Below are 57,671 nucleotides of genomic sequence, written 5' to 3'. Positions count from 1 at the left end.
TCAGGAACGGATCTTGCAAAGATTGCCCCTTAGCCATTCTATCTTTTCCTTATTTGCTTGTTGTTTGTAACTAAGAACCTGTCGGCTCTAAAATAAACGACCTAAAAAATTTGCGCGCTGAATACTCATCAATTGTACACAATCACTCAACCTATGCACTAACAACCTGTATTACCGAGTCCAAAGCCTCTCCCGGCTTTTCACTGTCCAACCAACGAACCGACTCCCAACCCCGTAACCAGGTCATTTGGCGCTTGGCCAATTGACGTGTTGCGCAAATACCACGATAAACCATTTCATCGTAACTAATTTCACCAGACAAATATGACCACATCTGGCGATAACCGACACAGCGAATGGAAGGCAAATCCGTATGCAAATCACCCCGTGCAAAAAGCGCACGCGCTTCCGTCTCAAAACCTGCCGCCAACATCTGCTCGAAGCGCTGCGCAATGCGTTGATGCAACAACTCACGGCTGACTGGCGCTATCGCAAATTGGTGAACATGATAAGGTAACGATTCACCCGAAATTTTAGTCAGTTCCGTTAAAGTTTTACCCGAAATAAAAAAAACTTCCAGTGCTCTGGAGAGTCTCTGCGGATCATTGGGATGAATTCGCATGGCCGCCACCGGGTCAATATCCTGCAATTGACGGTGCAATGCCTCCCAACCCTGCTCTGCCGCCTGCTGCTCAATACGCTCACGCACCGCCGGATCGGCAGACGGCAAGGGTGACAATCCTTCCAACAACGCCTTGAAATACAGCATGGTACCGCCGACCAACAGCGGGATTCGCCCAGCGGCGGTGATCTCGCCCATCTCTTTCAGCGCATCGGCGCGAAAATCCGCGGCAGAATAGGCTTGCGCCGGATCGCGAATATCGATCAGGCGATGCGGGGCCTGTGCCAGTTCCTCTGCCGTTGGTTTGGCGGTGCCGATATCCATCCCACGATAAATCAACGCAGAGTCTACGCTGATCAGTTCCACCGGCAGGCGCTCACGCAGCGCCATTGCCAGCGCGGTCTTGCCCGAGGCCGTTGGCCCCATGATAAAAATGGCCGGGGGGCGATGTGTCATTTCAGTATCAGTCATGCTTAAGCGCTGCCAGTGCAGCCTGTAAATCAACAGGTTGTAAAAGACCACCGGGTGGAGATTTGACCAGATGCGGGCAAAGTCGTTCCACGTCGGTCAACAATTGTATCGCTTGCGAGTTGTTCCACTGTTCATGTTCACTGCCTAAATGGCGGGCGATCCAGGTGGCCAGCACGGTGGGCGACATCTCCTGATGCTCGGCCAGATAGCCTAACAGCTCAGGTATCAGTTTTTGTAAATTTTGTTGCCGTAACGGTAAAGGAACTGCGCGCAGCGTCACACGCCCGTGATCGGATTGCAGTTCCAGCCCCATTTTTACCAGCAAAGCCTGGTGCTGCACACAGGCCGCAGCTTCATTTTTATTCAGTGTCAGCTTGATCGGAATCAGCAGCGGCTGTGGCCGTAGGCCTTCTTCCGGCGGGCAAAGCTGTGCCTGGCGCAACCAACGCTCGGCGATCGGCAAATTCAGTATCACCAGTTGCTGACGTTGCTCGATCAGTGCATAGCTTGGGGGGTAAACCATCAACACGCGGCCAAAGCTGTGCTGGTTACCGGCCAATGGCGCTTCCTGTTCCGCTTTAGCGGGCGGGAACAAAGGCGGCTTGCCCTGCTCCGGCGCGGCTTCCGTTAACGCCGGTGCTGCCTGCAACAGCTTGCCGTACAGCTCACCCTCACGTTTCTGATAACCGGGCCCGGCCTGATAAGGCGGCTGGGGCGTGCGTTCACGCGCCACGGAAGGGGCTACGGGCTGCGGCTCACGCGGTGGGGCAGGCTGCGAAAAATGGTTGCCACCGGCCGCCACACGGTTTTCCGGCTGCCATGCGGGCACTTCCTGTGCACCTTGTTCCTCTGCCAACGGCAAGGGCATGTTACCAGCCTGCTGCAACACGGTCGTAACCGCCTGATAGATAAAATCATGCACCAGCCGCGCCTGATGGAAACGCACTTCATGTTTTGCCGGATGCACGTTCACATCCACCTGATGGGGATCCACTTCCAGATAAAGCACGTAAGCTGGCTGCTGATCGTCTTTCAACTGATCCTGATACGCCTGGCGGATGGCATGATTGATCAGACGATCGCGCATCATCCGGCTGTTAACGTAGCAGTGTTGCATTTCCCCCAGTTGGCGTGCGCCTTCTGGGTCGGCCACCCAACCGCGAATGGTGAGATCGCCATGCTGCCAGGAGATCGCCAGCGCATGCTGCAAAAAGGCCGGGCCACAGATGCTGGCCAAGCGGCGTTCGTGCTGGCTTTCTTCTTTGGCTGCGCGATACTGGCGTATCAGCTTGCCGTTGTGATTCAGGTTGATTGCCACATCGAAACGCGCCAGCGCAATGCGCCGCACCACTTCATCAATGTGGCCGAATTCGGTTTTTTCCGTGCGCATGAACTTGCGCCGTGCCGGGGTGTTGTAAAACAGATCGAGCACTTCTACCGTGCTGCCCACCGGATGAGCAGCGGGCTTCACCGTAACGGCCTGATCGCGCCCTTCCGCATAGGCCTGCCAGGCCTCATTTTGCTCTTCAGTGCGTGAGGTGAGCGTCAGGCGTGAAACTGAACTGATACTGGCCAGCGCTTCGCCGCGAAAACCCAAGCTGACGATCGCTTCTAAATCGTCGAGGGTGCTGATTTTACTGGTGGCATGGCGCGCCAGCGCCAAGGCAAGATCGGCTTTACCAATCCCACAGCCGTTATCACGAATGCGGATCAGCTTGGCACCGCCGCGTTCGATATCAATATCAATACGCGTCGCGCCCGCGTCCAGACTGTTTTCTACCAGTTCCTTCACTACCGACGCAGGCCGCTCAACCACTTCTCCGGCGGCAATTTGGTTGGCAAGCTGTGGCGGTAACACCTGGATAGGCATGCGAATCCCTCTGTTGTATGGCATCAAACCTACGGAATGATCAATGTCCGATCGAGCGGCGCGACATCCGACTTTAATTTGTTCACACTTTTCAGTTCGCTGACGCTGACACCATAACGCGCCGCAATGGATGACAGGGTATCACCGCGTACCACTTTGTGCCTGGTCGGCTTACTCGCTTTGGCTTTAGCCGGGGCTGCGGCGCTGGCCCCGGCTGGCACCTTCAGACGCTGCCCCACCCAAACCCCATCTTTCTTCAGGCTGTTGAGCTTGCGCAGCGTGGCCATGCTGGTGCCATAGCTATCGGCAATGCCGGAAAGCGTTTCCGCCCGCTGCACCACGTGGATCTGGGTTTTCCCCGTGCTCACGCTGCGCGGGCTATCGGCCACCGGATCCGGCTGCTGCAAATCTTTTACTCTGGAGTTAACCGCCGCTGCGACCTGCAGAGGACGGTTTTCGACCTTTGGGTCGGCTTGTAGCGGATGCGCCAGGAAATAACTGCGCAGGCCGTTGTGGATCGCCTGTGCAATTTTCTCCTGATACGCGCTACTGCCCAGCAGTCGCTCCTCCGTGCTATTACTGATAAACCCGGTTTCCACCAGCAGCGATGGAATATCCGGCGAACGCAGCACTCCCAGGCTGGCGTGTTCCGGACGGCGTTTGTGCAGTGAACCGACACGCTGTAACTGCTGCAAGACCTTCACCGCCACGTCGTAACCGACGCGTTGTGAATGACCAAACTGCAAATCCAGCACTGCCTGGCTCAGATAAGGATCGGCCTGGCTGTTGGCCAGCAGATCGCCCGCACCGCCCAGCAGTTCGGACTGTTTCTCGTGCTGTTCCAGCCAGCCGGCCATCTCGCTGTTGGCGCGGCGGTTGGACAACACCCACACCGACGCCCCATTGGCGCTGCGGTTAGGCGCAGCATCCGCGTGAATAGAAACCAGCACGTTAGCGCCCTGTTTGCGCGCCACATCGGAACGCCCCATTACCGAAATAAAGTAGTCACCGTTACGCGTCATCACCGGTTTAAACATCGGATCGGCATCCAACAACGCCCGCAGACGATGCGCAATAGCGATGGTCACATTTTTCTCTTTCAGGCCGTTTGGCCCGATGGCACCTGGGTCCTGCCCACCGTGCCCGGCATCAATCGCCACCACCACGCGATCGCCAGAACCGGCAGATACCCGGCTGCTGCGTGGCGTAATTTCCGTTGCAATGCCGGATACTGCCGCGGATTGGTTGTTAAACGGACTGGAACCGATAGGCGCTACCGGCGTTTTACGCGCCGGCTCACGGGCTACCGGCGCCTTGCGCACGCTACTGATGTTCGGGTTACCTTCAGCGGTAATGGTGAACACCACGGTATAGGTACCGCCATTCTGGCGCGTTACCGCCCGGGTTTTCGCATGCTGGGTCAAATCAAACACCAACCGCACGCTTTGGGCATCTTTCGGCGTGCTGGAGCGAATGCTTTTCACCAGGTTATGGCCGCTGAAGTTGAGCGGCAGGCCGCCCACTTTGCCGCTCTGGTTCACATCCAGAATCACGCGATCCGGCCCGCGCACGGTAGAAAATGCATAATCCGGCGGGCCAGTGAAGCTCACTGTAACCGTGGCTTCACGCTGGGCATTAGTGACGTTGATATTGGATAACGATGAAGCTGCCAGTGCGCCAAACGGCCCCAGCAATGCGAGCAGGGCAATAGCGGTGAGTCTTTTCAACACATGCATCATGAAAACGTCATCCCTGTTGCCCATCAATACGGTCTAAAAGCTGGGCACCATAGGCGGAAATCGCCTGAATCTGCGCCTGCCGGCCTGCATCATGGTAACTGAGATGCAGCTCCAGATCGGGATCGGGCAATACACCGGTCCCCTGTTGCGGCCATTCCACCAGGCAAATGGCATCCTGCGCAAAGTAGTCGCGAATGCCCATAAATTCGAGTTCTTCCGGATCGGCTAAGCGATACAGATCAAAGTGATATACCGCCAGCGGTTGCAGCGCATAAGGTTCAACCAGGGTATACGTCGGGCTTTTCACGTTGCCCTGATGGCCCAAAGCCTGCAGAAAACCGCGGCTGAAGGTGGTTTTACCCGCCCCCAAGTCACCGTAAAGATAAATAACGCTGGCACGATCGCACGCCTTAGCCAAAGCGGCACCCAGTGCGACAGTCGCTGCCTCATCCGGCAGAGGTAAAACGAGTTCTTTCATTCGATAATATCTATTTTGCCAACTCAGGATTAACGTAATGAGGGATCATCGGCAACAGATCGGTCGCCAGCAGTCCTCTTGTTCCTTGCTTTTCTGCCACAAGATCCGCAGCGGCACCGTGCACCACACAACCTGCACAGGCAGCATCATACAGCGGAAGCTTTTGTGCCAGCAAACCACCGATAATCCCCGACAGCACATCTCCCATGCCGCCTGATGCCATACCGGCGTTACCGACGTCGGCGATCGCGACGTCACCCTGCTGATCGGCAATCAGCGTACCGGCCCCTTTCAGCAGCGCCACCCCACCGTATTGCGCCACCAGTTTGCGTACCGCAAGTAAGCGATCACTCTCAATATCAGCCGTGCTGCAATTCAATAACCGTGCCGCTTCGCCAGGATGGGGGGTCAACACACGATTCTGACGCTTCTCAGGATGTAATGCCAGTAAGTTCAGTGCGTCCGCGTCCCATAATGCCGGTTTATCACTGGTTTGCAGCAGCTTCAGCGCATTCTTGCCCCAGTCTCCCTGCCCCAGCCCAGGGCCGATCACCACCACATCGGCCCATTCGAGCGCCTGTTGCAACGCGTCGTCACTCAGGCGCTGCACCATCAGCTCCGGGCACGCGGTCAACAATGGGCCGACGTGTTCAACGTGAGTAAGCACTCGCACCAAACCAGCACCGCTTCGCAGTGCTGCCTCTGCCGCCATGCGGATGGCGCCACCGAAACCGTGGTCACCGCCAATGACCAGCAAACGACCATGATCGCCTTTGTGAGAACATGGGCGACGTGGCTTCAGCCACTGCCCAAGATCTCTAGCGGTAATCCGCTGAATCTGCGCTGGTTGCTTTGCCAGCCAGTCACTCAATCCTAACGAACTGTAATGAAGTTGCCCAACCCAGTCACGCGCTTGCCCGGTCAGAAGCCCCGGTTTGAGGGCAATAAACGTCAGAGTCTGTGCCGCGCGGATAACGGCCCCCGGTACAGCACCGCTTTCTGCCAACAGGCCGGAAGGAATATCCAACGCGATCACCGGCGCACTGGCGCGATTGGCAGCTTCGATCAGCGCGTCATACGGAGCTCTGGGCGCAGCCCCTAACCCAGTGCCGAGCAGGCCATCGATAATCAGATCGATATCCTGCGGCCAACGGCTGCTGGCTGGCAGAATATCACCGCCACTGTCCAGCCAGGCTTGCCGGGCGCTTGCCGCCTCAGGCGGCAATGGGCGCGAACCTGCACAGGCGATCAGCGTCACTTTAATGCCATCGGCCGCCGCCAGGCGGGCTACCACATAGCCATCGCCACCGTTGTTGCCATGGCCACACAGCACCAGCCAGTGGCGGCTGGCCGGATAGCTATCGCGCGCCAGTGCGTAAGCCGCAGAACCGGCACGCAGCATCAATAGATAGAGGGAAATGCCAAGCGCGGCGGCCGCAACAGGTTCCGCCTGTCGGATCCAATCTGCAGACCAGACTGAATGTGGTAAACTGTCGGCGTATGGTTTCTCACTATGGCTCGTCATGACACATCCCCTCGATCTCGCTCAGCTCGCCCAACATATCAAGCAATGGGGGCAATCGCTAGGATTCCAGCAGGTTGGCATCTGTGATACCGATCTGAGTGTGGAAGAACCCAAGTTGCAGGCGTGGCTGGACAAACAGTATCACGGTGAAATGGCCTGGATGGCGCGCCACGGCATGCTGCGCGCGCGGCCGCATGAACTGTTGCCCGGCACGCTGCGTGTGATCAGCGTGCGGATGAACTATCTGCCCGCCAAAGCCGCCTTTGCCAGCACGCTGCAAAATGCGCAGCTCGGCTATGTCAGCCGTTACGCGCTGGGGCGTGATTATCACAAGCTGCTGCGCCAGCGGCTAAAAAAGCTTGGTGAACAGATACAGGCTTATTGTGGTGAACTGAATTTTCGGCCCTTCGTCGATTCGGCACCGATCATGGAACGTGCGCTGGCGGCCAAAGCCGGGATTGGCTGGGTTGGTAAACACTCACTGATACTCAATCGCGAAGCCGGTTCCTGGTTCTTTCTGGGGGAGTTGCTGATCGATTTACCGCTGCCGGTCGACCGGCCGCAGGAAGAACAGTGCGGCCGCTGCGTGGCCTGTATCACCACCTGCCCGACCGGCGCTATTGTTGCACCTTACACCGTGGATGCCCGGCGCTGTATTTCCTACCTGACCATCGAACTAGAAGGCGCTATTCCAGAAGAATTCCGCTCCCTGATGGGCAACCGTATCTACGGCTGCGACGATTGCCAGCTTATCTGCCCATGGAATCGTTTTTCACAGCTAACGGATGAAGATGATTTCAGCCCGCGCGCGGCGCTACATGCACCACAGTTGATCGATCTGTTCAGTTGGAACGAAGAAAAATTCCTGCGTATCACCGAAGGTTCCGCCATCCGGCGCATTGGTCACTTACGCTGGCTACGCAATATCGCCGTCGCCCTTGGCAACGCGCCTTATCAGGATCGGGTGGTGATCGCATTGCGTGCCCGCCAGGGGGAAGACGCAATGTTGGATGAACATATCCACTGGGCGTTGCAACAGCAGCTTGCTCGGCGTGAGGCCCAAGGGATTACCGTGCAAAGCCCGCAGAAAAAACGGTTGATTCGTGCGGTAGAAAAAGGATTACCGAGGGATGCGTGAAATCGCGTGCTCTAGCTCTCAGAGTCACCCTGTGGATTTGTGCATAAAAATAAAAACATCTTGTCTTTCAACCGCAACAAAAAGAGCAAGTGATCGAGATAACGTTTTATAAGAAATAAATATTGATTATTATCAATGAGATAAATATTTCATTTGTGTTATGTTGCTTTTTTAAGCTGCAGATATTATGTACATAAATTGTGGATAACTCTGTTCACAACGTTGCATCTGAATTTGAATAACAGAAGAAGAACCGCGCCAGGAGCGGCGTAGAACTGGGTTTTATCTGGAGAGAAAATTGGAGCGGGAAACGAGACTCGAACTCGCGACCCCGACCTTGGCAAGGTCGTGCTCTACCAACTGAGCTATTCCCGCATTGAGATGCTTTTGCATCCGGCCAACCAACAACAGCATGGCCTTTGAAATTTTTGGAGCGGGAAACGAGACTCGAACTCGCGACCCCGACCTTGGCAAGGTCGTGCTCTACCAACTGAGCTATTCCCGCGTCGCATGGGTACTACTTTTTACTGTTTTTTATTCATCATGCTACATCGGCAGCATGGTTGAATTTGGAGCGGGAAACGAACTTCCCACTGAACATCTAATTTATTGATTTAAAACCGCTTTCTATTACGGCACTTCGTAATATGGACCGCATTATGTACCAATAATCTCCCCTTAGCAACCCCGCGAATCAAGAAAGGTTGTCTCTTTGATTTGAGTGATTGCTTTATGAACATTAAGGTCGTTTTTATGGTCTGCTGCTTGCCAATAAGCTTTCTAAAGGTACGGCAGAAAGCAAGACAGCTTTTTTCTTTTCTGAGTCCAAATAACTGGACAGTATTCTCTCCTCTCCAACCTGAAAGAGAGAAAATACTTGCACAAGTGTGTCACAGCAGTGCAATCCCTCCGCCCCCATCTTCAAGCTCGTCGAGATACAGGATGGCAGTGGGGTTCTAGTAATCTGCCTACCTCATGAGCCTATGACACAAACTCTGAATGAATGGTTTCCAATATTCAGCGTGTATCTCCACCCAAAAAATCTAACTCAAACTAACAGATACCTTGCAAAAATAAATACTTGTCAGGCTTGGTCTGAACTACTGCATCTTTATGTCGCTTATATCAACCAGTACAGGGCGCGTTTGAGTTGTAGTTGTGCCATCACCCAACTGACCGAAATCATTCCAGCCCCAGGCCCATAAACGGCCCTGATCATCACGCACCAGCGTATGATAAGAACCTGCCGAAATCGCCACAACCTTACTGCCATCCAACGGGGAAAGATCCACCAATACGGGGCGATACTGATTTATAAATGTACCGTCACCCAACTGGCCGTGATTGTTATACCCCCAAGCCCATAGACGGCCTTGATCATCACGCGCCAGCGCATGATAAGAACCCGCTGAAACCTCCACAACCTTACTGCCATTCAAGGGTGCAAGATCAACCGCTACAGGATTTCGATATGGTGATTGTCTTGTACCATCGCCCAACTGACCGTTGGAATTATCACCCCATCCCCATAGACGACCCTGATCATCAAGAAGCAGAGTGAATTGGAAACCTGTCGAAAATGCTACAACCTTGCTGCCACCAAGCCACGCAAGATCCACCAACACAGGGCGAGTTTGAGTTGAAGATTGACCAATAATGCCAGTACCCCAAGCCCACAAACGCCCTTGATCGTCAGACACCATTATGTGGTTACTAGCTGCTATAACCGCCACAACTGTGCTACCGCCCAGCGATGTAAGATCCACTAGTCCGGGGCTAGTTCGATTACCTACACTCTTTCCATTGCCCAACTGGCCACCCGTGTTTGAACCCCAAGTCCAGAAACGTCCTTGGTCGTCGAGCGCCAAAGAGTAATTATAACCAGCCAAAACCGCCACGACTGTGCTACTGCCCAGCGCTGTAAGGTCTACTAGTACAGGGCTAGCCTGAAAAAGTGTTATCGTTCCATTACCCAACTGGCCGTACTCATTCTGCCCCCAAGCCCACAAACGCCCCTGATCATCAAGTACCAGAGTGTGAAAATAACCTACTGAACCCGCCACAATCATACTGTCATACAGCAGTCTATGATCCATCTGCACAGGTCGAGTTAGATTTGTAGATGAATTATTTCCGAGCTTTTTAAGACCCCAGTTCCATAATTTGCCTTCATCATTCAGAAAAAATGACTGAGCGTTTCTCGCTTCCATCCTGTCTATACTTCTTACAGCCCTCGCGCAGGTAAAAAATCTCTCACCCAACAACCGTGATGCAAACCCCGACAACGGATCTACCGCCCACAGTTGAATAACACCATTACCTCCCCACTGCGCCCAGACAGGATCAGGCGTATCGCACTGCACATCGACAGACACATCCAGATTGCCTGTTGATTTAAAACTCGATCTCAAGGCACCGGAACTGCCTTCGCTAAAGAAAGCCGAAGCCCCTCGTGGCGGACGAATGATCAACAGGAACTGCCCCTCGCCACTCTTGTGTGCGACTTGATAGCTCTGCCTGAACCCTGCACCAGGATATCCTGGCAACCCAGTTCTTTCCCCTACGGACGACAACACATACGCTGGCACATCCACACTGGGTGTCACCAGCTTATCAGCCATCGCGTTCAGATCTTTGGTATTGGCATAGTATTCTTTGACTAGATCGGTTGAGCCGGTCAGGCCCACATCGTTAATGCAAGCCTGCCTGTAAAAACCGGTTAAGTTAGCACAAGCCGCTTCACCCGCAGCACGCTGTTCAGGTGTCAGTTCCACGGGTTGTGTTGCAAATACAGGAACCGTATTACACCCTTCCGCAAACAGACACTCCCGTGGCTTAACCAGCCAGTCGCCGCCGAAAAGTGCATACAGCGCGGTCGAACTCAAGGGTGTATCCCGCCCTAAAACCTGACCATTACGGCGGATAAAGTCATTATCGGGGTTGCCGTCATTATTGCCCAACAGACCGCGTTCGCGCCCGGCATGTTTCTCCGGGCGAGTGAACTGCAGCTCCATAAACGGTTCTGGCTCGGTAAACTGCCCGTCCAGTACCGAAACATTAACCGCATAGCCATCAAACGGTCCATCCTGCGGCCAGATCACCGTCAGACTGCGCGGCTTGTTCGCCGACTCCCGTACAAACGCATCCACATAGAGCAGGCCACCACCGGGCAGTTGCATCAACCGCCGTGATGTTCCCAGCCAGGTGCCACCTGTGCCCCCTTTGGCCGGTGCGTAGAGATATTCACCATTAACCATGACTTCAAGTCCAACACTGAATGTGCCACTTCCCAGAATAGCAGGACGAAACTCCACCACATCATCCCCCACCTGCATGGCGGTTGAATACAACCAGGCGGCACCGAAACCGGGCAGAAAATTCGCCTGTACTTCATAGCCATGGACAGGCTGTTCCGCAGTATCGTGCACGCGCGACAGTATGTAGCGCCCTGTCGCCAGATAAGTGTATGCCATACCATCTGCGGTCACCATGTAAGGGTCACCCCAAACCCGGTCACAATCCTTGGTACCCGGCCTACAGTTACATACCAGGATATTGGGCTGCTCATCCACCACAAGCCCACCCACTGAAGCCTGAATACTTCCCCTGGTCACACCACGTGTGCTGCACACTGCACTGGCCTTAAATGTCTGACTACCAGGTGCCGGAATCGTGAATGAGGTTTGTTCCGGCTGCAACGGCGAGCCGGAAACACTGACCTGAACGGTTTGCGACCCTCTCGCGCTGACGGTTCCCGTTGTCTCTACCGTGTCACCCACATCGGCTGTAAACATGAGCGATGAAACCGAGGCAGTCTTACAGAAGTTGGCATTCTTATCCGCTTTACCGCAGAACAGGCCACCCACGCAGGCAATCAGCGGGGTGCTGATGGTGCCGCCTCTGGTCTCGCATTCCTCACGGTCATAGCTCACATTACCCGTAGGATCGTTATAAACCGAGCTTCCTTCAAGGCTGGCATATCCTGATGGGCGTCCGACAAAGATGGCTCTGGGTATAGAAGAGAGAGAAATGTCCTTGAAAGAAACCGAACCTGCACCATCACCGGCGTCTTGAACCCTTGCCACAGCATAGTTTGCTTCCACTTTTTGATCGACAATGTCGAGTGAAGCCCCTATACCAATTTCAGCTTTGATGCCAAAATATTTCAGAAAATCAGAAAGCCCTGTGGATGCAGACAGACTCACTTCAGGTTTGATCGCAAAGGATGCATTTGATGTATGCCCCCATTGCTTGACGGCTGCCGGATTGTGAGTTTCGATGGCAGCACCCATGTTAAGCTCTGTTTTGGCCTCCACCTTCAACAGATTGAATTCGCCACCAAAGAAGGAGAAAGGCTCAAGTTTCAGCGCCGCACCTAAACCCACGCTGCTACCCGAAGAGGCATCCAGCCACCAGGGGGTATCGTCCAGTCCATTACCGGTGGGGTTTCCCAGACTGCTCATTTCAATTTTAGGCGGTGCCAATCCTTCGAGATAGGAGACTTTGCCCTCCAGGCTAAAAAACGAGGCAAAAAACGAACTGATCCCCGCATTGGACCTGGGTGTTAAGCCAATCCTAACTTCACCATAAGGACCGGCCTCCAGTTTCACCCCGATCAGATTCGCAAGCCGCAATAAAGGAATCCCTGTGGAAAGCGCGGGTAGAATATCTGTCGATGCATCCACTGTTACCGCACACTCAATAATCATGCCGTTAGCAGCAGCCGTATATTCAAGCCCCACATTCAACTTCGGAGATATTTCCAGAAAAGGTGTAAACACCACGCTCGCACTGCCTCCTGCACTACACTTGGCTTCGAGATCAACTTTTCTGCGCCCTGCATTTGTCAGCACCCTTGGAGTTGATTGAGACTGGATGCCACTTCGTTCTTCAGGACCAAAGTACTCAAGCTCAGGCTCACCCTGTTCCGTTGGCACTTGCAGTGCCGCCCCCTGACGGTAGGAGATAAACTCTGGCATCACACCTTCGCTCACCAGAGGATCGCTCTCCAGCAGTTGGTAGACGGAGGCAAGGTCAAAGTTAAGGATGGCGAGTTGCTGCCCGCTGCTGCCATTGACAACACGTATCACACGCCCACTGTAGGGGTAATCTCCACCTTCAGGCCGTGGGATACGGGCATTGACAAGTTGCCCTTCTGTCAGGTTGGCACCAGAGACTACCAGAGGTTTGAGCAGGGATTCCCCTGGGAAGTCAGCGTAGGTTTGTGCCAGAAAGCTTGTGATTTCAGCCATGCCAAACGCACTGCCCGGGTTAGGTAGTATGCCTTCACGGAACTGGGCTGGGTAATAGATGTTGTTGAGACTGATGGTTTGCACGCCTGCACGCGTGGGCCAGATTTCAACCACGACGGGTACGCTCCAGCGTTCGGCGATGGCGACCTGCCCTTTGTTGTTGAAGTCCGGACGAATACCGATGAGCAAACGGCCTGTTTGCATGCCAGCCGGTACATCGATATGCAAACGGCCAGTGACATGCTCGTCCCAGCGGATATAGTTTTTGTGGCTATGAGAAGGTACGTAATTGACTGTTTTTTCGTTTTCCTGAACACGGACTTCAAATTTCAGTTTGGCTTCATCCGTTCTGCTCAATGCACCAAGGTTCTTTCCTGCTGGATCTACCTTACTGAGGTCTGCAACATAACTACCACCCGGTTCAGCAACGATAAATTTTGTGCTGATTTCGGTTCTGTGCCAGGTGGGATCGGGATCGACAGCAGCAAGCACCAGGTTGTGGTTTTGATGCAAACGCGTGTTATGTGCAATGACTTCCGGGGTGTTTTGGGTTTTGAATGTTTTTTGCAGTTGTTCTTCCGTGCTGGGTGGAATGCGAGCATCGTTGTCACCAAGTGCCTGGGCGCGATCAATAAAGTCATCCAGGCTTTTGGGGTTGTTGATGAAGTTGTTGTTCCCCCCACCACCTCCGCTGCCTCCACTGCCTCCACTGCCTCCACTGCCTCCACTGCCTCCCAGCGTATATGTCACATGAATGAAGCAGATTGCATCATTATCCAGTTGCATCCCTGACAGGCAGGTGGTTCCGGCTGTAGAGGCAATACTGTATTCATTGGCACTGTTATTACCAACTCCGATGCTTTGTAAAACGACGGGGTGCCCTGTTTTATTGCGTACCTGAACACTGCCGTTCTGGCCTTCTTGTATGTGCAGTACAGAAGGGCTGCTCACCAGATCCAGTGTCTGCTGTATGATTTGGGCACGTACTGCGTCAATGCTGAATAATCCGGTCGTCAGCACCAGCAATGCAATCAGGCATGAGAACAGGCTGGAGCCACGCAGCTTACCCATGCGCGCAAGAATAAACACCATCAGCATGATGCCCAATGCGCTGAGCAAGGGTACTTGCCCCAAGGGCACGGCGACAGCGCCTGTATTGAACGTGATAATGATCTGGGGTGGCACTTGTGCCCATGCCAGCCCTGGCACCATTGCCGTCAGCATCATTGCAGGGTAAAAGATGATATTTTTTATGACTTTTGGTTTCATTTCAGAATTTGAATCCAGGCAAAATTAATCAAAAGCAGACCGAACCGTCCTGCTTTTGTAGAGATTTTTCATTGGTGTGAGGCAGTTATGGCAGCCTATTTAGAAAAGACATTGATGGACGATATATCAAAAAAATAGCGAAGCTGAGTCGCACAAAAGGGTTCTGGCACGATCAAGATGCGATGTTCTCTGAAATATTGAATCCGGCACTGCTACCCATCTGAAATTTTTACCCAACAATTTGATTGTCTTATTTTTATGACAAAATTTTGCATACAGGATAGGGCAATTGAATATTTTTGTAACCTACCAAGGTTGGTAGTTGTAAAATTGGCAGAAATCAGGTTCGATTTTTAAAAAATCTGTATAGCCTATGTCTAATGGGCTAAAAACTCTGGAACGCTACAAATGGAAAAATGGCAGGAAGATATGCTTTCTGCAAGCATGCATGCCAACACATCACCAGAGATTTTCAGTGCAGTGCTATTGGCTATGGAGACTCTGGGTTTTGAATATTTTTCCTATGGTATAAAGATACCTTTTGTGTATACGCAACCTCAGACCATCATATTGAGTAATTATCCTGACGAGTGGCGTCAACATTATGTCCATAATAATTATCAGGATAAGGACCCTGTTGTACTGCATGGGATGCAATCACAAAAACCATTTATATGGTCGGATAAGGCTTTTTCCTCTGCGACCCAACTATGGGATGAAGCGCAGTCTTTCGGGATACGCTTTGGGTGGTCCCAATCAAGTTTTGATGCCTTGGGGATCGGCGGTATTTTAAGTCTGTCACGCTCATCTAACAAGCTCACTGCAAAAGAGCTGAAACACAAGGAAGCACAGATGCGCTGGCTCACCCATGTTGCGCATCTGTCTTTTCGCCGTACGCTGAATGCCAGAACCTTCTTTAAATTGCTTTCTCCATTAAGCAGGCGTGAAACTGAGATATTGAAATGGACAGCGGATGGGAAATCTTCTCAGGATATCTCACAGATTTTAAAGATTTCAAAAAATACGGTCGATTTTCATGTCAAGAATGCAATTGTGAAACTGCAGACCAACAATAAAACGGCGGCAGTCGTAAGGGCTGCAATGTTGGGGTTGCTGTACGAATGTTAGTTGTTGCATGGCTTGCTGAACCCCTTCCACCAGCTTGCAGCAGACTTATCTCCAGTACTCCCAGAGCAATGCCATGTACCATCATGAGTGCTGGAGAACTGATGAACATTACCATCAGAGTCAATGGGGTATCTTTTTTTCCCACTTTCGACGGCATTACCAAACAACTCAAAAGAGTTTTTCGGCTCTGTGTCTGCTCCTATCTCACTAATATGGCAAACAATATGCGCCTTCTAAAGATTCATACTGTGTAACTGCATTATGACCTTCAGCCAAATATTCTACATCTATCGGTTCCGGTGGATAATCTTTCGTATAAGACCCTTCCAAAAATGAACGATACTGCTCCAATACATACAATGCTTGCTCAATAGTTAAAAGCACCTGCTGCTCTTGTACATATTCACACCCAATGAAGACCTTACCTTGGGTTACCATCACCCAATGAGCGTTACCTATGCCGAAATTGCCATCAGTGCTTTTTCCAGAAGCTAAATCAGTCAGGCTTTTTATCCAGATATCAACAGAATGGATCCCATATTGAATATCATTAGATAACCACCCTGAAACTTCACGGGCTCCATACCCCACTACATCTCCATCCAGGGTATTGCGAATTTCTCCCCCAATAGGGACGAATAATCTGCTCTTTTCATTCCACCAAAAAGTAATTTGATCATTTAACATTACTTTTTACCCCCATTATAGACAGGCCATGCCGTTGCGCCTGTTCCATCGGGCTTACCGTAAAAGCCTTGAATTTCCAGGCCACTGGATGATTTCCCGCTCCACATTTCTGTATTAGGTATTCTCTCAGAATTTTTAAACGCACTTTCGATCTCTTGGGCTGTCTGGCGTTTTGACCATTGTTCAGGGAAAAATGTGGTCTGGGCTTTCTTACTTACCCATTGTCCTGTATCCGGATCCCTAACAGAGATGTAACCTGTTGAAACGCCATTAGAATCTGGTGCTCCCGTTACTTTATCTATCTTAATATTCGGATCACGAACATAGTGCCCACCAGAACCAACTTTTGTTCCATCTTTAAGAGTTTTCACTTCCCCGTTCAGAATGTGATCCATCCTGATATATGCAGTTTGTGAATCTTTCCCAGCCTGTTCCTTCACCAGTTCCAGCGGTGTAGAGGAGGGTTTAAAGTCATCAAGATACTCACCAGCCTTCCATGACGGATTATTCTTTGCCGCATTAACTGTCACGGCTTCAGCCTTGGCCGCCGCTGCTTCCGCCGCAGTCTTACCCACCCCGATAGCGCCACCGGCACCAACCCCTCCAGGCACCACCGATTCCGCTGCCATTATACCGGCCTCGTTCAGACATATTATCGGCGCAGATTGGCATCCGGCAAGCGCCGCTCTAGCCAGAACAGCAACTTCCGCTGAGGCCGCAACAATAGTCACCCCACCTGCTACAATCAGATTCCCTTCAGCAACACCTTTAGCAATATTTGCTTTACAAGTCGAATCACAGTCTGGTGTTTTCCCTAACCAGAACCCAAGGTCTGACCCTATACCAAGGTTATTGTTCTCAAGCGCGTTCTTCCCGGCCTGTCCTCCCGCAACCGTATCTGCCGTGCTGTCACCCACAATACCCCCGGCCAAACCTGCTGCCAGGGTGCCCAGCGCACTGATGGTCTGACGCTGTTCTTCCGTCAGATCGTCACGATTGATACCGGGGTACATCTGCTGGGCGATAAATTCACCCATGACCGCGCCGGAGGCTCCCGCTAACGCACTGTTGCCATTCACTGCTGCGGTTACCGCACCCAGAACGGCGTGCGCCATCAGGTTGGCTTCGGTATTCACTGTCTTGCCATCCGCACTGGTGGTCATCTTGTGAATGACCTCCGCCAGATACGGCGCACTGGCTCCCGCCAGCGCTTTCGCCATATCACCACCGGCCAGTCCCTGTATCGCTGCTGTTGCCGCCTGAATACCCTGCTGCAGTGCGCTACCGGTGCCGTACTGCTTCATGGCATCTTTATAGGCTTGTGTTTCACGCAGTTTATCCACGGGCAGATCGCCATACTTATCTTTCGCCGCTTTCAGCCCGTTGATATCCCCCTGCGTCCGCGCAATATCAGCCGCTTGGCTGCCAATTTCGCCAATAAGCTGCGCTTCTTTCAGCCGGTTTTGTTCCCTTTCCTTGTCGAATATTTTGTCCAGCCCAGGGTTGGCGTTCTCCACGTCACGGCTGAGATCTCCGACATTCTGGGTCTGCTTGTCTTTGTCACGGATGGTGATGGTGCCCTCAGAGACTGCCGACTTCGTGGTGGAACTGGCACTGTCGCTGCCATTCACCCCGGTCAGGAGGCCATTGGCCATATTCCCCGCGAACTGTCCGCCAATATTCCCACCCGAGCTGATACCCACGCTCTGATGCTCAACCTCGTACTCGGCCTTGTTCTCGATATTCCCAAACCCCAGCGTGCCGGTATCGAGCTTGTTCTTGTCTGCCGTGGCAGTGGATCCAATGACCGCCCCATTGAGCTGGGTGTGCTCACCGACCGTAATGTCGAAGCCCCCTTTTCCGGCGAAGACCCCGGTCTGCTCCTGCACTGCATCATAAGTCGAGTGCATCTTGTCGCGGCTCAGATTGACCGAACCACTGATGGTGCCCACACCGACGCTGCCGCCTGCACTGGCGTTCTGCTGCTTCGAGTCGTAGTTGTCGCTGTCGCGCTCACTGGTTAAGGTCAGGTTGCGACCCACGTCCATCGTCACCTTCTCGCCGCTCACCTGTGCGCCGGTCAGAGTGGTGTCGCGGCCACTGGTGATATTGAGATTATTACCGGCATTCAGTGTGGTCTCGGTGTGAGTCAGCATGTTGCCGCTTTCAGAGCCTTTGCCCTTGTTGACGCTGGCGTTCAACGTCAGGCCATTCTTGCCCTGACCAAAATTCACGCCCACGCCAACCGATCCGCCGTGACTTTCGTTCTTGCCATCCACCGTCTGGGTGTTCTGTGCTGAAAGCAGATTAACGTCCCGCGCCGCATTGAGGTTGATGTCCTTCCCGGCCTGCAACTGGCTGCCCTGAACGTTGATATCGGTGCCGGTCGAGCGGATGTTCAGATTATTACCCGCCGTCAGGGTACTGCCCTGGCTCTGCGACTGGTTGGTCGTCTGCTCGGATTTTGACGACTGGCTGCCGTAGGAGAGGTTCAGCCCCACCAGGCTGGTTTTTTCATCTCCGGCGTTGTGCAGTTCGTTAGCCTGAGCGGCCTGTACCCCGCTCAATGCCGCTTTCATCCCCTGCAGCGCCGCAAGACGACCGCTGCTTTCCTTGCTGGCATCGTTGGCGCTGGATACCGCTGAACTCACCGCGCTGCCTACCGTACCGGAGAGCGCCAGTGTCAGACCGCTTTGCTTCTGCTCCACCACATGCCTCTGGGTACTCTGGTTTTCTGCGGCGAGGACATTGACTTCCTTGCCGGTGAGATTGATATCTTTTCCGGCCAGCACGTCAGAACCCTGAACCGTCAGATTATTACCTGCATTCAGGGTCACATTCCCCTGGGTGCTGCCCACGGTGCTGCCGACGCTGGTCTGAGATTTGCCATCATCGGTGGTTTTGGTGTCATTGGTGCCGTAGCTGAACCCAATGCCACCGGTGCCAGAGAGGCCGCTTTTCTTCTCCTGCAGCATATGCGTTTCATCCCGCTGCTCGGTTGCGGCCTGCAGGTTAAGATTGTTACCGGCGGAAAGCGTCACATCTTGCGTAGCCGCCACGCTGCTGCCTGTGACAGTCAAATCACGTCCGGCTTGCAGGCTCACGCTGTCGCCGCTCAACTGGCTACCGCTCACGGTCTGCTGGCTGATCGTGTCCCGTGATTCGGTGGTGGTTTTCGAGAGCATGCCACTGCTGCCGGTCGCCTTGTAATGCTGGTCCAGTGTGGTGCTGTCGATGCCATGCTGAATGTTGATATCGTTACCTGCCGCCATACTGAGCTTGTCACCGGCAGAAACGTTGCCTGCGGTAATATTCACATTATTTCCGGCACCCAACTGAACGTTTCCTGCACCGACGATTTCACTGCCGACCTGCTGACTGCTGGAGTGGTGCTGCCAGTTATCACCCCAGTTGAGGTTGTCTTTGCTGCCGGTGGTGACAGTATTGAGGTTCAGGTCACGTCCAGCGGTAATGGACGTACTGCCGCCTTCTCCGCTATTCACCACCTGCGCCGCCGTCAGATTCACATCGCGCCCGGCCTGCAACGCCAAGGTGCCATCCGGTTGCTGAACATACAGCCCGGCGACGCGGTCCAGCGTGTTACGCGCAAAATCACCACCGGCGCTCTCAGCGCTGCGGGTGGTAGTGATGGCGTTGATATCCCGCCCGGCGGTCGCCACCAGGCTTTGTTGCCCGGCAATCACCCCGCCCACGTTATTGATATCGGTACGCGCTTTTAACGCCACATCATTACCCTGGATCAGTCCGCCCAGGTTATTGATGTTCTCCGCCAGGATCTGCGTACTCTGCTGGCCGTTGATGCGCCCGCTGTTGGTCAGATCGCTACTCAGGTTCAGGCCGACATTTTTCCCGGCCAGCAACGCACCGCTGCCATCCAAGTCACCCGCCTTGACGGTGGCATACACCTGCGGCACCAGCACCTGCTGGGTGCTGCCGTCCGGCAGCGTCACCGTTTGGGCGACCAGCCAGACGATATCGCCACTGAGCAGTGCCATCTGTTCAGCAGTGAGCGCCACACCCAGGGTCAGGTTATATTTTTTACCAAACTCGACGCCGTTGTTCATCAGCGCCTTGAACTGATCTTCGTCGTTGGTAAAGCCGTCGAGATAACGGTTACCGCTCAGAGCAATCACCTGCTCGCGGATCAGTCGCTGCTCGTAGTAGCCGTCTCCCAGACGTTTGAGCACGTTGTTCGGGTCAGTCGTGAAGGCGTTCATCATGTAATCTGAACCCAGCCACTGTTTCTGGTTGGTGAAGCGCGGATCGGTTTCCACCAGATACGGGCTGCTATCCGGGCGCACCTGGAACAAGCTGTTGTCCGGCAACTGGGTGTTTGGCCCCACCAGGCGCACCACCTTGCCGGAGTCCCCGAGGCTCACCTCAAAGGTTTTACCTGCTGGCAGGGTAACGGCCCCCGGCACCACCGGCAGCAGGTTGCCTGCGCCCGGCCCGGCAATCGGCACGGCATTAATGCCTGCTGCACCCTGGATATCGCCATTGATGTCCGCTTTTTGCTGCGCATCAATCACCAGAGCACTGCCCTGGCCCTGGGTATATTCCGCCAGCGTGCTCGGTTTCAGCGTGATGGCCTGGATCACCGTCGGCGGTGTGTAGCCGGTTTCATCGACATTGGAGGAGTCACCGCCCTTCTGCTGATGACGGGAATAGTAGGTGGCTTTACCGACATCGTTAATCTGACGGTTGGCCTCCACCTCAACGTTATCGACGGATCCCGCCTGCAGCGCCAGTGCGCCACCGGCAATGATCTGGCTCTTGTCGTTCAGCACACTCCCCGCATTGATACTGAGATTGCCGCCAGCGATGATTTTCGCTGGGTCAGACTCTTTCACCCGATCCTCGGTAATGGTGCGGGTGTAGTCGTAATGAGTAAAACGATCGCCGTCGGTGGTGTGACAGATCACCCCTTCGATACACAGGATGTTCACTTCGTCCTGGTAGATATAAATGGTGTAGTCTTTGTCGTTATAACGCACGCCGTTATTCAGCCGCGCCACTTCGTATTCAGAAATCTGCTCCTGAGAAACCAGCACGTTTTCCAACGAGAAGTGGTCGTTGACGTTGTTGATTTGCCCGATATTGAGCGCCATATCACCGGCGGACTCAATCGTGGAGCTGTGATTGTTGAGCACACCGCCCTGGCCGATGGCCTGATAGTTACCATCCAGCGCGCCGCCAATCGCCATAAAACCATCGCTATAAATCAGTGCGTGGTCGTAATTGTTGAGGGTGCCGACACCGATATCCAGCCGCTGACGGGCGGCAATCGTCGCCGCCTGGCCGTTCTCCGCCAGGTTGTTCAATGTTCCCGCCTGGATAGCGAGCGCATCGCCATAAATACGGCCACTGCCGATATTATTGACGGTAGCCCCGTTGAGGCGGGTAGTGAAACCGTCAATCAGGCCGTAGTTGGTCAGGCTCTGCGTAGCGGTGAGTTGCGTGGTGCCTGCGCTGATTTCTGCCGTGACACTGTTGAACAGGTTGGTCGCCGTCAGGTCAAGCTGGTTTCCGGCCTGGATCAGTGACTGGTTGGTCAAATTACCCTGAGTGCTCAAGACCAGATTGTTGCCTGCCTGCACCGTGCCGACGTTGAAGAAATCCTGCGTCAGATTGAGGGTCATGTCGCCAAGCGACAGCAGCGAGCCATCGCCGGTCAGGGAACCACTATTTAAGGTGAGTTGCTGACCCGCTTCCATCGACCCAGCGCTGTTGGTGATCTGCTGGGCCTGGGTCTGGAGGCGGTTTTGCGCACTGAGTAAGCCTGCGCTGTTGTTGAGATGACCGCTCAAATTGAGCGTCAGCGCATCATCGACACGCAATGCACCCTGGCTGTTATCGACATCTACCGCATTCAGCGTCAGACTGCCACCCTGGATGCCGCGCTGGGCATCAAGCGTGTTCTGGTTAAGGATGGTGGCAGCGTTCAGGGTCACGTTCAATGCGCCCTGGATCAGCCCGGCCCCGTTGTCGATCACCGATTGAGCAGCATTAAGCGCCATATCGCCCAGTGCCTGGATCTGGCCCTGCTGGTTGTTGAGGCGGCTGGCCGTCAGGTCTAGTGTACCCTTGCTAAAGAGGTTGCCCTGCAGGCTGTTGTCGAAGACAGCCGTATTAAGCGTCATCGCCCCGCCAGAAGCGAGCAGGCCGTACTGGTTACTGACGTCCGCGCTGGCGAGTAACATGTCACCCTGCGCACTGAAGGTGCCGTGCTGGTTATCCAGCCCGTACCCCTGAGTATTCCACTGTAAACTCTGCCCGGACTGCAAACTGCCCCAGGCATTATTGAGTGCCTGCGTCAGGGCTTTGATAGAACCCAATGCCGCAATCTGGCCTTCCTGATTATTAACCGCCCCAGCGGTCAAGGTCAGTTGCTGGTTACTGATCAACACACCGTGCTGGTTATCCAGCGTTGCGGTGTTAAGGGTCAGATCCCCCTGGCTGGTAATGCCACCCTGGTCACCACTGTAGGTGTTGCTGAGTGTTCCGCCCTGGGTGTCGATCAGCAGATCAGCGGCGCTTTGCAGCAAACCGCCGTCATCGTTCAGGAGACCGGTGTTGAAGAGTGACAGCGTGCTGAGCGAAGCCAACTGCCCACCCCGGTTATCGAGGTTGCCGGTGTGTAACTGCGTTTCACCACCCCCGACGAGTTTCCCCTGGCGGTTATCGAGCGCACCACTGGAAAGCGACAGAGAGCCTGACGCCCCAAGCAGGCCCCCCGCCGCGTTATTGATGTTCTGACCATGGGTGTCAAGTGTCAGTGCGGCCCCCGACTGGAGAGTGCCTGCCTGGTTGTTGAGGGCACCACTACTGAGTGTCAGGCCGTTATCGGCCAGGATTTTACCTGCAGCATTATTAATATCGCTGGTTTTAGCCTCAAGGGTGCTGGCGGCAATCTGACCGCTGCGGTTGTCGAGGTTCCCGGTCGAAAGGCTCATGCTGCCGGAACTGATGATGCCGCCCTGGGTGCCGCTGTTGCGGTTGATCACTTCCGCGCCACGACTGTCGAGATTCAGCGCGGAACCGGCCTGGATCAGCCCACCGGTGTTATCCACTGCCCCCGTGAGGGAGTTCAAACGCCCATCGGCGGCAATCAGACCGTCGCGGTTGTTCAATGTGCCGCCGAGGGTCAGGGTTAAATCGTGTTTGTCGGCCGCAATGAGTTCACCCTGCTGGTTGTTCAGCGTTCCGGCGGTGAGCGACAACGCGCCGTTGGAGAACACGGAACCGTCCAGGTTATCAAACAGGTCGGTGACATTGAGATTCAGCGTGCCGTTGCCAGTCTGGGTCATCTGTCCGCCACGGTGCGACAGGCTTCCCGCGTTGAGGGTGATGTTCCCGGCCTGGGTGGTGGTGTTGTCGAGGTGCAGCGCGGTGCCGGTGAGCGCCAGACTGCCGTTGGACACCACGGCACCCTTGTCGCCGTTCATCTGGCCTGCCTGAATCGACAAGGCTCCATCACCGGCATGAATAATCGTGCCGGTTTCGTTATTGAGGCTGGCGGTGTTGAGCGTCAGGTTTTTACTGTTGCTGGCAATGGTGCCTGCACGGTTGTTGATGCGGGTCGTGTGCGACAGGGTTAAATCCTGCTGCCCCAGTTGCTGTATCGTGCCCTGCTGGTTAGACAAACTACTGGCGGTGAGAGAAAGCTGGTCGGCACTGAGTTTACCGCCGTCGTTATTGAGCATCCCACCGGTACGGGCAGAAAAGGTTTGTGTGGCGGCCACGTTGGCCCCGGCGGTGCGGAGTTCGCCCACCGTGGCCTGAAGGTCAATGGTGTTGCCGTAGGTCTGGCTGCCGCTGAAATCGAGTGCCGTACCCGTCGCAGACAATTGCCCGGCTGCGGAGTTCTGGCCGTTGGCGGTGAGCTGCCCCTGGCTGTTGAGCGTCAGGTTGCCGCTCGTGCCGAGTTTGCCATCGCTCGCCATGCCTGCGGCGAGTACCCCTTGGGTGGTGCTGTTGATGCTGGCTGCGGTGAGGGTGGTGTTACCCTGTGCTGCCACGATCCCGCTGTTGGTCAGTGCGCCACGGCTCTGTACCTGGGTATCGGCCCCTGCGTACAGCTTGCCGCTGTTGGTGATATCCCCGGAGGTTGTCACCTGGACCGCCTGAGAAGCAGTCATCGCCCCGCTGTTGGTGAGCGTGCCATCCGCATTGACCACCACGTCACCGGCGATGGCATTAAGCGCCCCGGCATTATGCACGCCCACCCCGGCTTCGGTGCCCAGCAGGCGGATTTTATTGGCGTACATACCGCCCAGTTGGGATACGTCGATAGCGATTTGTGGTCGTGGGCTGCCATCAGCCGCTTTGGCACTGACCGACTGGTGCGCGGCATCCACCTGGTTGCGCCCGGTAGTCACCGCTAAATCGTTGGCCCACAGCCCGGCATTGATTTTGACCGAACGGGCAATCAAGTCGGTGTGATCCTGCAGGCTGCTGTCGAGCCCCTTGCCCTGAATCACAATCTCGCCGCGCTCGACGTTGTAGCCGGTCAGTTGGCCGTTGGTCATTTGTGCCTGGCCGGTGGTGAGGGTGGCACGGTTGGCGTTGATGAAGCCACAGCCACTGCAGGTGATGCCTGCCGGGTTAGCAATGACCACCTGGGCCTTTTGTCCGGCGACTTCGATAAAGCCGTTTAACTGGCTCGGGTCACGGGCATTGACTTCGTTCAGAATGACTTTGGCTTCGCCTTTTGCGAGCCACGGGTTGGCAGTGACCATCCCGGCGATCTGGGTCTGGGTGTTGAGGTGGCTGTTGTTGAGCACCACGCCCTTGTTATCGACGTCGAACTGGCTGTAGACGTTGCGCGATACCCCGGCAGCACTCGGGGTCTGGATATTGACCTGCGGGGTGCCGTTGGCACTGCTGATAATGGTCGGCTGCTGGTTGCCCGGCGCACTGCCATCGGCAACGATATTGGCCTGCACCGGCTGGATGGCACCGAGCGCCAGCAGCAGGGCAAAGCACACGCCTTTAACCGAGCCAATGATCTGGCTGAGGGTGTGACCGGTGCCAGATGAAGGCAAGGCAGCCGCCGCACGGCCAGCGCCAGCGATATCGGGCACGACCATCAGCATGCCACGGGCGGTATTGAATACGATGCGATATAAGTTCTTGTTCACAACAACGTCCCTGCAGAAAATCTGAAAGTGAAAAAGTCAGTTTTTTTATCTACCCCAATGGCCTCAAGCGACAGCGTAGTGACCTATCGCTTCAGGTCATCAGGGACTATCCCGGTCGAAACCGGGATGTCTGGCATCAGAAGCGATAGCCGATAGCAATATTGAAACCATTAATATCGTGAGACTGTCCGGCGATATTCAGTCTGGAACCTTCGTAACCGATATCGACGGCCACATTCTCAATCGGGTTGATCTGCACACCCGCGCCATACATCAGGGACGTCTTGTTTTCATTGCCAGACTGACTACCCGCCAGCACATAAGAGCCCTGGTAGTTGTACCACTGGGAGGAGTAATCAACTTTATTGCGATTGAACCCCAGCAGGCCATAGGCGCTGATAAACTCATTAAAGCGGTAAGCCGGGCCCACAGACAGTGAGTAATATTTGATCTTGGCTTCGTTATTAATGATGTCTCTGGCAAGCAGATAAGAGTAATCATCCTTGCCACTCATATAGGTAAATGAGCCGATCACGCTGACCGGGGAATCCCACTCATAGCGGTACTTGAGATTCACCCCGTTGATGTTGTGCAGATTCTGTACCTTGCTCTGTGCATACCCCACAGAAACCGTGTGCTGATCCGCCTGTGCCAGCGTACTCAATCCCAGAGCCGCGACCAGTGCAGAGGTCATCCATAATGCTTTCATTGCGTCATCCTTCTTACTTTTTGTGTAACGCCTGTTTGGGTATCACGTTTGACATTCACCCTTCAGGTCGGGAATTCAGGAAGCGAAACCGATAAAGGATGAGCCGCACGCCAGGCGCGAGCCCGCGCGTGACCGATTTGCTCACCCTTGAAATTCATCACCCGCTGGCCTTTTTCAGCACCACGGTGGTAAAGCGCACGGAAACAGCGGTCAGGAAACAGTGTTTCGCCCACCAGACGGCGCATTGCCCGAACCTCACCAAACGGCGCGATCCAGTCGCGTATCCACAGTCGGTAACCGCAAGCCCAGTCGGCCTCCTGCACCAGGATGGCCGGTTGCGTGAGATAACGCGCTTCTGCCTCCGCGTTCAGCCACATCCAGCTCATGAAAAAGAGCGGCTGCGTCCCCCGACTGACCAGCAGGTAGTGCTGATGCTTGATAATCGGCAGCAGCACCGTGGGCAGCGCATGCAGCGGCAGATCCCGATGCTGGGCCGAATGCATCCACAGCCAGACAGAAGCCCCCAGGACTTCGGCCTCACTGCGGTCGCCCCCCAGTATCAACGGGGCATGCACGTCATATGCACCTATCAGCATTGTGCTGTCCTCAAAAATCCCAGTTCAGGGTGAAACCCAGCGTCACCGGGCTGGTCTTGAACCCGTCCGGTTTCGACAGCGGTATGCCAGCAAAGAGGTCGTAACGGGTTTTGAAGGCGCTACCCCGCACGCCGAGCACGCTACCGGCGAGGTGAGTACCTACCCGATCTTCGCTGCCACGACCGCTGACGTGACCGTAATCTGCCCCCAGATACAGCTCCTGATTGGGTACTGGCATGCTCCAGGCCAGTTCATTGCGCACGGTCCATCCCGCGTTGGCGTTCAAGGTGCGCTCACCATCAAAGCCCCGCACCGTAAAACGTCCCCCGATGGCAAACTGATCCTGCGGCGTCAATGGGGTGTTACTCATCTGGCGCTGGTAGTTCAGGTTGTAACGGAATGTCTGCTTGCCCAGGGTAAACGGCACGTTCAACTGGCTGGAGAGCTGGATAATCTTGCTCAGCGCGGTGGCATCACCGTAATACTCTTCCGGCGCAGGCAGTGCGCCGAACCAGCGGGTGCCACGTTGATAGCTGATACCGGCGTCCAGTGTAGCCTGCTGGATAAAGTGACGGTGTTGCAGCCCCATGCGCCAGGCAGCGGTACGGCGGCGCTGCACTTCTATTTCAGTGTCATTGATATAGTTCTTTGAGCCGCGTGTCAGAATATCGTAGGTAAAGGTGGTTTTCTGAGTGCCGCTGCGGTGCAGGACGCGGCTCAGTTGCACCGTCAGATTCTGGCTGTCGCCGCTGTAGCGGTAATCCCCGTTCAGCCCGGCCACGGTCTGGTGATAGTCAAAGTCACTGGCGGTCACCGACAGCATCGCGTAACGGAATGGCACCGAGTAGTGTGCGGTCACGTTTTTGTTGCTCTTGTCGCTACCCGGTTGCAGTGCACGGCTGCCGGAAATATAGAACAGATCGCTCAGCGACAACGGGTTATCCAGTGATAAGGTCAGCCCGCCCTGATAGCGCCCGGTACTGCGGGTGCCGGAGTCGTCCAGCGACGCCCCCAGCCGCCAGATTTTGGCCTGCTGCCACTTGAGCTGAATATCGCTTTCGCCGGGTTTTTCAGCGGGAACGATTTCCATACTGGCCTGTACGGTCGGCAGGCGCTGCAGATTCTCCAGGCCTTGCTCGACTTCGCGCAGGTCCAATAATTGACCGGATCGTGGTGGGAAGGCATTGAACAGCGTGACATGGCTCCCGCTATCCGGCGTCAGTTTCACCTGACGGATGAAACCCGGCAGGATGTTCAGCTTCAACGTACCGCTCTTTAAATCCTGCTGCGGGGCCAGTACGCGGGTGGTGATATAACCGTGGTCCACCAGGCGGTTCTGCATCGTGCTCATCAGCAGATTGATGCCCTTGCCACCGAGACACTGGCCCTGCGCCTGATTGGCGATACGCTGTAACGGTAACCAGCGTGGCAGGGCTTCCCGACCGCTCAGTTCTACCCGTTCGATGGTGAAACAGGGCTTTTCCTGCGGGAAAGCCAGACGGCCCAGGCGGGAAGCCGGGGGCAACAGACGCACATCGGGTGTGGGGGGCAACAACTGCTGTTCCAGCGCGCGCTGACGTTGCTGCTGCAGGATCAGTTGCTCATCAGCAAATGCGCCAGGGGATATCATCAGAAATACAGGCACAGCTGCGATACAGACGCGACAACGACGCGCCTGAAAGACGAAACGGGGAAACAGCATCAAACAGTCCTTGTTGGAGAACGTTTATTATTTGTTATGAAAGTTTGAGCAAATACTATCCACGCGAACCGCTGTTTACAATATTTAAAATAGATATTTTATTGCGGCAAGGCAGGCAAACGCGGTGCGACCCCCGCTCCTAATGGGCTGATGGCCTGTCCGGCAAACACCCCACAAAAGCCAGTGCCAGGATACGGAAAATTCATCGATCGTTTCTACCGATCAATCTTGGAAATCTGATCGTTACAAACAATTTAACAGGGTGACGACATTACGCTAGGGTGAACCAGCACCAACACCAGGTTTTTCTTCACCCAGCCCCGCATCAGACGGGGCATTTCTTTGTCAGGCTTTTTGACCCCATCAGGTTATCCCTTCTTGCGGGGAGGGGTAACCGTTTTGCCCCGGTGATAGTCAAGGATCACGTCCGCCAAATCATCCTCAACCGCATAGAAGTACGCCGCGGGCACATTGAGTACCGCCGCAACACGCACCATCAGGGAAAAATCAGGCGGATGCACACCGCGTTCGTACTGATTCATACGCGCACTGGCCGTCGCCTCGTCAATACCCGCCAGGATACCAAGCTGTTGTTGTGAAATTCCGGCAGCCAATCGTGCCGCTTTTAGCCGCTCTGGAAGCATGATGCCTGTTTACCAAGGGGAAAATACGCCATTGGTAAATTTTCATGTTTATGGCTTGCGCTCACACTAAGCATTGCTTAGTATTGCTATGACAGATAAAATAATGTCATCCAGTAACCTGAGAAATATCAAAAGACAACTCAAACAGTGTCAGTAAAATGCTTCCGTTTTTGTACCAACACCAGGTTTTTCACTCTCTGCCCTGTTTCACTAGGGCGCTTACCTTATTGTCATAATTCGCCGTATCCAAAGAGATTTATTTTAAGGAGAAATCCGATTTCGTTGACTTGATAGTATGTTTGGTTTTTAATCAGGTCAGCAGGACATAGAGAAATCAATAATTGCATATTCTTTTCACCAATACGCTGATATTCCTGCTAACCCGCCTGCTCTGAACGCCATAGCGTCAGCTTAATTATCAGTACCACTATTTCTCTGTATAAAAGAACACAGCCCCATTCCTTATATGGATTTTGGTTTAAGTAAAATCACTCCTCTTTTTATATGGCTTGCACCCGGTTTATAACCCAGCATTTCGTCTTGCGCTGTTTTCTGCCGGGGATACTGCTCTGGCTCGTCGCGGTTTCTGCTGCCATGGCGCAGACTGTCCTGCAGGGCAGTCTGACTGAAAATACCTCTCTCAGCAGGGATAAGAGCCCCTATCTGGTTGAGGGGGAACTCCTTCTCCAGAATGGCGCACAGTTGGAAATTGAGGCAGGAGTGACGCTGTATATGGGGGGAAATGCCCGACTTAACGTCATATCGGGAAGCGTGAAGATCCGTGGCACACAGGAATACCCTGTGCGGGTCATTTCAGACAAGGTGCGTCAGGGACTTTCCCCTGCACCAGGCGATTGGGATCAGTGGATATTCTCTGCCGGAACGGTTGCCACCCATCTTGACCATGTCGTGTTTGAACATGGTCACGGTTTAGCTGTTTATGGCTCCAGCCCGGTATTTAACTATCTTACTTTGCGTCATCACCAGGGCGCAGCGATCACCATTGATCTAAAAGCCTCGCCCAGTGGGATCGGTAACGTCGCGAGCCACAACACGGTAAATGGCATTGCTGTCCCCTCCGGGGATATTGTTACCGATGTCAATTGGACACTCGAAGGACTGCCGTATGTCATTACCGCCGGGGACGTGTCCGTCGGTCAGAGTCCAGCCTTGTTTTCCGTGATTCCCAATACGGTTGAACAGGGAGAAACCGTGACACTGACCGTGACAGGACAACAGTTACAAGGCATTGACTCAGCCACCTTTGACCGTCCTGGCCTGACGCTGCTGCCACTGCCCGGCGCTTCGGCCCATTCTGCAGCGTTTCAATTGACCGTTGCTCCCACGGCCTCATCAGGCCCGGCAACACTTCAACTGCAACTCGATGCTGGCAACGTCACGCTTCCTGACGCACTGACCGTGGGTCCTGCTCTGCTTGCACTGGAATCATTACAACCCAGTACCATTGAAGCCAACGCGGGAAGCGTGCCACTGACGGTCATCGGGCGTCACTTCACCTCTCAGTCCGAACTGCTGATGGAGGGGCAGGTCTTGCCTGCTACCTATATCAGCACAACCACACTGCAGACTACGCTACCCAACCAGCCGGCAGCGGGTTCGCTGTCGATGCAGGTGCGTACCCCTTCAGTTGGCAAACCCGGTGATTTCATCCTGTCAAATATTCTGATGCTCAACGTCACCAAGGCTGCACTGCCGGTAATCACTATCGTTCCACGCCCGATTGAGTATGCACCTGATGGGCAGGCACACCCCCTCACCCTGTCACTGAGCAAACCCGCTCCCACGCCATATAACCTGTCACTTAAGTCATCCGCTCCCCATGTGGTCAGCGTTGAGCCTTCAACCCTTACCATTCATCCAGGTGAAACCCAGGCTACCTTTACACTTACACCTCATACGCTGGGCAGTGCAATCCTCTCCATAGAATCGCCCCCCCTGAGCAAGGTCACCGAAAATGTCCTGGTTTCCATGGATATTGCCCGTGCCCGAACAGGCTTTGCGCCTGCCGTTGGCATTCGTGTCGGCAAAGCCTCCCTGCCTCAACTTGCCACTCCTTTTGATGCCATACATGCCCCTTCGGTTGGGTTACGTGTCGGTCAACGCAGCCTGCCACAATCAGCAGTCAAAACAGATGCGACTCACGCACGCCCTGTCGGAATACGGGTTGGCATGCGTAACCTGCCACAGCCTGCGGTACAGACTGACACGGCTCGCGCACAGCCAATCGGCATTTTGGTTGGTAAACGCACACGGCCTCAACCGCCAATACAAACCAGTACGGAGCATGCGCAACCACTCGGCATTCTGGTCGGCAAACGCACACGGCCCCTGTCAGTAACACAACCTGACACCCGTGATTTCCAGCCGATGCAATGATGGATGACAGAATGCTTATGCCCCAGAAAACCGCCTCATGAACAAACAGTAAAAATCATGACTACCACATTTCCCCCTGCCGCCCCTTACCGTGACTCCCCTTCTGTTGCAAGGAATCCGTTTATGTCTTCCTATCCACAAAACTTTGCGTCAAACCGGCTCAAAGACGTGACCAGAGGCAGCATACTGGTTGCCGCCTGCTTTACTGCATCGGCCTATGCTTTTGACAGTGGCAGTACCGGTGCCGATGGTGAATTCAAACCAACAGCCAATATTGAGGTTCCTCTCCCTCCATCTGGTGTTCTGAACTACACCTCGATCAATATCCCAGCCAATGTCACCGTGACATTCAGTAAAAATGCCGCCAATACCCCGGTCTATCTGCTTGTCAGTGGTGATGCCACCATTGCCGGTACGATTGACATTCGGGGTAAAAATGGTGCATCGGTAGGCGCACATGGCGATGGCCTGCTGGATGATGATGGCTGGCCCGGAGAGGGCGGCCCGGGTGGGTTTGCTGGAGGTTATGGTGGCAAACCCAAACGCGGCGACATCCCAACGGCACAGACACAAGGAGGGAACGGATTAGGCCCAGGAGGCGGACTGGGCGGTAAAGACGGGGGCGAAGGGTGCGCTAATACGCCACGTTATTATCCAAATCAAGGAACAGGCGGTGCCTATGCCGAAGATGCTTATGCAAACAGAATTGTTTATCAGTGCGCTGAAAAAGACCGTATTCCTGCTGCGTATGGCTATGGTTCTCGCACCTTGCAGCCTTTGATAGGTGGTTCCGGCGGAGGTGGAGGTCGCGGCGGCGCGATGTCCGGCATTAATGTCTCACACGGCAGTGGTGGCGGTGGAGGCGGTGGCGCTATCCTGATTGCGTCTTCCGGGCTTCTGAACATTACCGGACAGATCCTTGCCGATGGCGGTCAGGCAGGAGGCGTCGTTGGAAACAATGGTGATGGAGGGCATGGCGGTGGTGGTTCAGGGGGGGCGATTCGGCTTGTGGCTACCCAGATTATGGGCAGCGGAAAACTGTCAGCCAGTGGTGGATGTTTAACCGTTTATAACGGCATGGCTCCGACCGAATGCGGATGGACAGGCACTTATGGCATGGGTGGAGGCACTCCGGGCCGCATTCGACTCGAAGCCGAACAAATGAATTTTGCCGGTACTGCCACGCCAAAAGCGTCAAACGATGTCCCAGCACCTGTATCAACCAGTAATGCACCACAACTACGGATTGCCTCTGTTGCCGGACAAACGGTTCCTGCCGAGCCCGTGGGTCTGGAAGATCTGATCCTGCCAGAGGAAACAACCGGCCCGGTGAATATCGTGTTTGAAACAACCCGCATTCCTCCAGGTAATACTGTGCAATTTCGTCTCATTCCTGTATACGGTGAAAAAATAGCCCTAAGCAGTACGCCAATCACCGGCTCCCTCGCCGCCGGAAGTGCCAGTGTGACAGTCCCCACCCTGCCACAGGGAAACAGCACACTGGAGGCATCGGTCACCTATACCGTGGATATCGTCGCCAGTGGTCCGGATCTGTCACGGTTTGCAAATAATGAAACCGTCAATAAGGTTCATCTCATGATTGCGCTTGCCGGAGAACGCACCGCCATCCTTGAGACAGCCAGTGGCAAACGCTTCAGTATTCCCTACGACACGCTGCGTGCGGCAGGGTTTCAGGGGTAAGTCGTAGATAAAGGCTCCCGGTTGGCCGTTTTTCTGTCCTGCTTCAGTTCATTTTCAGGCAGCCAAACCAACCGGGTGCGACTCAATCCTTTCGCTCAGTCACGCCCAGATTAATCTTATTTCTGAATTGCCATGACCCATTTGCCTGCCCGTCTCCTGACACCTGTTTCAACGGTCAGTACCGCCATCAGGCACACCTGTGCCATCGGTGTCAGAAACAGACAGCGGCTGATGACGGGTCTGGTTGCACTGTCGGTCATGCTGCAGCCTTTCAGTGCGATTGCCGCCTCCCTGACGCTGGGCAACAATGTGGTGATCCAGTCCGGTGAAAACGTGCATATCCATGTACGCGCACGTTTGCAGGCCGGTAAAAATGTGATGTTCACCGGCCTGCAAAACACAACGGCATCGATACCGCCGGGCTCACCCACGGCTGGCAACTGGGGCGGATTACACCTTTATAAAAGTGCAGCGGCGTATGGTCCTCTGACCCTGAGTGATCTTACCCTGCGCGACGGAGGAAGAGGTCATAACGGTACAGGGGTATTAAATGTCTATGGCTGGAATCCAGGTTTTAATAACCTGCAACTGACGGACAATCTTGTCGGCCTCACCCTGCACAATGCGGCTCCCAGCATCACCAGCAGCAGCTTCTTGCGCAACACCACCAGTATCCAGGCTAATAACAGTGCCGCCAGTATTACCGGCAGTCACTTTAGCGACGCGGAGAGCGGTATCAGTAATACCACGCCAGCAACTGTCGTCTCCGCCCAAAACACCTGGTGGGGGCACCCCAGTGGCCCCACGATAACAAGCAACCCGGGCGGCCAGGGTACGCCCGTCACAGAAGGTGTCACCTACACGCCCTACCAGAATGCCGCGCCACTGCTGCACCCGCGTATCAGCCTTGTCAATCCGGCGGCTTATTACACCACCCCCGCCGTTACTCTTGAACTCAGTTGTCTGAATGCCACCGAGTATCGCCTCAGTGAGACATCCGATTTCAATAATGCGGTCTGGCAGAGCCTGCCTTCCAGCCCCCACCGTGTTACCCAAACGTTAAGCGACACCGATGGCAAAAAGAGCCTTCACGTCCAATACCGCAGCACAACGGGAGAAATCCGCACCACACAATTAAGTGGTGATCTCCTGTTGGATCGCACCCCGCCAGCACTGACCCTTGACTACCCCGTCTCCGGCAGCACCCTGGACGGCACCGAAACCCTGCGCGTCACTGTCTCCGACCCCTCTGGCATCCGCGACGTCCGCTATTTTCTTAACAGTACCCTCATCGGCACACTGACAGGCAGCCCTTACGCTCTGGACTGGGATGCCTCTCAGCCCCCTGCGGGTATTTATACCCTGCGAGCGATTGCCACCGACAATGCCGGTCGTCAGAGCGAACAAAGCGCCAGCATCACCCTGCTGGGCAAAAACAGCGGTCCGGATACTGACGGCCCGGTTCTGAGTGCGCTGACCTATGACGGCAAGCCCCTGACTGACGGCATTACGCTAACCCGCAGTGCCACCCTGGCGCTTAAAGCCACCGACCGCAGTGGCGTGAGCCGCATCCAGCTCAATATTGATGGCACCCCAGCCGGGTCTTTCACTGCAGCGGGTAACGATCGCTACACCCTTGCGGTCAATCTCACCTCCTTTGAGAGCGGCTCTCATACCTTTACCCTGAATGCGTTTGATACCCTTGAGAACAGCAGCACCCTTTCACTGGGTTTTACCTTTTCGCCTGACAACAACGTCCCGGCCCCGGTCACCGGCCTGACCGCCACCGCCCTGGCAGCCGGCAAAGTCCGCCTTGCCTGGACACGGAGCACCGACCCGAACGTCACCGGCTACCACCTCTACCGTGCCGCCACCCCCTTCACCCAGACGAGTGAAGCCGAACGCATCACCAGTGCCCCCACAACCGCCACCAATTGGGACGACCTCGTCCCCCACGATGGACAATGGCACTACCGTGTTGTCAGCGTAAACAGCCTCAACACCCCCTCCGAACTGAGCAACCCGGCCAGCATCACCATCGACACCGCGTTGCCCCACGCCGAAGAACTGCGCTACACCCCACACGGCAAAGTCGATCCCGAGACAGGCCACATCGGCCAGGGGCGGCTCGAACTCACCCTCCTCATGAACAAACCCCTGCAAAGCGCCCCCTACCTCGCCCTCGTACCCGAAGGCGGCGCCCCGCTCGTCATCACCCTCACTGCCGTAGACCCGCTCACCTGGCGGGGCGAACTCCTCATTGACAGCACCACCCCCAGCGGCCTTGCACACGCCGTCCTCTCCGCGCGCGACCTCACCGGCAACCGCGGCACCGACATCAAAAAAGGCGACAGCCTCACCATCGACACCGTTGGCCCCATCCTCTCCGACATCCAGCTCACCCCGGCGGCCCCCATCAAAAACCAGCCCGCCCAGACCCTCACCGTCCGCTTCACCTACAACAAACCCGTCGTTGGCACCCCCAAACTCACCTACCTCCTCAGCGGCCCGGTACGCAGCCCGGAAAGCGTGGGCACCCTCACCGCCCTCGACCCCACCACCTGGCAGGCCACCTTCCCCCTCCCGGCCGATGCCGGCCTGGGCGCCCCGGAAACCCTCCAGTTCCGCAGCGAAGCCATCGACACCCTCGACAACCACAACACCAAAATCGCCGCCTACAACCGCTACCAGATCTACCAGGGCACCCTCCCGCCGCTGCCCATCCCCCTGGGCCTCACCGCCAAATCCCGTCCAGCCGGAGCCATCCAGCTCACCTGGCAACCCGTCGATGACGCCCACAGCTACCAGCTCTACCGTCAGGGACCGGGGCAAAGCACCCCGGAACCCCTCACCCTGGTCAGCGGCACCGAACACCTCGACCCGACCCCGAAAGACGGCACCTACCACTACACCCTCGCCAGCGTCCGTCAGGCCAATGGCGAAAACAGCCTCTCCGGTCAAAGTCCTGCTGTCAGCGCCCTTGCCATCCACACCGGACCCGGCGCCCCGCGCAACCTCACCCTCACCCTCACGGGCGCCGGCATCCTGGCCCAGTGGCAGGCCCCACTGCCCAACAACAACCCCACCTACAACCTCTACCGGGCGGGCGGCACCCAGATCACCAGCACAGACGGCCTGACCCCGCTCAAAACCGGCCTCAAAACCCCCCAGGCCATCGATCCCTACCCGCAGGCAGAACAAAGCGCCTACATCGTCACGGCTGTCGACCTTGCCGGCAACGAATCCGCCCCCTCCAACAGCACCTACCTCAACGCCAGCCTCCTGCCGGTCACCCACCTCGTCATCGAACAACATGGCGACACCCCGCCGGTCCTCACCTGGAACGCCCCCAACGGCACCCTGACCGGCTACCACATCTATCTCGGGCAGGCACCAAACAAGACCCGATTGACCTCAGCGCCGATCAGTCCTCTGACTTACACCGACACCGGCTATACCAGCGGTGAGCGTTATTACACGGTTGCCAGCGTCGATGCCCAGGGTGAAGAGATTGAGCACACCCTCCACCTTCCGGCCATCAATGCCCAGATCACCAGTGGACTGCCGCTCAAACGCGGCATCATGAACCGGCTCGAACTCCAGATCACCAACACCTCCAGCGTCAGCCTTGACAACATCCAGGCCCTGGTCAAACTCCCGATCGACCCGGCCAGCAACCGCATCCTCACCCACCGCTCCGAACCCTTCAGCCTGGGCGTCAACCAGACCCGGCTGGTGCCGGTTATCGTTGGGGGCTACACTGACCTTCCGGGGACCCTGACCGCCCACATTGGCATCGAACACACCCCCCATGAAAACGGGCGAATCACCGTCACCCGCAACCAGAACCTCGACGTCACCGATGGCGCCCTCGTTGTCGGCATGGCCACCGAAGACTTCACTCGTGGTGGCACCGGCAAACTGCGTCTCACCATCGAAAACACCACCGACGTCGACCTCGAACTCCTCACCGCCACCCGCAACGGAGCTGACCCCTCCACCGAACTGCGGCTGCGCCTGCTGGACGCAGATGGCAACACCCTCTCCGTCCAGCCCTACCACCAGACCTTTGGCGCCGGCGTCATCACCCTTGCCAGCGGCCAGACCGTCGCCCGCATCCCGGCTGGCACCACCTACACCTCCGACACCTTCCCCCTCAACATCCCCGCCAGCAGCCCGGACACCCTGCGCGTGCGGCTCGAAGTCGACACCCTGCGCTACCACACCGGCCAGCCTGATCAAATCACCATCACCGGCAAAGGCAGCGAACGCACCGTCAAACTCATCGACACCGCCTACACCGGCGACGTCACCGACGTCACCCCCCTCGAATCCTTTGGCGACCAGGACATCCTCATCAGAGGAAAAGCCAGTAGCCGTGCAACGGGTACGTTGCTTGGCAACACACCCCTGAAGATTATTCTCAACCAGCAGGGATTTGAGCGATCGCTTACCCTGATGACCGATGCTGATGGCACCTTCACCTACCGCCACACCCCCACCCTCACCGATGCCGGCCTCTACAAAGTCAGTGCCGTCCACCCCGACATCACCGACCGGCCCGAACAAAAAACCTTCCAGATCCACCGCATCACCGCCGGACCGACCCCCTATAAACTCGACATCCCCAAAAACTACCCCTTCACAATCCCCTTCACCGCCAAAGCCGGTCCGGGCACCAGCGCCACCAACCTGCGTCTGGCCCTCAACCCGGCCAGCCAGCCCACTGGCGTTCTCCCGGCGGGCATTCAGCTTGAGCTCCCGCCCCCGGTCAGCCTCACCGAAAAACAGACCCGTTCCCTCCCGGTCAAACTCACCGCGGACAACAGCGCCCAGCCCAGTGGCGCCCTCATCCTGGACCTCATCAGCGACACCCACGCCAGTGCCATCGGACACGTACGCATCAACTACACCCTCACCGAAGGCACCCCCTACCTCATCAGCGACCCCAAATACCTCGAAACCGGCATGAGTGCGGGCGACACCCTCACGGAAACCCTCCGTATCACCAACAAAGGCCTGCAGGAAGTCGTCAACCTCAAAGCCATCCTCACCAAAGAAAACGGCGAAACCCCGCACACCTGGGTCACCCTCTCCAGTGCCGTCACCGGCAACCTTGGCATTGGCGAACAACGCCCGGTTGATATCACCTTCAGCCCCCCCAAAGGCACCCCGGACGGCACCTACCCCTACACACTCACCTTCAGCGGCGACAACCTTGCCCCGCACATCTACACCCTCTACCTCAACCTCACCCAGAGCGGCAAAGGCGACGTCCTCTTCAAAACCTCCGACATCTACACCGCCACCCTGGGCAAAGACAACCAGCTCATAGCCGGACTCGCGGGCGCGACGCTCACCCTCCAGCACGAAGACATCGCCAGCCTCAAATACGAAAAAGTGACCGACACCCTGGGCGAAGCCCTCTTCAAGGGGCTGCCTGCCGGACGCTACCAGTACAAGGCCAAAGCCAAGGACCATCAGGAAAGGGGCGGGCGGCTGCAGATCAAACCGGGGGTTCAGACCCTGCAACCGGTCTTTCTGGACTACAACCTGATCAATGTCGAGTGGAGTGTTAAAGAGATCGTCATTGAAGACCGGTACGAGATCATCATTGATGCCACGTTTGAAACCGATGTCCCGGCAGCGGTGATAGTACTGCAGCCTTATGCCATCAACCTGCCGAAGATGCAGACGGGGGATGTGTATTACGGTGAGCTGACCCTGACCAATTATGGCCTGATCCGGGCCGATGAACTCAAGCAGACCCTGCCACGCGAAGATGGCTACTTCCGGTACGAGTTTCTCGCGGAGGTGCCCGAAACGCTGGAGGCTAAACAACGCCTTGTACTGCCGTACCGGATCATCGCACTCAAGTCACTGGAGGACAGTGCCAGTGCGCCCAATGCTTCCGGAGGCGGATGCTACAACTACAGCAACAGTACCGCCGTGGGTGGATGCTTTGAATGCCAAAATGGGGAAATTGCTGATATCAAGACCTCAAGCAGTTGGTTCTCCAACAGCAACAGTTCATGCTCTTCCTCCGGAGGTGGAGGTGGGGGTAGCGGAGGGGGTGGTATCGGTGGCGGTGGGGGCTGGAGCCATAACACGGGTGGCAGCAGCACGTTGCCGATGAAAGGCAAGAAATGCGCATTTGTACCAGGTGGAATGGAATGCAACTGATGACAAACAAGATAAGAATATCGAAGAAAGACTTTTACAGCATTGCACGGCACAGCATCATTACCCTGCTGTGTCTTCAGTTCTCTTGTTTAAGTCAGGCACAAAGTGTTGATTCTAGAGAAGGCTTGCGAGTTACGCTGCCAAACGGTTATGCAACCGTCAGCGTCGAAGACATCCGCGTACAGAGTGCTACCGGTCCGGTGAGCATCATGCGATACTGGAACGGACATGAATGGAAATTCAACCCCCAGTGGGAAAGCCTCTCTCAGAGCTGGAAAAACCTTACCGGCAGCCGACAAAGCGACATTGACAGCAATCTGAGTGGTCCAGCGCTTCAGGGTAAAGGAAGCAGCGCCAGCAGCAGTACATACGGGTGCTGGGTCTGGGTGGATGAAGACTGGGAACCCAGTGGCGTTTTTATCGACCCGGAGAATATTCAGGCGGCCCCACTGGTGCCCACACGCATCACTCCCTTTAACCGCATCATGGGTGAAAACCCAGGTGCAAACTATCTCACGGGTCGTCGTGTCAGCCTTGACTATGCCACGCTGTGTGCTGGCACGATCATGAGTGGGAGCAGTTTTGTTGACCTCGAAGCCATCCGTCGCCAGAACGAACTGTACCTGGGTGACAATGGACGTTACTTCTTCAACAGCCGTTTCTCCCTGAAAAAAGCCCCTGTGACTGAACTCCCCGTCATGACGCATAGCGCTCTTGCCAGTGGTAACCTGGTCTTGATGCCTCAGCCGAACGACAAAGGCTACCGCTGGACCAACCGTGACGGCAGTTGGATCCACTACAACACCCAGGGTCAGATCGTCGCCTATGGCGATGCCAACCTCAACACCGTCTGGTTTGCCCGCGACAGCGAAGACAAACTCATTGGCCTGATTGACCAGAACGGACATGTCCTTCTGAGCCTTCACTATCAGGGGGCCTTTTTAACAGAAGTTCGGGATTATCCGCTCTCAGGTGATCCGTTACCCCCGCGCACCCTTCGCTACCACTACGACAAACAGAACCGCATCAGCCAGGTGGACGACCCCCTCGGACACCCCACCCGCTACGGCTACGACAAACGCAACCGCCTCACCGCCCTCACCGACCGTGAAGGGCGTACCCAGCTCATCGAATACAACGACCAGCTCGTCAGCCGGCACATTGCCGCCGACGGCGGCATCACCGACTACCAGTTTGACTACGATGATACCCATAGTCAGTTCACCAGCAAAATCCAGGGGCCGGAAACCGACGCCGGACGCAAAACCGAAATCTACATTCACAACCGTTCAGGCAAGCTGCTTGAATACACCGTCAATGGTGTATTACAGACCAGCCTGCGGCGGGACAGTGGTGCGCAACTTGAGCAGGAAACCAATGCACGGGGGTTTAATACCCGCACTACTCGTAACGAATTCGAGCAGATTATTCGTATTGACCACCCAGATGGCAGCAGTATCCGGTACAAATACGACGTTCTGCACATGGGGCTCATCGAAACCATTGACGAACTGGGCATCATCACCGCCTATGAACGCGATGCCAAAGGCAACCTGACCAGACTCACCGAAGCCGCCGGAACCGCCGACGCCCGCGTGACCGAATACCAGAACAACGCCCAGGGCCAACCGATCAGGATTACCCGCAAAGGACGCACCGAGCAGAACGGCACCATCACCCCCGATGCCACCATCCTGATTGAATACCATGACAGCGGCCTCCCGAGCAAACTCACCGACCCCGAAGGCAACCGCCATCAGCTGGCCTTCAATCGTGCCGGCAACCTGATCCGCTACACCGACCCGCTTGACCACACCCTCCAGTTTACCCTGGATGCGGCTGGCCGCCTCACCACCATCACCGACCCGCTGGATCGCACCTATCGTGCCACCTACGACAAAGTCGGCAACCTCACCACCGTGACCAACCCGCGGGGTAAAACCCTCCAGGCCACCTACGATACCGTCAACCGTATCACCCAGATCACCAATCAGGTAAGCGGTATCCAGCATGCCGCCTACGACAAAGCTGGTAACCTGACCCGCTTTACCGATGCCGATGGCGACCAGCAAACCTACCGTTACGATGCCTTCCTGCGCCTGACCGAAACCCTCGACACGCTGGGCCACACCACCCGTCAGAGCTACACCCTGCCGGACGGCACCCCCGGCACCCTGTATGCCCCGACCCGGATTGATACCCCCACCTTCACCGAACACACCCGTTTCAACGAACGCGAATGGCCGGCCAGTCGTACTTTTGATTATGCTACCCGGACAGGCCCCTTCAACACCACCGACAGCGTCACCTACGACAAACGCGGCCAGATCCTCAGCCAGACCGACCCGGACGGCCACACCCGCACCTATCACTACAACGCCCTCGGACAACTGACTAAAACCGTCGACACCCTCAAAGGCACCACCACCGCCGTCTACAACAGCCTTGGGCGTCTGATTCAACTCACTGACCCCAACAGCAACGTCTACCGTTTTGACTATGACCGCAACGGCCAGCTCCTGACCGAAACCCTGCCCGAAGGCGAACAGACCCGCTACCAGTACGATGCCGCCGGACGCCTCACCCAGCGTATCGACCCCAAAGGCTTCATCCTCAACTACACCTGGGATGAAGCCAACCGTCCGGCCAAACTTGAACAGCGCAATCCACAAAAAACCCTGATCCGCACCACCACCTACCACTGGGACCCCACTGACAACCTCACCGGCTGGAGCGACACCGACCTCACCCAGCCGGCGGGCCTGCAAACCACCGCAGCGGTTCTCACCTACGACGACGCCAACCGTAAAACCGGTGAAACGATTACCTATTCCACCCCCACCGGCCCCTACACCCTCAGCTACCAGGCCGGCTATAGCCTCGGGGGCAAACAGACAAAACTCGTCTGGCCCGATGGCACCGACATCACCTACGCCTACAGTGCCCACGGACAACTCAAAAGCGTCACCCTGCCCGGCGAAGGCACCCTCACCGTCACCGACTATACCTGGCTCGAACCCAAACAGATCCTCCTGCCCGGCGGCATCACCCAGACCCGCACCCACACGGGTCTCCTGAACCTCGAAAGCCTCAAGATCGACGTCCCCGGCGGCAGCGTCCCGCTCACCCTCGACAACACCTACGGCACCCGGCAGCAACTCACCACCCGTACCCGGACCGATGCCACCGACAAGGGCAGCAAAACCCTGACCGAAACCTATGGCTACGACAGTGAATTAAGGTTGACCAACGTTGACAGCGACAGCGGCGGCCTCTTTGGTAAAAGCACTGAAACCTTCACCCTGGACCCGGTCGCCAACCGCATTAAACAGGATGGCAACACCTGGACATACAACAAAAACAACCGTCTAATCCAGCGAGGCGAAGGAGCCGACAAAGTCACCTACACCTACGACGACAACGGTAACCAGATCACCCAGACCCAGAACGGTCAGACCCTGCACTACACCTACGACAGCCTGAACCGGCTCACCGCGGTCAGAAACACCGGCAAACAGCTGATTGCACGCTATGGCTATGACCCCTTAAACCGCCGGATCTGGAAAGAACAGTACCGGGACAGTAATGGCACCCCACTGACCCCGGCAAAACGCACCTATTATCTGTATAGCGATGACAGTCTGATTGCCGAGGCGACCCAGACCCTTACCCTGAACGCAGACGAAACCATCACGGCAGACCAAAACCCGGAAATCACCACCCAGTACGGGCCGAACCCGCAGAAGCCGTTTACTACGGGAACGCTGTTCCTCAAGACAAAGAATCAGCACAACGAAACCGTCTTCGGCTACTACCATCATGACCATCTGGACACCCCGATCCAGATTACGGACAAGAGCGGCAACATTCTGTGGGCGGCGCGTTACCATGCGTTTGGCAAGGCAACAATTACGACCAGCAGTATTACGTCAAATCTGAGGTTCCCGGGGCAGTACCACGACGATGAAACGGGGATGCATTACAACTGGAACCGGTATTATGATCCCAGTACAGGAAGGTATGTGACGCAGGATCCGATTGGTTTGAGGGGGGGGATTAATATTTACGCATATGTCGGAGGAAGTTCCGTCAACCGAATTGATCCTCTAGGACTCTATGAGCGTAAACTTACTGATAGAGAAAAAACAATATTACGCCGCTTTCTTTACCTTGGATACTATGATGAAATAGATATTGAAAATGTTGTTCTTCATATTGGAGAAAGGCCATTTTATACTCGCATGCTTAATATACAGGCTATTACCAGACATAATGATGTTTACATCATAAAAGAGGATTTTGACTCTTGTGGTAGTACTACATGGGCCCTAGGGCTCTTAGCTCATGAACTAGTACATGTAAAACAGTACAGAGAAGGAACGCTAAAAGAGGTTGAATATTTAGCAGAACTCATGCGGGTTGGTTATGAAAATATTGAGGTTGAAAAAGAGGCATATAGATATGAAGGTGAAATTAAAGCTCAGTTCACCGTCAAAGATTGCAGGTGTGATGATGTAGAAATACTATTACAAAAAACACCATCCTCACCCCCTAAAACAAATCTTCCTGTAATAGATGAACACAATATATATTTAAATTAAAAATGAAAATTTTAAATAAAATATTTTATCTAATTATTTTAACCTCCCTTTCCGGATGTTTTCCCATAAAACCAGAAGGTTTCAACAAAGAGTACGATAATTATTTTTCCGACTTTTACAACCATAAAACCGAAGAAAAAAATAAGGAATATTTTTTAAACCAGACAATAGAAAAACAATATGAAATAATGGTTTACGGAAGAAATAAAATCCACCCCCCCTTGACGTAAATATTTGGTTTGTAGACCAAGGGGAATATGCTATTTTTTTTCTATACGAAAAATTTAAAAACCTAGATGATGACAGATTAATTTATCAAGGAATTATGGATTTTGATTACATAGCCAGAAAAAAAATATACAACATTAAAGAAAATGCCGAAATTATGGGGACAATAAAAGAGAAATTTAACAAAATAAAAGATAAAGGATGGAAAGAATTCGCAGAGAAAGCAATTAAAAGAATAAACGAAGAGAATTAGCACTTGAGATGATAATGTTATGCAATAAAAATTTTCGGTCAGAAACACCGGCAAACAGCTGATTGCACGCTATGGCTATGACCCCTTAAACCGCCGGATCTGGAAAGAACAGTACCGGGACAGCACGGGTAACTCGCTGACACAGGCAAAACGCACCTACTACCTGTATACCGATGACAGTCTGATTGCCGAGGCGACCCAGACCCTCACCCTGAGCGCAGACGAAACCATCACGGCAGACCAAAACCCGGAAATCACCACCCAGTACGGGCCGAACCCGCAGAAGCCATTTACTACTGGCACCCTCTTCATCAAGACAAAGAGTCAGAACAATTGTTAGCGCCAATGATATAAGACAGTAATTCACCATTTGGATTGTCCGCTCCACCCAACATGTTGTTTCCTTGAGGTTCTCACACCAGAAAGGACATCAGCATGCTGAGCAGAGAGGACTTTTACATGATAAAGCAAATGCGCAAGCAAGGTGCATACATTGTCGATATTGCGACTCAGGTGGGGTGTTCTGAGCGCACTGTCAGGCGGTACCTTAAATACCCTGAACCACCGGCCAGAAAAACGCGCCACAAAATGGTCAAACTGAAGCCGTTCATGGATTATATCGACTCGCGACTGGCAGAGAATGTCTGGAATGGCGAGGTCATCCTCGCAGAAATCAAAGCAATGGGTTATACCGGTGGACGCTCTATGCTGCGTTATTACATCCAACCCAAACGCAAAATGCGGCCGTCAAAGAAAACCGTTCGCTTCGAAACCCAGCCCGGTTACCAGCTTCAGCATGACTGGGGCGAAGTTGAGGTAGAGGTCGCCGGGCAGCGATGCAGAGTTAACTTCGCGGTTAACACGCTGGGGTTCTCCCGCCGCTTCCATGTCTTCGCCGCGCCAAAGCAGGATGCAGAACATACCTATGAGTCACTGGTCCGTGCCTTCCGTTACTTCGGCGGCAGTGTGAAAACCGTGCTGGTTGATAACCAGAAAGCCGCGGTGCTGAAGAATAACAACGGAAAAGTGGTGTTCAACTCCGGGTTCCTGCTGCTGGCCGACCACTATGACTTCCTGCCACGGGCCTGCCGCCCGCGCAGAGCAAGAACCAAAGGCAAAGTGGAGCGGATGGTGAAATATCTCAAAGAGAACTTCTTCGTCCGGTATCGCCGGTTCGACAGCTTCGCCCATGTTAACCAGCAACTGGAGCGGTGGATGGCCGATGTTGCCGACAAACGGAGCCTTCGCCAGTTCAGGCAGACACCAGAACAACGCTTCGCGCTGGAAAAAGCGCACCTTCAGCCGTTGCCGGAGACCGACTTCGATACCAGCTACTTCGATATCCGCCATGTGTCATGGGACAGCTATATCGAGGTGGGCGGCAATCGTTACAGCGTACCTGAAAGCCTCTGTGGGCAGCCGATCTCGATACGGATCTCGCTGGATGATGAGCTACGGATCTACAGTCATGATCAGCAGGTGGCCACACACCGACTCTGTTCAGCCTCATCTGGCTGGCAGACCGTACCGGAACATCATGCGCCACTCTGGCAGCAGGTGAGCATGGTGGAACATCGCCCACTGAGTACCTATGAGGAGTTGCTGTGATGCATGAGCTTGAAGCGCTGTTGGGGCGTCTGAAAATGGAGCACCTGAGTTACCACGTTGAAAGCCTGCTGGAGCAGGCGGCTAAAAAAGAGCTCAACTACCGTGAGTTCCTGTGCATGGCGCTGCAGCAGGAATGGAACGGTAGACATCAGCGCGGAATGGAATCCCGGCTGAAGCAGGCACGCTTCCCGTGGGTCAAAACGCTGGAGCAGTTCGACTTCAACTTCCAGCCAGGTATCGATCACAAGGTTGTCCGGGAACTGGCGGGGTTGGCGTTCGTGGAGCGCTGCGAAAACGTGATCCTGCTGGGGCCACCGGGCGTGGGTAAAACCCATCTGGCTGTTGCTCTCGGAGTGAAAGCGGCAGATGCAGGTCACCGTGTGCTGTTCATGCCACTGGACAGACTGGTCGCTACGCTGATGAAAGCAAAGCAGGAGAACCGGCTTGAGCGTCAGTTGCAACAACTGAGTTATGCCCGGGTGTTGATCCTGGACGAGATAGGCTATCTGCCAATGAACAGAGAGGAAGCGAGTCTGTTCTTCCGGTTGCTGAACCGCCGATATGAAAAAGCGAGCATCATCCTGACATCCAACAAAGGCTTCGCAGACTGGGGAGAGATGTTCGGCGATAACGTCCTGGCAACGGCGATCCTGGATAGACTGTTGCACCACTCAACGACACTGAATATCAAAGGAGAAAGCTATCGGTTGAAAGAAAAGCGCAAAGCAGGTGTTCTAGCTAAAAACGCAACGCCAATCAATGAAGATGAAATGGCGGAAAGCGGGCAACAAAAGTGATCAAATAGCGGGCATTAAAAATGGCGAAAAACGGTCATAAATCTTGGCGTTGACACAATGAAACGGTCTTCGGCTACTACCATCATGACCATCTGGAGACGCCGATCCAGATTACGGACAAGAGCGGAAATATCCTGTGGGCTGCGAGTTACCATGCGTTTGGCAAGGCAACAATTACGACCAGCCGCATCACGTCAAACCTGAGATTCCCCGGGCAGTACGAAGACCAGAAAACCGGGATGCATTACAACTGGAATCGGTTTTATGATCCTAATACTGGACGGTATATAACGCAGGATCCGATTAAACTAACCGGCGGAAACAATTTCTATTTATACACCAGGAGTAACCCTGTTAATGAAATTGACTCTGAAGGTTTGAGATTTAGAGTACCACCTTCAGGCCAAACAAAGCCATTTCCTGTGATTCCCATCCCAACTCCTGGACCTACCTCTCCTAGCAATCCATTCATTGATGCGTTACCAAGATCCGGATCATCGTCAAATGACTCAAAAGAGTGCGAAAAATGTGATGACCCAAAATATCGTGACTATATAAAGTGCTACAAACTTTATGGCTATCCATTCCCTAGCAAATTTTCTGCATTTAACAGCTACAAGTCAATGTTTGGCTATCATATACGTCTATCCAATGAAGATAAAGCAAGGGATGGTCCATGCTCTATTCACTCAGGATATATAGTTGGAAAGCACTGGAATGTTCTTGATGGTAGCTCTAGAGTTGGTTCAATAGCGATGTGCGAATGTTGCGAAGACACTAATGATGGTGCAAAAGTAAAAAGTAAATTCAGAGGGTTCTGATGACTAACACGATAGAAGAATTAGATTTTTTAATAGCACATTGTTTAGCACTCTATAGAACGCCTATCAGACACTTTGGCCGTTCTGATGCGGGGGCCTTTCTAAACACCCCGATTCCATTCAATGTTGAAAATGAAGTGATATGTGAAAATATATATAAAATGGCCAACAATGGATTAATCATAGCAAGTTCTATTAAAAAAGGTTACTTTTCTCCTTCTTTTGAGGAAATATTGCATTTAATGGAAAACAGCCATAAGATTGAATCCATTAGCAATGAGATATTTTTAAGTTTGACTGCTTTGGGAGGAGATTTTTGGGAGGAACGTGCCACCCCCTGCTGGAGTATGTTTATTAAAGATTGTTTTAACTATAATAGAATGCAATATTCCAGCGTTGAAGTTATTAATGAGGAATTAGCAAATAAAATAATCTATCTACTACCAAAAAAAACAAGAGATTCAACAAGGAATAAAATCAAAAAAATCTCCCCATGGCGAGCAACTTACTGGAAAATCCTGCCATCCGGATTAAAAATTTATTTCAAAAAAATAAATAGCCATGAATTGGAAAAACTTATTCAAGAGACTAGAGAAAGCTGGGTGAAGTTTCTCAAATAAAATTTCACCATCTGGATTTTTCACATATATAGACTTATGCCTTTGTTTTTCATCCAACAATATCTCTTCAAAAATATATAATTTTATTTGGCTCCCGTTAGCGAAAGATAGCTCTTTTATCTCATAGCTTCTTCCTTCATTCTGTCAGAATCAACCTCTAAGACAAACGTCATACCATCGTCTCCCCTCGGCATTGCCTGCAGGAAAATTCTTGAGAGCACACCAAAGCAAAAAACACGAGTTCAGATGACCCGCTTAACCGCCGGATCTGGGAAGAACAGTACCGGAACAGCACGGGTAACTCGCTGACACAGGCAATACGCACCTACTACCTGTATGCCGATGACAGTCTGATTGCGGAGGCGACCCAGACCCTCACCCTGAACGCAGACGAAACCATCACGGCAGACCAAAACCCGGAAATCACCACCCAGTACGGGCCGAACCCGCAGAAACCGTTTACCACGGGGACGCTGTTCCTCAAGACAAAGAATCAGCACAACGAAACCGTCTTCGGCTACTACCACCATGACCATCTGGACGCCCCGATCCAGATCACGGACAAGAGCGGCAACATTCTGTGGGCAGCGCGTTACCATGCGTTTGGCAAGGCAACAATTACGACCAGCAGTATTGCGTCAAATCTGAGGTTTCCGGGGCAGTACCACGATGATGAAACGGGGATGCATTACAACTGGCACAGATACTACGATCCCGACACAGGAAGGTATATTACAGAAGACCCCATCGGATTACTTGGAGGGTTGAATCGATACACTTATGTGAATGGGAACCCATTATTTTGGAGTGATCCGTGGGGTTTGGTAAAAACACTTTGTGAAGCACTTAAAGAGGTCGCTGGAAGATCTGATAAAAATCCATTTTTAAACGATCCTAATATTTTTAAATTTGTATTCAAGCTGGGTTCAGAAGATCAACCTGGAGATGGAGACGCTTCTTATAGGAATCACTATATCCATACTCCAACTGGTATAAGCTATGACATTCAATATATACAAATGGGATGGGCTTTTCAGAAATCGATGTTGGGCTCACCAGAATTAGCCATGTATGGGTGGGTATACTTAGAATTACTTGTTGCTCATAAAACTGGCAACTTCGATTATTTCGTACCAGAATCTTTTAACCCAAACTATTCTGGATTAAAACTTGGTGAAGAGGCTGCTGAAAAATACGACACATTTAAAGAATTCGTATCTGCCTTTTGCGATGAACCTGTGAAAAAAAGTGAAAATGATGCAAAAAATCAGTGCACATACCAATAAAACATATAAAGCGATTGTAAGTTTTTTTACTATAATTTATACCGCTCTTTTTTTTGCAATACTACCAATAATTATTATTTATTTAATTATTGGTGATGAAGGAAAAAAATCTTACACCAATGATGGATCAAATTTATTTAGCACTGAATTTTTCTTTTCTTTAGCGGCAATTTACTTTCTTACCAAGCTATTAGGAATCTTTCGAATAAGAAATTCAAATATACAATCAGGTTTATTTTTTTTAGCTTTAGCCTCATCAATCCCATATGCAAAATCACTAATAGAATATGATGTTAGCTTTTTAAAATGCATATATTGCCACATCTTTATAAATATTGATTTAGCATTTTTCTCAGCTACTCTATTTATAAAAAATCATATGAAAAAAAACATTAGCAATTCTATTGATTTAAAAAAATAAATTTATTTACCAATTTCGCTTAAACAAAGAATACAAGGGAAACATAACGTCTATACTCTTCATATTTCAAGTTTCTTGGGTGTTGACTGCCTTCACTCACCCCAGTCACTTACTTGAGTAAGCTCCTGGGGATTCATTCAGTTGCCGCCTACAAGCAACTTGAATTATTTTAGGTATATAAGGTATTTCGGTGACAAGGTCCTGTGCGTGACCCTTGTCCATGTCAAGATTTGAAAAACAGAATCGAGTTCCATAAAAAACTTATAGCAGCACGTACTAAATATGACCTTCGATGGCCTCATTCAAAATATCCAGGAGGACGTCATGCTGCTGTAAACGCATTAGATGCTATAACAGTAAAAAAACTAGAGGAACGTTTGAAGAAGGAGTGTCCTAATGCCTGTTGATTTATTAAAAAAGCGTCTTGCGACTGCTCTAGAATACTATAGAAACGTTTATATGTTTCAGGGTTATGACATAACATCCCCAATCAGTTGTGGCATGGATGAGGATACTCCAATCCACATGGCCGCTTACGATGGTAGAGTAGACTTCATAAACGACATGCTTCCATTTATCGAGAATATTAATATTCCAGGTGATATCGGGAATACGCCACTTCATTATGCAGTTATGCAGAATAACGTTGCTGCAGCTAAACTGCTTTTAGAACACGGCGCTGATATCATGAGGAAAAATGATTATGACGACACCCCTCTAGAGTGGATGGAAATCAATCCAGCATTCAAAGAATTAATTGAGAAACTTTCAAATAAATAAATTTATTTCAGATTGATGACAAAGTCCTGGCCGTAAGCCCAGGACTTTAATCTAATAAGGTCAGTGCAAAAAATGGACTAACTGCCATGCTCCCCCTCCCTTCTTCCCAACAATATCAGTTTGAAACCATCACCCTCGGTGAACGGCTACCTGGAAACCCTGCCATCAGGATTAAAAACTCATTTCAAAAAAATAAATAAAAATGGATTGGAAAATCTTATTCAAGAAACTAGAGGAAACTGGGCGGATTTTCTCAAATAGAATTTCATTATCTGGATTTTTCACATATACAGACTTATGCCTTTGTTTTTCATCCAACAAGATCTCTTCAAAAATATATATTTTTATTTACCTCCCGTTAGCGACAAATAGCTGTTTTATCTCATAGCTTCTTCCTTCATTCTGTCAGAACCAACCTCTAAGACACACGTCATCGTCTACCCTCGGCATTGCCTGCAGGAAAATTCTTGAGAGCACACGAAAGCAAAAAACACGAGATCAAGTTAGATCTCAGTGGTTCACACCCAAACTCAATTCCAGTTCTGCGGAAAGGTAGTTGCGTATCACCCTCGTCTCTCCCCTCCCAGATACAAAAACAATTCTAATAATTAACTGCGGGACTCGCAGAATCCAGACACCTCACGCCCCCGAAAGAGAGATGTTCAGGTTGCACGTTAACTGTTCATCTAAAACTGTTATCTCGCTCAAATAAAGCACTTACAGAAGATGCAATTTAAATACACATTTGTAGTATGAAAAACGGAACATGGATGATACCTATTTGGGGGTAACAGAAATACTCAAGACATGTTAAATACATAAGCCTTTTTGCTGACTGCTTCCCGCAGAAAAGCACGGCACACGAAATATCTGAATGTTTGGATATCCCGGAAACACAGGAAATTCCTGCAACCTCTGATGAAAAGCATAGGGTATAAAAATCATGGTCAAACGTAACACCCCAACAAGAGAGAAAATACAATACAGCCCGATCGAGGCTGCTATCCGCTGGAGTGGGCTGTATGCGCAGGAAGCGGAGATCCTTGAGCATGTTGCGCACGGCATGACAATTCACACCGCCGATCTCTCCGCATGGCCGTCACTGCAGTTGAATCTTGACCGCATTATTGATGCATTGGTGAATCACGAACTGCCCTACTGCCGTCAGGGGGTCATGTGTGCCGACGCCTTTTCCCCCGACGACCTTGTTGGTGGTGTTGATATCACCATCCGCCATGTTGCCCTTAAAACCTGGATGAAACATTATTACCCGGATCAGAAGCCCGAGTTTCTGTTCGACCCGGTTGAACAGATGGTGCATCCAGCCATCAGCGTTGATTTCGTCCAAACGCTGATAGCCGAGCGTGACATATTTAAAGCCCAGTATCACCGCAGTCTGCGCTCATACGAAGAGCTGCAGGCACAGTACGTTACCCTGGATAAAAAACACGCCAAACTCGCCTCCGTTCATCCTCCTTCGCGCAGCGTCAATCCACGCAGTGAATCGACCTACCAACACATTATCGGCGGATTGCTGGGATTACTGCTCGGGGAATCCCCCGGTGGACAGCGCTATTCTTCATTCAATACGCTGGATTCGGTGATCAGCGCACTCATCACCCACCATGCTGGTGTCGCGGGGATCACTGAGCGCACCTTGTGGAGCAAATTCTCCGAGGCACGCCGCAGTCTGACACCGGAACTGTAACGCCTCCACTCGATCACGGCGGGATAGCTTTTCTGATGATAGCGACGCAACCGTGCTGGTATCAGAAAACCATCCATTCGTCATGTCTGTTTTCGTTTTGCATACCGACTGCAATGGTAGGTATTCATTCTGCAATTGCAGACAAACGCTCTGCAATTGCAGTGTTTTTTCCTCAATAAGCTCTTTTAATAGGCGCTACATCCCAGGGTATTCCACCCTCACTTAAGGAGTAGCACCATGGAAATGCCACAGAAAGAACAGCGTATTCTGCGCCGTGCCGAAGTCGAAAAAAGAACCGGTTTCAAGCGTTCCTACATCTACCTGCTGATGCGTGCCGGAAAATTTCCGCAGGCACGCCGCCTAGGTATCCGCGCCGTCGGCTGGGATTCGGTCGAAATCGACCAGTGGATTGCTGACCGCCTAAAGCAACAGGCCTGACGACATCGGTTTCATCAAGGGAGGAACACGATGTACGTCTTATCTGTCATATCGACCAAGGGCGGCGTGGGTAAAACCACGGTAGCCGCCAATCTCGGCGGGTTTATTGCCGCCGCAGGCCTGCGGGTGCTGCTGCTGGACATGGATATTCAACCCACGCTGTCGAGCTACTACCCGCTGACCCGCGCCCCTACTGGTATTTACGAGTTGCTGGCCTTTAACGAGCAGGACACTGGAAAACTGGTTTCACATACCGACCAGCCACGACTGGATATCGTCATTTCCAATGACGAGAAGGGGCAGTTGAATACCCTGCTGCTGCATGCCCCTGACGGGCGTTTGCGCCTGCGTCACCTGCTGCCAGTCTTTCAGCCGCATTATGACCTGTTGATCATTGATACCCAGGGGGCGCGTACCGCGCTGCTGGAAACCGCCGTACTGGCCTCAGATCTGGCGCTCTCACCGGTCACGCCGGAAATTCTGGCCGCCCGGGAGTTTTCACGCGGCACCGTCCAGTTACTCAAGGATATTGCTCCCTATCAGCGCCTGGGTATCCCCCTGCCACCCTTGCGCCTGCTGATCAACCGGATGCCCCCTGTCTCAGCCAATGCGCGGTTGATCCAGCAGGCACTGCACGAGGCTTTTCGGGCACAACAGGGGACAGATGTGCTCAGCACCACCATCCCCGCTATTGAAGCCTATCCGCGTGCGGCCATGCTGCACCGTCCCGTGCATCAGGTCGAGCGGAGACGTCCCTCTGGCCGTCTGGCCCCTGCCGCACGGGAAACGATGCATGCGCTGGCAGACGAGCTTTTCCCGCACTGGCAGGAACGATTTGCCATCGTCACCGGTCGCTCGCACAGGAGAGAGCATCATGCCCATTGAATCACTGCTACTGCGCAAGACACGCTGGCACCGGCTTGTCCGTTTTGCTCGCCGTGAAGGCTGGCGGCTGCTGTCCATCCACGGGCATCTGCAACTCCATAAACCGGGTTTATCGCCCATTTCACTGGGGCTGCCTGCGCCCTGTGCCGTCCGGCAGGAGGACGCATGACCGATCCGCATCACGTCATCAAAGAGAAGCTGCTGGCTGAGAATTTCGGGCGCATGGGGCCGGAGGCTCACACCCTGAGTGATCCGATTGCCGACACCCCGATGGTGGTGACACTCGACCAGCTCCGTCCGTATGACCTTAATCCCCGCGTCACCCGTAACCCGCGTTACGACGAGATCAAGGCGTCTATTCGTGAGCGGGGACTGGATACGCCACCGGCCATCACCCGGCGACCCGGGGAGAGTCACTACATTATCCGTAATGGCGGTAATACCCGCCTCGCCATCCTGCGCGAGCTCTGGAGTGAAACACGCAATGAGCAGTTCTTTCGCATATTCTGTCTGTTCAGGCCCTGGCCTGCACGCGGAGAAATTATTGCCCTCACGGGTCATCTCGCCGAGAGTGAGCTTCACAGCGGACTGACATTTATTGAAAGAGCATTGGGCGTACAAAAAGCCCAGGAGCTCTATGAGCAGGAGGCCGGAGGTGCCCTGTCACAGACCGAACTTGCACGGCGGCTGACGGCAGACGGTTATCCTATCCAGCAGTCTTACATCAGCCGGATGCGCGATGCAGTCACCTATCTGCTTCCCGCGATCCCGACCCTGTTATACGGGGGGCTGGGGCGACGTCAGGTCGAACGGCTGGCCACCCTGCGTAAATCAGCGCTCTATATTCAACAACAGCATGCCACAGAGCACAAGTCGGATGTCGATTTCGGCATTCTGTTCCATGAGATCCTGACGCTCTTCGATAGCGACCCTGCGGCATTTTCTATTGACCGGTTTCAGGATGAATTGACGGGACGAATGGCCGAAACGCTGGGTGTGGATTACGACACGCTCGCGCTGGAGATGGATGCCCCTGAGGGGAGACAGCAGATCCTGGGTAGCATCCCCTCGGCACGGGTGCCCTCCGTCCCTCCGGAAGACCTGTTTACACCGGATAATCTACCGCCCGTCACATACACTGCGAGCAATGCACCGGCCACCTGGCCGGAGCCATCGACGGCCCCGGCCTCCCCCTCGGTGAAGTCTCCGGCCAGCGCTCCCCCCGTCGCAGCAGCAACGGCAGCGCCCCCTGCCGAAAGCGAAACCTTTCGACAGGAAGCCGCGTCGTCACGACAGGAAACAACACCGGCTCCCACGACTGAACGACTGCAATCCATCCAGGCGCTAATCAGCAGTCACGTTACAGAAGGCCCACCACCGTTTGCCACCACACCGCTACACCCCCTGCCCGAGCAACCGGGCAGTCTGTACCCGGTACAGGATATCTGGTTTATCGAGCCCTCACTGGATAACCCGGCAGCACTGCGCAGTCATATCGCCCAGTTTGCGCGGGAGATTGCCGCCGAAGCCGAGCAGGCACACCTGATCGAGGCCTGTGACCGGGGGATCGGTTTTCAGTGTCTGATGGATGAGCCTGTGACAGAGTGTTCTGCCTTTGGCGATGTGGTGATTGCACTGCTTTATCGGCTGAGTGTGCATTATCTGACTGCCTCGCCCATCAATCGTGCCTGTTTTACCCTGCTCGACAATGAGCTGGCAACGCTGTTGCAGGGCACCCCACGGACGCCATCAGCCATCCCGCGTCTCAGTGACGCCGGGCTCATCAGGCTATTTCGTCTCATCCGTCTGTCACGTCGCCTTATCGAACGGGATGACACGCTTCCAGACCAACCGGATTAGAGAGGACGTATGTCAACACCACATCCGTTGAATCAGGCCGTCATTGCCCAGGCGCTCCATGACCTGCGCCATGGACGACTGCGCCGCTGTAAAGCCATGGGGTTCGGTGACCAGGCAATCGAAGCGCTGAAATACCCCGAACTGGTGAGTATTCTTGCCAACGCCAACGTCTCCTGGTGCTCGGTCAGTATCAATCAGGATGTCCTGCACCGTCTTCTATCGCGGGTCGGGGATATCAAACAGGAAATCACCACCATTGACCGGATGCTCGATCTGGGGGCCAGCACCGAAATGGTCAGTCAGTTTTTTGGGCTGACCAATCAGGAAGTGGCACTACGCCGCGAGGTGTTGGGGATCACCAAGCGCAAGGGACGTTACCCTGCGCTCAGTGACGAGGACGACAAGGCGATGTGGGCGCGCTGGCGAGCAGAATGTGCCACCCGCCACATCACACCCGGTGAAAATCTGGAAACCCTGACACTCACCCTTGATCTGGCCGAAGAGCTCGACATTCCTGCCGCCATGATCTGGCATGCAATGCGGAACTGGCTCGCCACCGAGAAAGGATAATCCATGCAAGCCCTGTCAGCGATCTTTGATCAGGCAGCGCAACAACTGACTGACTCCGTCATCAACGACGGCTATCTTTACAGCGGCAACCGGCATGAGAGCGTCCCGCGTGCGCTCTTTCTGGATTGCCGCCTGCCCCCTCTCGAACGCAACACCTGGCAGATTTTCCGGCTGCTGCTCAACCGGGATGGCATCACCGCATTTCCCACCTATGAGCAGTTACGCCCCTATCTTGCCAACACCCCCGGCACAAAAGCCTCTCATGAGACGGTCGCCCGGGCCCTCATGCTGCTGCGTCTGACCCGCTGGATCAGCCTGGTCAGGCGACGCCGTGATCCGAAAACCGGGCGGATGCAGGGTAACCTCTATGTCCTGCACGATGAGCCGCTAACTCCCTTTGAGGCGATGCAACTGGATCCGCTGTATCTTGAGCTGGTCAGCCATGCACTCAGTCATAGCAGCAAAGTGATCCAGGCAGGCGGACAGCAGGTGCTGCTCGATATCAGTGACGACCCCAGGCTGAAAGGGTGTGTGCTGCCGACCCGCCTGCAGATTTTGACACAACGCCTGAAAGACGATTTCGCTGAAACTTATCCACAGGAACCGCCCTTTCACGAATCCGAAGACGGTGAAAACGGATCCGAAGAAGGGCAAAACAGCCTTCTTCGGAAGGGTGAAGCCCTCACTTCGGAAACCGAAGCAGGTGAGAAACCCACTGAATCCGGCACTCTTCGGATGCCGAAGTCGGATAGTACAAGTACAGTACTTAATAATAAAAATATAAAAGAAGTACGTACTGTACCGCGCACGTGCATGCGAAATGACCTGTCCCTGCCGGAACGCTTTACGACACTGAAACCGGAACAGCAGTCCGGTGCGCTCACTGCACTGGCACAGCTCGATGTTTTGCAGCAGCAGGCCGTGCTGGATGAGTGGGATAGTCGCTGCAACAGCACGTCAATACGCAATCCTGCCGGTTATCTCTTCGGCGTCATCCAGAAAGCGCTGCGGGGTGAATTTAAAGCGTGGGCAGGGCTGAGCGAACCCTCTGAAACGACAACACCGCCCACCAGGCCACCGTCTCCCCCACCCGTTCCGGTTCAGGAACGTACCCCACCGGAAGAGGCACTCAAACACATTGCCAACATCAAAAAAATACTGGGGATGCGATAACCGACTGCAGGCCCCCCTGCGCATTCAGAACCCAGTGGAAGACAGTGGTACTATCCCCGGGGGATAATTGGGTGAAATGCTGTCAGAAAACCAGGGAACAGGTTATCCCGCTTCCATTTTTGAAGCCTGACCGGCGTCTTGTGCCAGCCCATGGTTCTGACATCGGGTCATCAGGAACCCGGTGGATGACAGCGGTACTATCCCCCGGGGGATAATTTTATGACCCTCTTCCGGCAAAGAAACCGGGGTATGCCGGATACCTATTAATCACTGACAACCTGCATCAGAGCGCCAATGCTGGAGACCCGTTATCAACTGACGAGTCTTTATCATGAGCAACGATCTGCAAC

Annotated in this window: 34 protein-coding genes, 2 tRNA genes and 1 pseudogene (2 of these 37 cut by a window edge); 22 read left to right on the top strand and 15 right to left on the bottom strand. The window is 53.8% G+C overall.

All coding sequences use genetic code 11. The annotated features are described in order from the left end of the window. From hfq to nnr, 6 genes are all read right to left on the bottom strand, one after another. Positions 1–37 carry the 5' end (the start) of an RNA chaperone Hfq gene (gene hfq / locus WG891_RS02415; RefSeq protein ID WP_076943061.1) on the bottom strand. It extends 272 nt beyond the left edge of the window, so the window shows 37 of its 309 coding nt (coding positions 1–37); it begins with the start codon at positions 35–37; the stop codon falls past the left edge of the window. A gap of 114 nt (positions 38–151) precedes the next feature. After that, positions 152–1,093, bottom strand: coding sequence for a tRNA (adenosine(37)-N6)-dimethylallyltransferase MiaA (gene miaA / locus WG891_RS02410; RefSeq protein ID WP_337261469.1), 942 nt, complete (start codon positions 1,091–1,093; stop codon positions 152–154). Beyond that, on the bottom strand, positions 1,086–2,963 hold the full coding sequence (gene mutL, locus WG891_RS02405; RefSeq protein ID WP_337261470.1) for a DNA mismatch repair endonuclease MutL: 1,878 nt from the start codon (positions 2,961–2,963) through the stop codon (positions 1,086–1,088). Before mutL ends, miaA begins: the two co-directional genes overlap by 8 nt. 29 nt (positions 2,964–2,992) lie before the next feature. Further along, positions 2,993–4,702 (bottom strand): N-acetylmuramoyl-L-alanine amidase AmiB, encoded by a 1,710-nt coding sequence (gene amiB, locus WG891_RS02400; RefSeq protein WP_337261471.1) that lies wholly within the window; start codon positions 4,700–4,702, stop codon positions 2,993–2,995. A 7-nt stretch (positions 4,703–4,709) separates the two neighbouring features. Further along, a complete protein-coding gene (gene tsaE / locus WG891_RS02395) occupies positions 4,710–5,180 on the bottom strand; it encodes a tRNA (adenosine(37)-N6)-threonylcarbamoyltransferase complex ATPase subunit type 1 TsaE (protein WP_337261472.1) in 471 nt (156 codons plus the stop codon). A gap of 10 nt (positions 5,181–5,190) precedes the next feature. After that, positions 5,191–6,705 (bottom strand): bifunctional ADP-dependent NAD(P)H-hydrate dehydratase/NAD(P)H-hydrate epimerase, encoded by a 1,515-nt coding sequence (nnr, locus tag WG891_RS02390; protein ID WP_337261473.1) that lies wholly within the window; start codon positions 6,703–6,705, stop codon positions 5,191–5,193. Between nnr and queG the strand changes: the two genes are divergently transcribed. Next, positions 6,704–7,843 carry a tRNA epoxyqueuosine(34) reductase QueG gene (gene queG, locus WG891_RS02385; RefSeq protein WP_337261474.1) on the top strand — a complete coding sequence of 380 codons (1,140 nt, stop codon included), beginning with the start codon at positions 6,704–6,706 and terminating at the stop codon, positions 7,841–7,843. The genes nnr and queG overlap by 2 nt on opposite strands. A gap of 299 nt (positions 7,844–8,142) precedes the next feature. On the opposite strand, the gene WG891_RS02380 is transcribed toward queG, so the two are convergent. From WG891_RS02380 to WG891_RS02370, 3 genes are all read right to left on the bottom strand, one after another. Next, positions 8,143–8,218: transfer RNA gene (locus WG891_RS02380), tRNA-Gly, on the bottom strand. Positions 8,219–8,272: 54 nt separating this feature from the next. After that, positions 8,273–8,348: transfer RNA gene (locus tag WG891_RS02375), tRNA-Gly, on the bottom strand. 595 nt (positions 8,349–8,943) lie between these two features. Beyond that, positions 8,944–14,364, bottom strand: a complete 5,421-nt coding sequence (locus WG891_RS02370) for an RCC1 domain-containing protein (RefSeq protein WP_337261475.1) — start codon at positions 14,362–14,364, stop codon at positions 8,944–8,946. 408 nt (positions 14,365–14,772) lie between these two features. On the opposite strand from WG891_RS02370, the gene WG891_RS02365 reads away from it, so the two are divergent. Continuing rightward, the gene (locus WG891_RS02365; protein WP_337261476.1) at positions 14,773–15,492 is read left to right on the top strand and encodes an autoinducer binding domain-containing protein; all 720 of its coding nucleotides are present in this window, start codon (positions 14,773–14,775) and stop codon (positions 15,490–15,492) included. A gap of 207 nt (positions 15,493–15,699) precedes the next feature. On the opposite strand, the gene WG891_RS02360 is transcribed toward WG891_RS02365, so the two are convergent. The 6 genes from WG891_RS02360 to WG891_RS02335 all read right to left on the bottom strand — a co-directional run bounded on the left by WG891_RS02360 (position 15,700) and on the right by WG891_RS02335 (position 28,991). Next, on the bottom strand, positions 15,700–16,179 hold the full coding sequence (locus tag WG891_RS02360) for a hypothetical protein (protein WP_337261477.1): 480 nt from the start codon (positions 16,177–16,179) through the stop codon (positions 15,700–15,702). Further along, positions 16,179–25,340: a hemagglutinin repeat-containing protein gene (locus WG891_RS02355; RefSeq protein WP_337261478.1), complete on the bottom strand. Its 9,162-nt coding sequence runs from the start codon at positions 25,338–25,340 to the stop codon at positions 16,179–16,181. Before WG891_RS02355 ends, WG891_RS02360 begins: the two co-directional genes overlap by 1 nt. Positions 25,341–25,476: 136 nt before the next feature. Further along, positions 25,477–26,049, bottom strand: a complete 573-nt coding sequence (locus WG891_RS02350) for an Ail/Lom family outer membrane beta-barrel protein (protein ID WP_337261479.1) — start codon at positions 26,047–26,049, stop codon at positions 25,477–25,479. A 62-nt stretch (positions 26,050–26,111) separates the two neighbouring features. Next, positions 26,112–26,645 (bottom strand): toxin-activating lysine-acyltransferase, encoded by a 534-nt coding sequence (locus WG891_RS02345; RefSeq protein ID WP_337261480.1) that lies wholly within the window; start codon positions 26,643–26,645, stop codon positions 26,112–26,114. Positions 26,646–26,655: 10 nt separating this feature from the next. Beyond that, positions 26,656–28,275: a ShlB/FhaC/HecB family hemolysin secretion/activation protein gene (locus WG891_RS02340; RefSeq protein ID WP_337261596.1), complete on the bottom strand. Its 1,620-nt coding sequence runs from the start codon at positions 28,273–28,275 to the stop codon at positions 26,656–26,658. Positions 28,276–28,715: 440 nt separating this feature from the next. Next, on the bottom strand, positions 28,716–28,991 hold the full coding sequence (locus tag WG891_RS02335; protein WP_337261481.1) for a helix-turn-helix domain-containing protein: 276 nt from the start codon (positions 28,989–28,991) through the stop codon (positions 28,716–28,718). A gap of 594 nt (positions 28,992–29,585) precedes the next feature. On the opposite strand from WG891_RS02335, the gene WG891_RS02330 reads away from it, so the two are divergent. The 20 genes and pseudogenes from WG891_RS02330 to WG891_RS02230 form a co-directional block, all read left to right on the top strand. Beyond that, complete coding sequence (locus tag WG891_RS02330) at positions 29,586–31,388, top strand: IPT/TIG domain-containing protein (protein ID WP_337261482.1); 1,803 nt, start codon at positions 29,586–29,588, stop codon at positions 31,386–31,388. Between the two features lie 123 nt (positions 31,389–31,511). Beyond that, on the top strand, positions 31,512–33,089 hold the full coding sequence (locus tag WG891_RS02325; RefSeq protein WP_337261483.1) for a hypothetical protein: 1,578 nt from the start codon (positions 31,512–31,514) through the stop codon (positions 33,087–33,089). A 132-nt stretch (positions 33,090–33,221) separates the two neighbouring features. Further along, positions 33,222–39,272 carry an Ig-like domain-containing protein gene (locus WG891_RS02320; protein ID WP_337261484.1) on the top strand — a complete coding sequence of 2,017 codons (6,051 nt, stop codon included), beginning with the start codon at positions 33,222–33,224 and terminating at the stop codon, positions 39,270–39,272. Further along, positions 39,263–43,873, top strand: a complete 4,611-nt coding sequence (locus tag WG891_RS02315; RefSeq protein ID WP_337261485.1) for an RHS repeat-associated core domain-containing protein — start codon at positions 39,263–39,265, stop codon at positions 43,871–43,873. Before WG891_RS02320 ends, WG891_RS02315 begins: the two co-directional genes overlap by 10 nt. Positions 43,874–44,198: 325 nt before the next feature. Then, positions 44,199–44,354, top strand: a complete 156-nt coding sequence (locus tag WG891_RS02310) for a hypothetical protein (protein WP_337261486.1) — start codon at positions 44,199–44,201, stop codon at positions 44,352–44,354. A gap of 435 nt (positions 44,355–44,789) precedes the next feature. Further along, positions 44,790–45,962 carry an IS21 family transposase gene (gene istA / locus WG891_RS02305; RefSeq protein WP_337261487.1) on the top strand — a complete coding sequence of 391 codons (1,173 nt, stop codon included), beginning with the start codon at positions 44,790–44,792 and terminating at the stop codon, positions 45,960–45,962. Then, on the top strand, positions 45,962–46,759 hold the full coding sequence (gene istB, locus WG891_RS02300) for an IS21-like element helper ATPase IstB (RefSeq protein WP_337261488.1): 798 nt from the start codon (positions 45,962–45,964) through the stop codon (positions 46,757–46,759). The genes istA and istB overlap by 1 nt, the downstream gene beginning before the upstream one ends. 86 nt (positions 46,760–46,845) lie before the next feature. Continuing rightward, positions 46,846–47,580, top strand: a pseudogene (locus tag WG891_RS02290) (RHS repeat domain-containing protein); the annotation flags it as partial. After that, entirely contained in the window at positions 47,580–48,200 is a 621-nt protein-coding gene (locus WG891_RS02285; RefSeq protein ID WP_337261489.1) for a hypothetical protein, read from the top strand. The pseudogene WG891_RS02290 and the gene WG891_RS02285, both read left to right, overlap by 1 nt. A 266-nt stretch (positions 48,201–48,466) precedes the next feature. Further along, positions 48,467–49,486 (top strand): RHS repeat-associated core domain-containing protein, encoded by a 1,020-nt coding sequence (locus WG891_RS02280; protein WP_337265194.1) that lies wholly within the window; start codon positions 48,467–48,469, stop codon positions 49,484–49,486. Continuing rightward, entirely contained in the window at positions 49,455–49,907 is a 453-nt protein-coding gene (locus WG891_RS02275; protein WP_337261490.1) for a hypothetical protein, read from the top strand. The genes WG891_RS02280 and WG891_RS02275 overlap by 32 nt, the downstream gene beginning before the upstream one ends. Positions 49,908–50,303: 396 nt before the next feature. Then, on the top strand, positions 50,304–50,687 hold the full coding sequence (locus tag WG891_RS02270) for an ankyrin repeat domain-containing protein (protein WP_337261491.1): 384 nt from the start codon (positions 50,304–50,306) through the stop codon (positions 50,685–50,687). Between the two features lie 943 nt (positions 50,688–51,630). After that, positions 51,631–52,395 (top strand): ATP-binding protein, encoded by a 765-nt coding sequence (locus tag WG891_RS02265; RefSeq protein ID WP_337261492.1) that lies wholly within the window; start codon positions 51,631–51,633, stop codon positions 52,393–52,395. A gap of 237 nt (positions 52,396–52,632) precedes the next feature. After that, positions 52,633–52,833: a helix-turn-helix transcriptional regulator gene (locus WG891_RS02260; RefSeq protein WP_337261493.1), complete on the top strand. Its 201-nt coding sequence runs from the start codon at positions 52,633–52,635 to the stop codon at positions 52,831–52,833. 30 nt (positions 52,834–52,863) lie between these two features. Continuing rightward, positions 52,864–53,718 (top strand): ParA family protein, encoded by an 855-nt coding sequence (locus tag WG891_RS02255; RefSeq protein WP_337261494.1) that lies wholly within the window; start codon positions 52,864–52,866, stop codon positions 53,716–53,718. After that, complete coding sequence (locus WG891_RS02250) at positions 53,708–53,887, top strand: hypothetical protein (RefSeq protein WP_337261495.1); 180 nt, start codon at positions 53,708–53,710, stop codon at positions 53,885–53,887. Before WG891_RS02255 ends, WG891_RS02250 begins: the two co-directional genes overlap by 11 nt. Beyond that, positions 53,884–55,578 carry a ParB family protein gene (locus WG891_RS02245; protein ID WP_337261496.1) on the top strand — a complete coding sequence of 565 codons (1,695 nt, stop codon included), beginning with the start codon at positions 53,884–53,886 and terminating at the stop codon, positions 55,576–55,578. Before WG891_RS02250 ends, WG891_RS02245 begins: the two co-directional genes overlap by 4 nt. Positions 55,579–55,587: 9 nt before the next feature. Beyond that, entirely contained in the window at positions 55,588–56,148 is a 561-nt protein-coding gene (locus tag WG891_RS02240; protein WP_337261497.1) for a DUF2857 domain-containing protein, read from the top strand. Positions 56,149–56,151: 3 nt separating this feature from the next. Then, entirely contained in the window at positions 56,152–57,321 is a 1,170-nt protein-coding gene (locus tag WG891_RS02235; protein ID WP_443006018.1) for an STY4528 family pathogenicity island replication protein, read from the top strand. A gap of 331 nt (positions 57,322–57,652) precedes the next feature. Continuing rightward, positions 57,653–57,671, top strand: partial view of a PFL_4669 family integrating conjugative element protein gene (locus WG891_RS02230; protein ID WP_337261498.1) — the start only. Its footprint extends 758 nt past the window's final position; 19 of the gene's 777 nt are visible here — the first part of the coding sequence; the start codon lies at positions 57,653–57,655; the stop codon falls past the right edge of the window.

Origin of the sequence: Serratia sp. MMO-28, assembly GCF_037199905.1 — a bacterium.
GTDB lineage: Bacteria > Pseudomonadota > Gammaproteobacteria > Enterobacterales > Enterobacteriaceae > Chania > Chania oryzae.
The sequence above is the reverse complement of the archived record's forward strand: the minus strand, read 5'-3'. Positions and strand labels throughout refer to the sequence as shown.

Bases quoted from the DNA above. Each gene is read 5' to 3' on its own strand.
- miaA (WP_337261469.1), bottom strand. From the start codon at position 1,093: ATGACTGATACTGAAATGACACATCGCCCCCCGGCCATTTTTATCATG.
- mutL (WP_337261470.1), bottom strand. From the start codon at position 2,963: ATGCCTATCCAGGTGTTACCGCCACAGCTTGCCAACCAAATTGCCGCC.
- amiB (WP_337261471.1), bottom strand. From the start codon at position 4,702: ATGATGCATGTGTTGAAAAGACTCACCGCTATTGCCCTGCTCGCATTG.
- tsaE (WP_337261472.1), bottom strand. From the start codon at position 5,180: ATGAAAGAACTCGTTTTACCTCTGCCGGATGAGGCAGCGACTGTCGCA.
- queG (WP_337261474.1), top strand. From the start codon at position 6,704: ATGACACATCCCCTCGATCTCGCTCAGCTCGCCCAACATATCAAGCAA.
- nnr (WP_337261473.1), bottom strand. From the start codon at position 6,705: ATGACGAGCCATAGTGAGAAACCATACGCCGACAGTTTACCACATTCA.
- WG891_RS02370 (WP_337261475.1), bottom strand. From the start codon at position 14,364: ATGAAACCAAAAGTCATAAAAAATATCATCTTTTACCCTGCAATGATG.
- WG891_RS02365 (WP_337261476.1), top strand. From the start codon at position 14,773: ATGGAAAAATGGCAGGAAGATATGCTTTCTGCAAGCATGCATGCCAAC.
- WG891_RS02360 (WP_337261477.1), bottom strand. From the start codon at position 16,179: ATGTTAAATGATCAAATTACTTTTTGGTGGAATGAAAAGAGCAGATTA.
- WG891_RS02350 (WP_337261479.1), bottom strand. From the start codon at position 26,049: ATGAAAGCATTATGGATGACCTCTGCACTGGTCGCGGCTCTGGGATTG.
- WG891_RS02345 (WP_337261480.1), bottom strand. From the start codon at position 26,645: ATGCTGATAGGTGCATATGACGTGCATGCCCCGTTGATACTGGGGGGC.
- WG891_RS02340 (WP_337261596.1), bottom strand. From the start codon at position 28,275: ATGATATCCCCTGGCGCATTTGCTGATGAGCAACTGATCCTGCAGCAG.
- WG891_RS02335 (WP_337261481.1), bottom strand. From the start codon at position 28,991: ATGCTTCCAGAGCGGCTAAAAGCGGCACGATTGGCTGCCGGAATTTCA.
- WG891_RS02330 (WP_337261482.1), top strand. From the start codon at position 29,586: ATGGCGCAGACTGTCCTGCAGGGCAGTCTGACTGAAAATACCTCTCTC.
- WG891_RS02325 (WP_337261483.1), top strand. From the start codon at position 31,512: ATGTCTTCCTATCCACAAAACTTTGCGTCAAACCGGCTCAAAGACGTG.
- WG891_RS02320 (WP_337261484.1), top strand. From the start codon at position 33,222: ATGACCCATTTGCCTGCCCGTCTCCTGACACCTGTTTCAACGGTCAGT.
- WG891_RS02315 (WP_337261485.1), top strand. From the start codon at position 39,263: ATGCAACTGATGACAAACAAGATAAGAATATCGAAGAAAGACTTTTAC.
- WG891_RS02310 (WP_337261486.1), top strand. From the start codon at position 44,199: ATGGATTTTGATTACATAGCCAGAAAAAAAATATACAACATTAAAGAA.
- istA (WP_337261487.1), top strand. From the start codon at position 44,790: ATGCTGAGCAGAGAGGACTTTTACATGATAAAGCAAATGCGCAAGCAA.
- istB (WP_337261488.1), top strand. From the start codon at position 45,962: ATGCATGAGCTTGAAGCGCTGTTGGGGCGTCTGAAAATGGAGCACCTG.
- WG891_RS02285 (WP_337261489.1), top strand. From the start codon at position 47,580: ATGACTAACACGATAGAAGAATTAGATTTTTTAATAGCACATTGTTTA.
- WG891_RS02275 (WP_337261490.1), top strand. From the start codon at position 49,455: ATGATGCAAAAAATCAGTGCACATACCAATAAAACATATAAAGCGATT.
- WG891_RS02270 (WP_337261491.1), top strand. From the start codon at position 50,304: ATGCCTGTTGATTTATTAAAAAAGCGTCTTGCGACTGCTCTAGAATAC.
- WG891_RS02265 (WP_337261492.1), top strand. From the start codon at position 51,631: ATGGTCAAACGTAACACCCCAACAAGAGAGAAAATACAATACAGCCCG.
- WG891_RS02260 (WP_337261493.1), top strand. From the start codon at position 52,633: ATGGAAATGCCACAGAAAGAACAGCGTATTCTGCGCCGTGCCGAAGTC.
- WG891_RS02255 (WP_337261494.1), top strand. From the start codon at position 52,864: ATGTACGTCTTATCTGTCATATCGACCAAGGGCGGCGTGGGTAAAACC.
- WG891_RS02250 (WP_337261495.1), top strand. From the start codon at position 53,708: ATGCCCATTGAATCACTGCTACTGCGCAAGACACGCTGGCACCGGCTT.
- WG891_RS02245 (WP_337261496.1), top strand. From the start codon at position 53,884: ATGACCGATCCGCATCACGTCATCAAAGAGAAGCTGCTGGCTGAGAAT.
- WG891_RS02240 (WP_337261497.1), top strand. From the start codon at position 55,588: ATGTCAACACCACATCCGTTGAATCAGGCCGTCATTGCCCAGGCGCTC.
- WG891_RS02235 (WP_443006018.1), top strand. From the start codon at position 56,152: ATGCAAGCCCTGTCAGCGATCTTTGATCAGGCAGCGCAACAACTGACT.